At 71.6% G+C, this 52,961-nt stretch carries 49 protein-coding genes; 21 read left to right on the top strand and 28 right to left on the bottom strand.

The window, feature by feature from the left end:
• Positions 1-222: 222 nt before the first annotated feature.
• Positions 223-1,812 carry a ricin-type beta-trefoil lectin domain protein gene (locus AB0M47_RS21395; RefSeq protein ID WP_363416331.1) on the top strand — a complete coding sequence of 530 codons (1,590 nt, stop codon included), beginning with the start codon at positions 223-225 and terminating at the stop codon, positions 1,810-1,812.
• A gap of 74 nt (positions 1,813-1,886) precedes the next feature.
• Here the strand turns inward: AB0M47_RS21395 and AB0M47_RS21390 are convergent, their stop codons facing one another.
• Positions 1,887-2,696 carry an NAD(P)H-binding protein gene (locus AB0M47_RS21390; RefSeq protein ID WP_363416328.1) on the bottom strand — a complete coding sequence of 270 codons (810 nt, stop codon included), beginning with the start codon at positions 2,694-2,696 and terminating at the stop codon, positions 1,887-1,889.
• Between the two features lie 151 nt (positions 2,697-2,847).
• On the opposite strand from AB0M47_RS21390, the gene AB0M47_RS21385 reads away from it, so the two are divergent.
• The 3 genes from AB0M47_RS21385 to AB0M47_RS21375 are packed head-to-tail and all read left to right on the top strand — an operon-like array spanning position 2,848 to position 4,815.
• The gene (locus AB0M47_RS21385) at positions 2,848-2,982 is read left to right on the top strand and encodes a hypothetical protein (protein ID WP_363416325.1); all 135 of its coding nucleotides are present in this window, start codon (positions 2,848-2,850) and stop codon (positions 2,980-2,982) included.
• Between the two features lie 25 nt (positions 2,983-3,007).
• Positions 3,008-4,150, top strand: coding sequence for a histidine kinase (locus AB0M47_RS21380; RefSeq protein WP_363416322.1), 1,143 nt, complete (start codon positions 3,008-3,010; stop codon positions 4,148-4,150).
• The gene (locus AB0M47_RS21375) at positions 4,147-4,815 is read left to right on the top strand and encodes a response regulator transcription factor (protein ID WP_363416319.1); all 669 of its coding nucleotides are present in this window, start codon (positions 4,147-4,149) and stop codon (positions 4,813-4,815) included. The genes AB0M47_RS21380 and AB0M47_RS21375 overlap by 4 nt, the downstream gene beginning before the upstream one ends.
• Before the next feature lie 6 nt (positions 4,816-4,821).
• Here AB0M47_RS21375 and AB0M47_RS21370 read toward each other — a convergent pair whose 3' ends face one another.
• The gene (locus AB0M47_RS21370; protein ID WP_363416316.1) at positions 4,822-5,436 is read right to left on the bottom strand and encodes an isochorismatase family protein; all 615 of its coding nucleotides are present in this window, start codon (positions 5,434-5,436) and stop codon (positions 4,822-4,824) included.
• Between the two features lie 85 nt (positions 5,437-5,521).
• Here AB0M47_RS21370 and AB0M47_RS21365 point away from each other — a divergent pair, with 85 nt between their 5' ends.
• Positions 5,522-6,508, top strand: coding sequence for a helix-turn-helix domain-containing protein (locus AB0M47_RS21365; RefSeq protein ID WP_363416313.1), 987 nt, complete (start codon positions 5,522-5,524; stop codon positions 6,506-6,508).
• 25 nt (positions 6,509-6,533) lie between these two features.
• Here the strand turns inward: AB0M47_RS21365 and AB0M47_RS21360 are convergent, their stop codons facing one another.
• Together AB0M47_RS21360 and AB0M47_RS21355 are read right to left on the bottom strand one after the other, a co-directional pair.
• Positions 6,534-9,296: an AbfB domain-containing protein gene (locus AB0M47_RS21360; RefSeq protein WP_363416310.1), complete on the bottom strand. Its 2,763-nt coding sequence runs from the start codon at positions 9,294-9,296 to the stop codon at positions 6,534-6,536.
• A gap of 147 nt (positions 9,297-9,443) precedes the next feature.
• On the bottom strand, positions 9,444-10,634 hold the full coding sequence (locus AB0M47_RS21355; protein ID WP_363416308.1) for a ricin-type beta-trefoil lectin domain protein: 1,191 nt from the start codon (positions 10,632-10,634) through the stop codon (positions 9,444-9,446).
• An 807-nt stretch (positions 10,635-11,441) separates the two neighbouring features.
• On the opposite strand from AB0M47_RS21355, the gene AB0M47_RS21350 reads away from it, so the two are divergent.
• Complete coding sequence (locus AB0M47_RS21350) at positions 11,442-15,110, top strand: NB-ARC domain-containing protein (protein ID WP_363416305.1); 3,669 nt, start codon at positions 11,442-11,444, stop codon at positions 15,108-15,110.
• Between the two features lie 32 nt (positions 15,111-15,142).
• On the opposite strand, the gene AB0M47_RS21345 is transcribed toward AB0M47_RS21350, so the two are convergent.
• Both AB0M47_RS21345 and sigJ read right to left on the bottom strand, forming a co-directional pair.
• Entirely contained in the window at positions 15,143-16,012 is an 870-nt protein-coding gene (locus AB0M47_RS21345) for a M23 family metallopeptidase (RefSeq protein ID WP_363416302.1), read from the bottom strand.
• Positions 16,013-16,108: 96 nt separating this feature from the next.
• Positions 16,109-16,990: an RNA polymerase sigma factor SigJ gene (sigJ, locus tag AB0M47_RS21340; protein ID WP_363416299.1), complete on the bottom strand. Its 882-nt coding sequence runs from the start codon at positions 16,988-16,990 to the stop codon at positions 16,109-16,111.
• 119 nt (positions 16,991-17,109) lie between these two features.
• Between sigJ and AB0M47_RS21335 the strand changes: the two genes are divergently transcribed.
• From AB0M47_RS21335 to AB0M47_RS21325, 3 genes are all read left to right on the top strand, one after another.
• Entirely contained in the window at positions 17,110-17,445 is a 336-nt protein-coding gene (locus tag AB0M47_RS21335; RefSeq protein ID WP_363416296.1) for a cupin domain-containing protein, read from the top strand.
• Positions 17,446-17,488: 43 nt separating this feature from the next.
• Positions 17,489-18,373, top strand: a complete 885-nt coding sequence (locus AB0M47_RS21330; protein ID WP_363416293.1) for a universal stress protein — start codon at positions 17,489-17,491, stop codon at positions 18,371-18,373.
• Between the two features lie 139 nt (positions 18,374-18,512).
• Complete coding sequence (locus AB0M47_RS21325) at positions 18,513-18,776, top strand: hypothetical protein (RefSeq protein WP_363416290.1); 264 nt, start codon at positions 18,513-18,515, stop codon at positions 18,774-18,776.
• Between the two features lie 3 nt (positions 18,777-18,779).
• Here the strand turns inward: AB0M47_RS21325 and AB0M47_RS21320 are convergent, their stop codons facing one another.
• From AB0M47_RS21320 to AB0M47_RS21300, 5 genes are all read right to left on the bottom strand, one after another.
• Positions 18,780-19,280 (bottom strand): GNAT family N-acetyltransferase, encoded by a 501-nt coding sequence (locus tag AB0M47_RS21320; protein WP_363416287.1) that lies wholly within the window; start codon positions 19,278-19,280, stop codon positions 18,780-18,782.
• 97 nt (positions 19,281-19,377) lie between these two features.
• Positions 19,378-20,616 (bottom strand): ABC transporter permease, encoded by a 1,239-nt coding sequence (locus AB0M47_RS21315; RefSeq protein WP_363416284.1) that lies wholly within the window; start codon positions 20,614-20,616, stop codon positions 19,378-19,380.
• Complete coding sequence (locus AB0M47_RS21310; RefSeq protein WP_363416334.1) at positions 20,610-21,266, bottom strand: ABC transporter ATP-binding protein; 657 nt, start codon at positions 21,264-21,266, stop codon at positions 20,610-20,612. The genes AB0M47_RS21315 and AB0M47_RS21310 overlap by 7 nt, the downstream gene beginning before the upstream one ends.
• Before the next feature lie 89 nt (positions 21,267-21,355).
• Positions 21,356-22,435, bottom strand: a complete 1,080-nt coding sequence (locus tag AB0M47_RS21305; RefSeq protein WP_363416281.1) for a peptidoglycan-binding domain-containing protein — start codon at positions 22,433-22,435, stop codon at positions 21,356-21,358.
• Positions 22,432-22,962, bottom strand: coding sequence for a hypothetical protein (locus tag AB0M47_RS21300; RefSeq protein WP_363416278.1), 531 nt, complete (start codon positions 22,960-22,962; stop codon positions 22,432-22,434). Before AB0M47_RS21300 ends, AB0M47_RS21305 begins: the two co-directional genes overlap by 4 nt.
• A 265-nt stretch (positions 22,963-23,227) precedes the next feature.
• On the opposite strand from AB0M47_RS21300, the gene AB0M47_RS21295 reads away from it, so the two are divergent.
• From AB0M47_RS21295 to AB0M47_RS21260, 8 genes are all read left to right on the top strand, one after another.
• Entirely contained in the window at positions 23,228-23,884 is a 657-nt protein-coding gene (locus tag AB0M47_RS21295) for a response regulator transcription factor (RefSeq protein ID WP_363416275.1), read from the top strand.
• Positions 23,884-25,065 carry a HAMP domain-containing sensor histidine kinase gene (locus AB0M47_RS21290; RefSeq protein ID WP_363416272.1) on the top strand — a complete coding sequence of 394 codons (1,182 nt, stop codon included), beginning with the start codon at positions 23,884-23,886 and terminating at the stop codon, positions 25,063-25,065. The genes AB0M47_RS21295 and AB0M47_RS21290 overlap by 1 nt, the downstream gene beginning before the upstream one ends.
• Positions 25,066-25,205: 140 nt before the next feature.
• On the top strand, positions 25,206-25,679 hold the full coding sequence (locus AB0M47_RS21285; protein WP_363416270.1) for a MarR family winged helix-turn-helix transcriptional regulator: 474 nt from the start codon (positions 25,206-25,208) through the stop codon (positions 25,677-25,679).
• A gap of 51 nt (positions 25,680-25,730) precedes the next feature.
• Positions 25,731-27,161 (top strand): MFS transporter, encoded by a 1,431-nt coding sequence (locus AB0M47_RS21280; RefSeq protein ID WP_363416267.1) that lies wholly within the window; start codon positions 25,731-25,733, stop codon positions 27,159-27,161.
• Between the two features lie 28 nt (positions 27,162-27,189).
• Positions 27,190-27,765 carry a WHG domain-containing protein gene (locus AB0M47_RS21275; RefSeq protein WP_363416264.1) on the top strand — a complete coding sequence of 192 codons (576 nt, stop codon included), beginning with the start codon at positions 27,190-27,192 and terminating at the stop codon, positions 27,763-27,765.
• Positions 27,749-29,230 carry a nitrilase-related carbon-nitrogen hydrolase gene (locus AB0M47_RS21270; protein ID WP_363416261.1) on the top strand — a complete coding sequence of 494 codons (1,482 nt, stop codon included), beginning with the start codon at positions 27,749-27,751 and terminating at the stop codon, positions 29,228-29,230. Before AB0M47_RS21275 ends, AB0M47_RS21270 begins: the two co-directional genes overlap by 17 nt.
• Before the next feature lie 10 nt (positions 29,231-29,240).
• Positions 29,241-30,503, top strand: coding sequence for an MFS transporter (locus AB0M47_RS21265; protein WP_363416258.1), 1,263 nt, complete (start codon positions 29,241-29,243; stop codon positions 30,501-30,503).
• Between the two features lie 4 nt (positions 30,504-30,507).
• Positions 30,508-31,635: a hypothetical protein gene (locus AB0M47_RS21260; protein WP_363416255.1), complete on the top strand. Its 1,128-nt coding sequence runs from the start codon at positions 30,508-30,510 to the stop codon at positions 31,633-31,635.
• Here AB0M47_RS21260 and AB0M47_RS21255 read toward each other — a convergent pair.
• Both AB0M47_RS21255 and AB0M47_RS21250 read right to left on the bottom strand, forming a co-directional pair.
• Complete coding sequence (locus tag AB0M47_RS21255; protein WP_363416252.1) at positions 31,632-33,446, bottom strand: hypothetical protein; 1,815 nt, start codon at positions 33,444-33,446, stop codon at positions 31,632-31,634. The genes AB0M47_RS21260 and AB0M47_RS21255 overlap by 4 nt on opposite strands.
• Positions 33,431-34,189, bottom strand: a complete 759-nt coding sequence (locus AB0M47_RS21250; protein ID WP_363416249.1) for an ABC transporter ATP-binding protein — start codon at positions 34,187-34,189, stop codon at positions 33,431-33,433. The genes AB0M47_RS21255 and AB0M47_RS21250 overlap by 16 nt, the downstream gene beginning before the upstream one ends.
• 91 nt (positions 34,190-34,280) lie before the next feature.
• On the opposite strand from AB0M47_RS21250, the gene AB0M47_RS21245 reads away from it, so the two are divergent.
• Positions 34,281-35,159, top strand: coding sequence for a LysR family transcriptional regulator (locus AB0M47_RS21245; RefSeq protein ID WP_363416246.1), 879 nt, complete (start codon positions 34,281-34,283; stop codon positions 35,157-35,159).
• A gap of 5 nt (positions 35,160-35,164) precedes the next feature.
• Here AB0M47_RS21245 and AB0M47_RS21240 read toward each other — a convergent pair whose 3' ends face one another.
• A complete protein-coding gene (locus tag AB0M47_RS21240) occupies positions 35,165-35,572 on the bottom strand; it encodes a MarR family transcriptional regulator (RefSeq protein ID WP_253753098.1) in 408 nt (135 codons plus the stop codon).
• 138 nt (positions 35,573-35,710) lie between these two features.
• Here AB0M47_RS21240 and AB0M47_RS21235 point away from each other — a divergent pair, with 138 nt between their 5' ends.
• Positions 35,711-37,474: an ABC transporter ATP-binding protein gene (locus AB0M47_RS21235; RefSeq protein WP_363416242.1), complete on the top strand. Its 1,764-nt coding sequence runs from the start codon at positions 35,711-35,713 to the stop codon at positions 37,472-37,474.
• Positions 37,475-37,477: 3 nt separating this feature from the next.
• Here the strand turns inward: AB0M47_RS21235 and AB0M47_RS21230 are convergent, their stop codons facing one another.
• Positions 37,478-38,095 (bottom strand): NAD(P)H-binding protein, encoded by a 618-nt coding sequence (locus tag AB0M47_RS21230; RefSeq protein WP_363416239.1) that lies wholly within the window; start codon positions 38,093-38,095, stop codon positions 37,478-37,480.
• 65 nt (positions 38,096-38,160) lie between these two features.
• Here AB0M47_RS21230 and AB0M47_RS21225 point away from each other — a divergent pair, with 65 nt between their 5' ends.
• The gene (locus AB0M47_RS21225) at positions 38,161-38,433 is read left to right on the top strand and encodes a YciI family protein (protein ID WP_363416236.1); all 273 of its coding nucleotides are present in this window, start codon (positions 38,161-38,163) and stop codon (positions 38,431-38,433) included.
• Here AB0M47_RS21225 and AB0M47_RS21220 read toward each other — a convergent pair.
• The 9 genes from AB0M47_RS21220 to AB0M47_RS21180 all read right to left on the bottom strand — a co-directional run bounded on the left by AB0M47_RS21220 (position 38,358) and on the right by AB0M47_RS21180 (position 48,032).
• Entirely contained in the window at positions 38,358-38,864 is a 507-nt protein-coding gene (locus AB0M47_RS21220; RefSeq protein ID WP_363416233.1) for a S26 family signal peptidase, read from the bottom strand. The two genes, AB0M47_RS21225 and AB0M47_RS21220, sit on opposite strands and share 76 nt — an antisense overlap.
• Positions 38,861-40,684: an ABC transporter ATP-binding protein gene (locus AB0M47_RS21215; RefSeq protein WP_363416230.1), complete on the bottom strand. Its 1,824-nt coding sequence runs from the start codon at positions 40,682-40,684 to the stop codon at positions 38,861-38,863. The genes AB0M47_RS21220 and AB0M47_RS21215 overlap by 4 nt, the downstream gene beginning before the upstream one ends.
• The gene (locus AB0M47_RS21210; protein ID WP_363416227.1) at positions 40,681-41,238 is read right to left on the bottom strand and encodes a TlpA disulfide reductase family protein; all 558 of its coding nucleotides are present in this window, start codon (positions 41,236-41,238) and stop codon (positions 40,681-40,683) included. Before AB0M47_RS21210 ends, AB0M47_RS21215 begins: the two co-directional genes overlap by 4 nt.
• A gap of 87 nt (positions 41,239-41,325) precedes the next feature.
• Complete coding sequence (locus tag AB0M47_RS21205; protein WP_363416224.1) at positions 41,326-41,514, bottom strand: hypothetical protein; 189 nt, start codon at positions 41,512-41,514, stop codon at positions 41,326-41,328.
• A 130-nt stretch (positions 41,515-41,644) separates the two neighbouring features.
• Positions 41,645-44,326, bottom strand: coding sequence for a BTAD domain-containing putative transcriptional regulator (locus AB0M47_RS21200; protein ID WP_363416221.1), 2,682 nt, complete (start codon positions 44,324-44,326; stop codon positions 41,645-41,647).
• A gap of 155 nt (positions 44,327-44,481) precedes the next feature.
• On the bottom strand, positions 44,482-45,279 hold the full coding sequence (locus AB0M47_RS21195; protein ID WP_363416218.1) for an amidohydrolase family protein: 798 nt from the start codon (positions 45,277-45,279) through the stop codon (positions 44,482-44,484).
• Complete coding sequence (locus AB0M47_RS21190; RefSeq protein WP_363416216.1) at positions 45,276-46,016, bottom strand: hypothetical protein; 741 nt, start codon at positions 46,014-46,016, stop codon at positions 45,276-45,278. Before AB0M47_RS21190 ends, AB0M47_RS21195 begins: the two co-directional genes overlap by 4 nt.
• Positions 46,006-46,863 (bottom strand): hypothetical protein, encoded by an 858-nt coding sequence (locus AB0M47_RS21185; protein ID WP_363416213.1) that lies wholly within the window; start codon positions 46,861-46,863, stop codon positions 46,006-46,008. The genes AB0M47_RS21190 and AB0M47_RS21185 overlap by 11 nt, the downstream gene beginning before the upstream one ends.
• Complete coding sequence (locus AB0M47_RS21180) at positions 46,860-48,032, bottom strand: DegT/DnrJ/EryC1/StrS family aminotransferase (RefSeq protein ID WP_363416210.1); 1,173 nt, start codon at positions 48,030-48,032, stop codon at positions 46,860-46,862. The genes AB0M47_RS21185 and AB0M47_RS21180 overlap by 4 nt, the downstream gene beginning before the upstream one ends.
• A gap of 74 nt (positions 48,033-48,106) precedes the next feature.
• On the opposite strand from AB0M47_RS21180, the gene AB0M47_RS21175 reads away from it, so the two are divergent.
• The gene (locus AB0M47_RS21175; RefSeq protein ID WP_363416207.1) at positions 48,107-49,333 is read left to right on the top strand and encodes a hypothetical protein; all 1,227 of its coding nucleotides are present in this window, start codon (positions 48,107-48,109) and stop codon (positions 49,331-49,333) included.
• Here AB0M47_RS21175 and AB0M47_RS21170 read toward each other — a convergent pair.
• The 4 genes from AB0M47_RS21170 to AB0M47_RS21155 form a co-directional block, all read right to left on the bottom strand.
• On the bottom strand, positions 49,330-50,406 hold the full coding sequence (locus AB0M47_RS21170; RefSeq protein WP_363416204.1) for a dihydrodipicolinate synthase family protein: 1,077 nt from the start codon (positions 50,404-50,406) through the stop codon (positions 49,330-49,332). The two genes, AB0M47_RS21175 and AB0M47_RS21170, sit on opposite strands and share 4 nt — an antisense overlap.
• 17 nt (positions 50,407-50,423) lie before the next feature.
• Positions 50,424-51,440, bottom strand: coding sequence for an NAD-dependent epimerase/dehydratase family protein (locus AB0M47_RS21165; protein WP_363416201.1), 1,017 nt, complete (start codon positions 51,438-51,440; stop codon positions 50,424-50,426).
• A gap of 77 nt (positions 51,441-51,517) precedes the next feature.
• The gene (locus AB0M47_RS21160; protein ID WP_363416198.1) at positions 51,518-52,420 is read right to left on the bottom strand and encodes a Gfo/Idh/MocA family oxidoreductase; all 903 of its coding nucleotides are present in this window, start codon (positions 52,418-52,420) and stop codon (positions 51,518-51,520) included.
• 35 nt (positions 52,421-52,455) lie between these two features.
• Positions 52,456-52,961: NAD(P)-dependent oxidoreductase (locus tag AB0M47_RS21155; protein WP_363416195.1), on the bottom strand; the 506-nt coding region annotated here is incomplete at its 5' end.

The raw sequence follows: 52,961 nt of genomic DNA, 5'->3' as shown, positions 1-52,961 counted from the left end.
ATCAGGGTTCTCGGTCGAATCATGGCCCAAGATTCGACCCGGAACCCTGATCCAGCGCCCAAAAGGCGCCCAGGGACGGGCGAGAGGCGCGAGACCGTCCACATATGTGGACATGTGTCCATGCGTTGACGAACGGCGCTCTGGGTGGCAATCTAGGGCGGCCTATCTGTTCAGACGCCTTCCTAATTGATGAGGCGCTATCTCCTGTGAAGGGAGCACGCCATGCCCACCCGCGCCCACCCGCGGCAAACCCGCCTCCTTCGGCTGCTCACCGCGCTCGCCGTAGCGGCGGCGCTGACGGTCACCGGCAGCCAGTTGTCCCCGACGGCCGCCGCCGCGGTCACCGGCACCGGGCCGATCACCGGGATCGGCGGCAAGTGCGTCGACGTGGCGGCGGCGAACTCCGCCAACGGAACCCAGGTGCAGCTCTACACCTGCAACGGCACCAATGCCCAGCAATGGGTCGTCGGTGCGGACGGCACCGTCAAGGCTCTCGGCAAATGCCTCACCGTCGCGGCGGCCGGGACGGCGAACGGCACCAAGGCCCAGATCTACGACTGCGACGGCACCAACGCCCAGAAGTGGAACCAGACCGGCACCGCGCTGGTGAACGCCGGGTCGGGCACGTGCCTCGACGCGACCGGGCAGAGTTCGGCCGACGGGACGGCGTTGCAGATCTGGTCGTGCAGCGGCAACGCCAACCAGCAATGGACGCTGCCCGGCGCCTCGGCCGGCTTCGTCCACCCGGGCGTACTCGTGAGCCGGGCGCAGCTCGACTTCGTCAAGGCCAAGGTGCAGGCCGGGGCGCAGCCGTGGACCAGCGCGTACAACGCGATGCTCGCCAGCCGGTACGCGTCGTTGTCGCGTACGCCGGCGCCGAGGTCGGTCGTCGAATGCGGCCCCTATTCGAACCCGAACTACGGGTGCACCGACGAACGCGAGGACGCCATCGCGGCGTACACGGACGCGCTGGCCTGGTACATCTCCGGCAACTCCGCGTACGCGCAGAAGGCGATCCAGCTCATGGACGCCTGGTCGGCGGTGATCACCGATCACACGAACTCCAACGCCCCGCTGCAGACCGGCTGGGCCGGTTCGGTGTGGCCCCGGGCGGCCGAGATCATCAAGTACACCTACTCGTCGTGGCCCAACTCCGGCCGGTTCGCCACCATGCTGCGCAACGTGTACCTGCCCAAGGTGCGCAACGGCTCCAACAGCAACGGCAACTGGGAGCTGTCCATGATGGAGGCCGCGATCGGCATCTCGGTCTTCCTCGACGACCGGGGGAGCTACAACTCCGCGGTCACGCGCTACCTCAACCGCGTGCACGCGTACGTCTATCTCACGAGCGACGGCTCGCTGCCCTACACCGTCCCTGGCAGCGGCCTCGACACCAGCAGCGAGATCATCGGGTACTGGCAGGGCCAGTCGACCTTCGTCACCGGGCTGACCCAGGAGACCTGCCGCGACTTCACCCACACCGGCTACGGCATCTCGGCCATCTCGCACGTCGCGGAGACCTCGCGCATCCAGGGCCAGGACCTCTACCCGCAGGTGGGGGAGCGGCTCCGGCAGGCGCTGGGCTTCCAGTCGACCTATCAGCGCGGCGCCGCGGTGCCGTCCTGGCTGTGCGGCGGCTCGCTCACCCTCGGCCTCGGGCCGATCACCGAGGTCGGCTACAACGCCATGCACAACCGCCTCGGCTACGGCATGACCAACACCGAGGCCCTCACCCTCGCGCAACGCCCGGCCGGGACCAACAATCTGTTCGTCGGGTGGGAGACCCTCACGCACGGCGACAATCCAGCATGATCAGCTGATACGCACAGCGCAGCGCACGAAGCCGGGACACGGCGACCGCCGCGTCCCGGCTTCCTCGACAGTGATCAGGCGAAGGCCGGAGCGTTCTCCGCGCACCACTGAGCGAAGGTGCGAGCGGGCTTGCCGGTCAGATCCTCCACCGTGGACACGACGGTGTAGCCGATCTCCGGAGTGTTCCCGTACGCCCAGATCAGGAAGTCGATGATGTCGGCGGCCAGTCCTTCGCCGGCCCACTTCTCCCGGGCCTGGGCCTCGGTCAGCTCGACGAGCCCGATCTCCTTGCCGAGCGCCCGGCTCAGGATCTCGACCTTCTCCGGCACGGTCAGCACCTGCGGACCGGTGACCGTGTAGGTCTGCCCGCCGTGGCCGTCCTCGGTCAGCCCTACGACGGCGACGGCCGCGATGTCCGCCTCGTGCACCATCGCGCTGCGCCGGTCGATGAACGGCTCCTTGACCTCGCCCGCGTGGACGGCGGGAATCCAGCCCATCGCGTTGCCCATGAACTCCACCGGCTGCACGATCGTCCAGGCCAGGTCGCTGTCGCGCAGCGCCTTCTCCACACCGGACTCGTCCTTGCCGCCGAGCACGGTCACCCGCTTGACGCCGGCCCGGCTCGCCACCTCGACGATCTCCGGCCCGGTCGCCAGCGGCTGGTAGCTGCCGCCGTCGAAGCTGATCAGGTGCATGGCCTCGACGCCGTCGAGCGCCTCGACGAGGGTGCCGGGGTCGGTCAGGTTTCCCGCGACCATCTCCGCGCCGTGCAGGGCGGCCTCCGGGTTGCGGGTCAGCGCCCGGACCGAGTGCCCCTGGGCGACGAGCTGGGCGACGATCTGGCGGCCGACGGTGCCGGTGGATCCGGCGATCAGGATTCTCATGCCGATAAAGCTAGAAGGTCATTAGGAACAGTTCGTTCCTATTGCCGCCGGGATCGCAGAAATATTTCCGAGCCGCCCGCCGCGGATCTCCACCCGGATCTCCACCGCTGGGTGGTCCTCGCGAAGACGCCCACTTCCTACCGTTGCCGCCATGACAGAGAAAGAGGGCAACGGGGTGAACGGCAAGTCGGTGCTCGGGCTCGCGGTTGTGGGGTTGATCGCGCTGCTGGTATTCGTGGGATACCGGTTGCTCGTGGTCGAATTGATCACCAATCTGCGGCACTGACCACCGGCGAGGAGACGTCCACTAGATGGGTACGCGTTCGGTGTTGGCGGCGTACCGGCCGTCGGCCTGGGGTGTGGAGCGGATCATCGGCACGGTCATGCTCGTGGCCGCGCCGCTGACCGCCCGGACGCCGTTGACCGCCGGGGCCTGGGCGGCGGTGGGCACCGGGCTCGCGGGCTGGCTCGGGTTCCTCGCGTTGGACGGTCGCCGCCCGGTGGCCGGGCTCGCCGTTCTCGCCGGGGCGACCCTGGTCACAGCCCAGGCGATGGCGATGACCGACGACGGCACGGGCGTGATCATGGTGTGCGTGGCGCTGGCGGGGTTCGCCACGCACACCCGGCCCACGCCGGCCGTGATCCTGACGGTCGCCGTGGCGGCGCTCGGTTCGGCGGCGCTCGGGCAGTGGCTGCGGGAGCGGCCGATCACCGATCTGGGGTCTGACGCGGCGGTGGTGCTCATCGTCGTGGTGCTCGGACTCGTCCGGCGGGACTACCGAGTCAAGGCCGACCACGCCCGGCTGCTCCTCGCACAGGCGGAGGAGGCTCGCCGCGAGCACGCTCGGGCGGCGGCGCTGGACGAGCGTACGCGGATAGCCCGGGAGCTGCACGACGTCCTGGCGCACAGCCTCGGTTCGCTGGCCATCCAGCTGGAGGTGGCCGACGCGCTGCTCACCAGACGATCCGATGTGGATGATGCGCTCGCCCGCGTACGCCGAGCCCGGCGACTGGCGATCGATGGGCTCGCCGAAGCGCGTACGGCGGTGGCGGCGCTGCGTGAAGACGTGCCGCCGCTGGCGGACGCGCTCGAGCGTCTGGCTGCCGAGCACTCCGGTGGCGGGGCGAACCCGGTGTCGCTCACCGTCTCCGGCGTCGTTCGCGTACCGGCCGCGGACGCTTCGGTCGCGTTGCTCGGCGTCGCCCGTGAGGCGCTGACCAACGCGGGCAAACACGCCCCGGGCGCGGAGGTGACCGTGGCGCTCGACTATCTCACCGCGACCGTCCGGCTGACCGTCCACAACAAGCCTGTCGAGGCGCCCCGCGCCGACGGCGGCGGCCCGAGCGGCTACGGCCTGACCGGCATGGCCGAACGCCTGGCACTGGCCGGCGGGCGGCTCAGCGCCGGGCCCGGCGACAGCGGCTGGCAGGTCACCGCGGAGGTCCCTGGATGAGCGCCGAGATGAGCGCCGAGATGCTCCGGGTCGTCGTCGCCGACGATCAGCACCTCGTCCGGGAAGGGCTGGTCGCGTTGCTCGGCCTGCTCGACGGCATCGACGTCGTCGGTGAGGCCGCCGACGGCGAGGCGGTGCTGACCCTTCTGGAGTCGGTCGTCGCCGACGTCGTCCTCATGGACCTGCGCATGCCGGGGGTCGACGGCGTCGAGGCGACCCGGCGGATCAGCCGTGAGCATCCGCAGGTGGCCGTGATCGTGCTGACCACCTACGCCGACGACGAGTCCATCGCCGCCGCGCTGCGCGCCGGCGCTCGTAGCTACCTGACGAAGAACGCCAACCGCGCCCAGATAGCCGCCGCGCTCGTGGCGACCGCCCAGGGCCAGGCCACCTTCGACCCCCTGGTGTCGCAGCGGCTCGTCAGCGGACTGGGCGCGCCCGCGCTGGACGTCCGCTGGGCCAACCCGGATCGGCTCACTCCTCGGGAGATCGAGGTGTTGCGGTTGATGGCGTCAGGCATCGCGAACGCCGACATCGCCGTGACGCTCTACATCGGAGAGAGCACCGTCAAGACGCACGTCAACAACATCTTCGCCAAGATCGGCGCGCGAGACCGTGGCGATGCCACGAGGTACGCGTACCGCCACGGTCTCACGGCGGGGTAGCGGCCGTCAGCGCAGGTCGGCTGCGGTGGGGACGACGACGGCGTACAGGTCGCCGATGGTGGCCAGCGCGACGCGGTGCTGCTCGGCGGCGGTCGTCGGGCCGGCGGCCGAGGGCAGCGGCCGGGTGGCGCAGGCGTCGGCGACGACGGTGGGCGCGTTGCCACGCAGGAACGCGCCTTCCGCGGTGAACGTGACGCACATGTGGGTCATGAACCCGGCGATCACGACGTCCCGATGTCCGGCCGCGTCGACGAGGTCGCCCAGGTTCGTGCCCACGAACGCGTTGGGGGCGGTCTTGGTCACGACCTGCTCGCCGGCGATCGGCACGACTCGACTGTGGATCTGGCCGATCTCCTGCTGGAGGTCATAGGGGCTGCCGGTGCCGCCGTCGTGCTGGACGTGGAGCACGGTGGCTCCCGCTGCCCGGGCCCGGGCCAGCAGGTCGGCTGCCTTGTCGAGGGCCTCCTGCCAGCCGGCGAGTTCGAGGACGCCACGGGTGTAGGTGTTCTGGTAGTCGATGAAGATCACGGTGGCGGCGGACAGGGCGGCCGGTTCGGCCGGCAGGCCGCTGATCTCACGCAGCGTGGCAGCGGTCAGATTTGGGCTGGTCAGCTCGGTCATGGCACCATGGTGGCTGACCCGATTCAGGTTCGACATATGAAATCGGGTCACGCCTGATCGTCATCGGCCGACTCTGGGAGGCAGCATGAGCCCGGCGACCGCGGTCCTCGCCTTCGACGGGATCAGCCCGTTCCACCTCGCCGTGCCGTCCTTGGTGTGGGGACCGGAGTCGCCGGCGGGCGACATGACCCCGTGGGACATCACTGTGGCAGCGCCCACTCCAGGTCGGCTGACCACCAGCGCCGGGTACGCCATCGACGTCCCAGCCGGACTGGAAGCCTTGGCGGCCGCCGACATCGTGGTGGTGCCGTGGTGGGCCGATCCCGCGACGGCCGCCCCCGAGCCGGTGCTGACCGCTTTGCGCGACGCGTACGCACGCGGCGCGGTGATCGTCGGGCTGTGCCTGGGCGTCTTCGTGGTCGCCGACGCCGGTGTGCTCGACGGGCGGGCCGCGACGACGCACTGGAAATGGGTCGACACCTTCCGCCGCCGGTTCCCGTCGGTGGAGCTGCGCCCGGAGGAGCTGTACGTCGACGAGGGCGACGTCGTCACCGGGGCCGGGGCGACCGCCGGCATCGACACCTGCCTGCACCTGCTCGCGCGGACGTCGGGTCAGGCGGTCGCCAACCGGGTCGCTCGCCGCATCGTCGCCGCCCCGCACCGCAGCGGCGGCCAGGCGCAGTTCATCGAGCTGCCGGTGCCGCATCCCGGCGAGGACCCGCTGACCGGCGCGCTGACCTGGGCCCAGTCCCATCTGGACGGTCCGCTCGGCATCGATCAGCTGGCCGCGCAGGCGCACATGAGCCGCAGCACCTTCACCCGGATGTTCCGGGCGCGTACCGGCACGACCGTGCACCGATGGCTGGTCACCCAGCGCCTCGACCGCGCCCGGCACCTGCTGGAATCGACCGGCCTGGGCGTGGACGTGGTGGCGGCCCGATCCGGCTTCGGTACGCCGACCCGCCTGCGCGAGCACTTCGCCGCCGCGCTGGGGACGACGCCGACGCGCTACCGGGCCGAGTTCGCCGGACGGCGGCCGGACGACGTCGCTGTCGCCCGGCCGCGCCAGTAGGCGACCGGCTGCCCGGGGGAGAAGGTCAGCCCCAGGCCGCCGCCGGATGCCAGGTGACGTCGGCGGCATAGCTGCCCGCGGCGTCGTACGGCGAATTGGGTCCGCCCTCGGCGGCGATCCACACCTCCGAGGCGTAGTGCCGGATCGCCCGGGTGGCGATGTTGTAGGAGGTCAGCGTCACGTCGGAGCCGGCGAGCCGGCCCGGCTGGGCGCAGAAGGTGGCGTCCTGGGCGAACGTCGCCGTGCCGTCGTTGGCGTCCTTGCGTACGCGGAACTGCGCGTGCCGCAGGTATTGGCCCGGGAAGTTGCGCGACTCGAACGAATAGCAGCTCGAATCGGCCAGGCCGTGGCGTACGACGAAGGTCGCGTCCGCCTTGAGCGTCGCGTCGCTGGCCGACGTCACCACCTCGGTGTAGCCGAGACCGTTGTAGTGCCGCAGATAGCGGTTGGTGCAGCAGGCCGTGACGACCTGCAGCGAGACGGCCTGGTCGGTGGCGAGCGACGCGCCGCTGCGCCACCAGGGCGCGGCGACCTGCCAGGTGGTGTCGGCCGCCCACGACGCCGCGTTGTCGAAGCTGTTCGGGCCGCCGTTCGCGGCGATGTAGACCTCGGAGTCGATGTGCCGCAGGAACCGGCCGGGGAAGTTCTTCGACTCGAACGACACCCCCTGAGCCGTGTGCCCGGTACGCACGCAGAACGTGGCGTCCTGCGCGAACAGCGACGAGCCGTCGTTGACCGCCCGCTGCACCCGGTACGCCGAGTGCCGCAGGAACTGCCCCGGGTAGTCACGGGACTCGAAGGAGTAGCAGGCGGCGTCGGCCAGCCCGGCTCGCAGCCAGAACGTGGTGTCCTGCTTGGTGACGTCGTCACTGCCGCTGGTCACCGGTACCGTCACGCCGAGCGGGTTCTGCCGCAGATAGCGGGTTGTGCAGCAGGACGTCGTCGCGCCGAGGGACACCAGCGTGTTGAGCCGTAGTCCGCCGGCCGCCGCCTGCACCGCCAGGTTCGCCGCGCGTACCTGGGCGGCGTCCATCTTCAGGACCTGGCGGTCGTAGGTGTAGAACCCGTTGCGCTCGTTCTCCACGTCGGTCGGCTCGGTGTAGATCGACGCCGACAGGCCACGGGCGAAGATCAGTCCCTGGAGCGTGTCGGTGACCTCGGCGTACCGCTTGGTGAGCGTGGCCGAGTCGGGCTCCATCTCGTAGCTGAACCCGGCGCCGGCCTGCCACTCGTGGCCCGGCACGATCAGCCCGAGGCCGCCGAACTCGCCGAGTTCGGCGACCCGGGTGGCGCTGGGCAGCTGGGTCTGGCCCGGCCCGACGTAGATGTGGTCGTCGATCGCGTCGCCGTTGCCGCCGTCGAAGCCGCAACAGTTGGAGCCGGAGTTGTTGTCCACCAGGCGCGTCGGGTCCCAGCTCTTGACCAGGTCGGCGATGCGCGCCGGGTCGTACTCGCCCCAGCCCTCGTTGAACGGCTGCCACTGGACGATCGAGGTGATCCCGCGCAGTTGGTCCACCATGCGGTGCAGTTCGCTCTCGAAGTTCGTGCGGTCCGACGTGGACGGCGTCACCCCGGTACGCATCGACGGCATGTCCTGCCACACCATCAGCCCGAGGCGGTCGGCCCAGTAGTACCACCGCGCGGGTTCGACCTTGATGTGCTTGCGGACGGTGTTGAACCCGAGGTTCTTCTGCTGCTGAAGGTCGAAGGCCAGGGCGGCGTCCGTCGGGGCGGTGTAGCTCCCGTCGGGCCAGTAGCCCTGGTCGAGGGTGCCGATCTGGAACACGAACCGGCCGTTGAGCACCGGCCGGAGGAAGCCGTTGACGACAGCCTTCGCGATCGAGCGCATCCCGAAGTAGCCGCCGACGACGTCACCGCCGCCCGTGCCGGTGAGGGTGACGCGCAGGTCGTAGAGGAACGGATCGTCCGGGCTCCACAGCCGGGCGTTCGGGATGGTGACCCGCAGGTGCGCGCCGGGCGTACCGGTGGCGCTGCCGACGACCGCGCCGCCGCTGAGCACCTCGGCCAGTACGCCCTGCGCCGTCCCGCCGCCCGTCTGAACCACCAGGTCCAGCTGCCCGGCGACGATGTCAGGCGTGGTGTCCAGCCGGGTGACGTGGGCGGCGACGGTCGGCTCCAGCCAGACGCTCTGCCAGATGCCGGAAGCGGCGGTGTAGAAGATCCCGCTCGGGCTCAGCCGCTGCTTGCCCAGCGGTATGCCGGCCGCGTCGACGGGGGAGTAGACCCCGACGATGATCTCGTTGGTCCCGCCGTTGAGGGCGTTGGTGACGTCGACGCTGAAGGAGTCGTATCCGCCGGTGTGGCCACCGACCGACTGACCGTTCACCCAGATCGCGGCCTGCCAGGTGACCGCGCCGAAGTTGAGCTGGACGCGGCGGCCCGACCAGCCCGACGGCACGGTGAAGGTCCGCCGGTACCACATGTAGTTCTCGTGCCGCATGATTCCGGACAGCGCCGACTCCACCGGGTACGGCACGAGGATCGTCTCGCCGAGGGTCTGCCCGACGGGCGGGTTGGTCAGCCCGGTCGCGTGGGCGAACTGCCATTGGCCGTTGAGGCTCTGCCAGTCTGGCCGGGTGAGCTGGGGCCGCGGGTACTCCGGCAGCGGGTTGGTCAGCGACACCTGGCTGGTCCAGGGCGTGCTGAGCGGCGGGGTCTTGGGCACGTACGCGCTGTGCGCCGGTGTTGCGCCGATGAGGACGGTGGCTGCGGCGAGGATCAGGGCCGAGCCGATGCGAAGGAGTCTGCGGGGGCGTTGCAGTCTCATCGTGACTGCTCCTCAGGGTGAGAGCGGAGATCGACTACTAGCGTTCCGTTTCCATGCGGATCACGGTTGTGCATGTCTCCCCGGGGGTCGGAGGCATGCACAACCGTGATCCGCAGTGAAGGGGTTCAGCGGTTAAGGGGTTAGGGGTTAGGAGAGGGCGAACTTCTGTGCGCCGCTGCCGTTGCAGTCCCAGATCTGCAACCGGGTCCCGTTGGCGGTGTTACCACTGGGCGAGTCCAGACAGCGGCCCGACTGCGGGTTTTTCACCGACCCGTCGGCCTGCTGCTGCCAGATCTGCGCACCCGTCCCGTTGCAGTCGTACAACTGGATCAGCGCCCCGTTGCCCGTACCACCGGCCACCACATCCAGACACCGGCCCAACGCCCGCAACGAACCACCCGACAACCGCAGCCAATGCTGATCCACCGCCGCCGCCTGACAATCCCACAACTGCACCGCGGTGTTGTTCACCCCGACGTCGTCACCGGCCACATCCACACACTTGCCACCCGGCCCCACGATCGGACCACCACCATTCGCAGTGAACTTCTGCGCAGCACTGCCGTTACAGTCCCAGATCTGCAACCGCGTCCCGTTCGCCGTGGCACCACTGGGCGAATCCAAACACCGGCCCGACTGCGGATTGCGCAACGACCCGTCCACCTGCTGCACCCACTTCTGCCCGCCGACACCGTTGCAATCCCACAACTGCACCTGCGTACCCTGCCCCGTGCCGTTGCCCACGATGTCCAGACACCGGCCCAACGTCGACAACGACAGATCCGCGTTGTGCCGCCAATGCTGATCCACCGCCGCCGCCTGACAATCCCACAACTGCACCGCCGCCGCGTTCACCCCGACGTCATTGCCGGCCACGTCCACACACTTGCCACCCGGACCCGAGATCGTCCCCGACCCCGCCGGAATCGTTCCGCCGCCGCCGGTGCTCGTCGCGTACGCCGCGACGTAGTCGACGATCATCGGCACGCCGGACTGGGTGGCGGCCGTCGGACCGCCGCCGAACGCGGCCGGGAAGGAGCCGCCGATCGCCACGTTGAGGATCATGAAGAACCCGTGGTGCGTGGCGTTGTTCCAGGTGGTGGCGTCCACCTGGTTCGAGTAGACGGTGAAGAAGTTGTTCCCGTCGAGGTACCAGCGGATCTGCTCCGGTGACACGCTGCGGTCCAGCTCCATCGCGTACGTGTGGAAGCCGGTCTGGCAGCCGCCGCAGGCCCGCTCGCCGCTGCCGAGGCCGGTGTACTCGTTGCACGGGCCGCCCGGCGCGACGCCACAGTGGAGGGTGGCGAACTCCGAGCTGCGCCCGTTGATGTCCTCCAATATATCGATCTCGCCGATGCCGGGCCAGTTTCGTCGCGCCGGCCGGGCGGGCCGCCGCGCCGAGGGACCAGAACGCCGGCCAGTATCCGGCGGCGGCCGCGCCGCTGACATTGGGCTGCTGCAGGGACGCCTCGAAGCGCAGCTTGCCACCCGCGGGCGCGGCGAAGTCCGTCCGCTGCGTCTCGATCCGGCCGCTGGTCCAGTTGCCGGCGCCGTCGCGGATCGGCTTGATGACGAGGTGGCCCGCCCCGTCCTGGTAGACGTTCTGGGTGCTGTTGGTCATGTACTCGATCTCGCCGGTGCCCCAGTTGGCCGCGCCGCCGGGATAGCCGGTGCCGATGTCGTAGAGCCAGTTGGTCGTGTTCACGCCGGTGTTCGCCGCGCCGCTGAAGTCGTCGGCGAACAGCTGGGTCCAGCCGGCCGGCGCCGGGGGAGCGGCCGTCGCGGAGCCCGCGGAGCCGGCCACGAGGGTCGCGGCTACCAGCGCGAGGGCGGCCGCGCCGGCCCGTACGCGAGAAGGGTGAGTGGCCATGAAGGCGCCTCTCCGGGAGTAGGGACGGAGGTTATGAGAGCGCTCTCACGGCATGGTCTCCCACTGGAAAGAGACTTGTCAATACACAAGTGACCTAGGACGCCGTAGGGGGTGTGCCGCGCCGTGTCGGATGCGCGATTTCGCCCGCAGGCCCATAGACAGCGCCGAGCGACCGGACGCCTTCGCCGCATCGGCCGAGCCCGTCACCGCATCAGCCACGCGGTGCGCGGCGTCCGGGCGTACCGCCGTCCTCAAGGGAGTCTCAGACTCGGGACATGATGCGAGCGGCCGGTCACTGGTTGATCCAGCGGGCGTTCCCCCTCACGGCGTCGGTCGTGATCGGGGTGGGGGCGGTGCTGTGGCTGCCGATCTGGCTGGATCTCGTGGGGCTGTTGTTCCCCGGGCGCGGCGTACGCCTGGTGCTCGACTGGGTCGGCGATCTCGGCCCGATCGGCCTCGCGGCGGCGGTCTTCGCGGAGACCGATCGGTGGCGGCGGTCGTACGCGCGACGCCAGGCGATGGCGCTGCAACCCGGTACGCAGTCGACTGTGGAGCGGCCGGACGAGCTGGAGGCGATCGTCGCCGGTCTGGTCGGCCCCGCACCGGCGGGGAAGGCCGCCACGACGGTCGGCCTGACGACGGGGGTGCACGGTGCGGGCGGGTTCGGCAAGACGACGCTGGCGCGGATGGTGTGCGCCGATCCGCGGATCCGGTCGCGGTTCGGCGAGCATGTCACGTGGGTGACGCTCGGCCGGGACGTCGCCGGCTCCGGCGATCTCGCCGCGAAGGTGAACGAGGTCATCGCGCAGGTCGGACCGCCGGACGTGGTCGCCGCCTCGTCCGACGCGGGGGAAGCGGGCCGGCAGCTGGCGGCCGTGTTGTCGCAGGGACCGCCCCGGCTGCTGGTGATCGACGACGTGTGGCGGCTGCGGCAGCTCGAGCCGTTCCTGTTGGGCGCCAAGCACTGCGTACGCCTCGTGACGACGCGGAACCAGGAGCTGATGGTCGGCCGGGGGCTGTCGGTGAAGGTCGACCAGATGACCGACGCGCAGGCTCGGCGGCTGCTCGTCGGGGGCCTGACGGCTCCCATCGGCGGTCCGGTCGAGGACGCGCTGCTGGCCGCGACCGGCCGGTGGGCGCTGCTGCTCAGTCTGGTCAACCGCATCCTGGCCAGCGCCGAGCAGACCGGCGTACGCGATCTTTCGGCGTACGCGTCGGAACTCTGTGCGCGGATCGAGAGTCGCGGACCGGCAGCGGTCGACGCGGTCGGTGACGGGGCGCGCGGACTGGACGTGTCCGACTCGCGGCAGCGCGCGGAGGCTGTGCACGCCACCGTGACCGCGAGCACCGAGCTGCTGGAGTCCGACGAGCTGGCCCGGTTGCGGGAGCTGACGATCTTCGCCGAGGACGAGGCGATCCCGCTGGACTTGATCGGACGGTTGTGGGCGGCCGGCGCTGGACTGGCCGAGATGGACACTCGTGCCTTGTGCCGGCGGTTGGCCGGACTCGGGTTGATCACGCTCAACGCCGACGACGGCGGCCGGGTGGGCATGCACGACGTGCTGCGCGACTATCTGCGTCAGTCGATGGCGCCGGACGAACTCGCCCGGTTGCACGGGCGGCTGCTGGAGATCGTCTCCGCCGAGTTGGCTCGGATCGACGGCGAGCCCGCCTGGTGGCAGCTCGATCATCAGCACCGTTACCTGTGGGATCACGTGGTCGAGCACGTGCGGGGCGCGTCGGGGCCGGCGGCGGCCGAGAAGGTGGCCACCGATCTGCGCTGGGCGACGGCGCGGCTGCTGCGGTCCGGGGCCGAGGCGCCGCAGGCCGACCTGGTCACCGCCGGCACGCCGCGCGCGCTGCGGATGCGCGAGGTCTGGGGGCACCACGCCCATCTGCTCGCGCCGACCAAACCGCCGGAGTCGGTGAGCGACGTCCTGCTCGCGGTCCTCGCCGCCGACCCCGATTGGGCGGATCAGGCCGCGACGCTCCAGGTGGGTGGGGCCGAGCGGCCGCGGCTTCGGCTGCGGGATCCGTGCCCGCCGGCCCCGCCCGGCTTGCGGTTCGCGCTCACCGGGCCCGGCACCATCGTGTACGCCTTGGGCATCGCCCCGGACGGTACGTGGCTGGCGGCCGCCCGGAATCGGGTCGTGCGCGTCTGGGACGCCGCGACCGGGCTCGAACGGGCCGCCCTCACGAACGAGGAGCACTTCGTCACGCCGATGCAGATCGGACCGGACGGGCGCTGGATCGCCGCCGCGTACGCCGACGGCTCCGCGAGGGTCTGGGACGTCGCGTCGGGTCAGCCGATCACGGTGTTCACCGGGCACGCGGCGCGGATCAGGGACTTGGCCGTCGATCTGGGCGGCCGCTGGGTCGCGACGCGCGACGCGGACGACGTGCTGCGGGTCTGGGATCCGCTGACCGGCCGGGTGCTGTTGCGGGGCACCGGTGTCACCGCCCTGGCGGCGCTGCCGGACGGCCGGCTCGCCTTCGGCCGGACGAACGGCGAGGTCCGGCTCTCCGCGATTCCGACGCCGTGGCAGCAGCCGGTGTTGCGTGGGCACAGCGGCGCGGTCGACCAGCTCACGGTCGCGCCCGACGGCACCTGGCTGGCCAGCGTCGGCGGCGATGAGACGGTACGCGTCTGGGACCTGGCCACGGCCACCGAGCGGGCGCGCATCACCGGTTGGGAGTCCACTGTCAGGGCCTCGCCCGACAGTCGCTCCGTTCTTCTCGGCGCGTCGCTGGACGGCGGTCTGCGCAGCTTCGACGCGCTGACGGGGGAGCAGATCCGTTCGTTCCCCGGCCACCGTGGCGCCGTCTACTGCATCACCTTCGCGCCGGACGGCAGCTGGTTCGCGTCGGCGGGGGACGACGGGTCGCTCCGGCTCTGGGCGAGCGAGTCCGGCCGGCCGCTGGGCATCCTTCGTGGACATTCGCGGTGGGTGGGCGACCTCGCCGTCGCGCCGGACGGGTCCTGGCTGGCCAGTTCGAGCGTCGACGGCACGGTACGCGTCTGGGATCGGGCCGCGGCCGAGCCGCCGGAAACCGAGCCGGTGTACGCCATCGCGTCGGCCGCGCTTTCGCCCGACGGGCGTACGGCGATGATGGGTACTCATTTCGTCGACGCCGTGACCCTCCACGACACGACCGATCTAAGGCAGTCGCAGCGTGACCTCGGCCGGCCGGACGCGCTGGCGATCTCCGGCGACGGGCGGCTGGCCGTCTTCACGAAGTGGAACAAGCCGGGGCTGTGGCTGGCGACCTGGGACGGCGTCGGCTACGGGGAGCCCGAGCTGCTCGACGAGACGGCCGAGGACGGCCGGGCGTGTTTCGCCGATGACAACCGGCTCGCCGCCCTGGTCGACAAGACGTCCCGGCTACGGGTATGGGACTGCGAGACTCGGCGGCTCGTGTTCGAACGCCCGGACGTGGCGGCGGCGGCGTTCTTCCCCGGCCGGCGGGCGGTGTTCCTGGCGGCCACCGATCGCACCTCGGTGGCGGTGGACCTCGACGGAACCGTCATCGGGGAGTACGGGCCGTACGCGTACGAGGCCACCGCGGTCGCCGTCGCACCGGTGACGGAGATCGTGGCGGCGGGTGACGGGGCCGGCTGGGTCTGGCTGGACCTCACCCGGGCGGAGGGACGCGGCCACCTCGACGGCTTCGACGAGGCGATCGTGGCGATGGCCTTCGACCCGACCGGGATGCTGCTCCTCGCGGGCGGGTGCTACGGGCTGGTCGCCGTCTGGGACGTACGCCAGAAGCAGCCGCTCGCCGCATTCCGCTTCGCCGACGCCGTCCTGGCCGTCTCCTGGAACGCGGACGGGATCGTGGTGGTGACCTACGGCGGGCTGCACCGGCTCGACTTCCTCGGCACGGCCGACCCGGGGTTCGCGAACACTGCCACCACCGAGCCGGCAGAGGCCGGGCAGGACTGATCCTGCCCGGCCTCGCTACCTCAAGGTGTGCGTCACGAGCCGCAGTGCTCGAACGCGCTGGTGTAGGTGGTGCTGCCGACGGAGCCGCCCCACTTCACGCATACTCCGGGGGCGCTGCGCTTGACCGGCCCGGCGTAGTAGCTGAAGCTGCCGGAGTCGGTGGTCCGCGTCGACCCTTGCGGTTCGAGGAAGGCCGACACCGCGCTCGCCGTGCCGACGCTCGTGTACTTCAGCGTGACGACGCAGTTGTAGCCGTTGCTCGAGTTGTAGGTCAGGAAGACCTTGCCCACGGTGCCCAGCGCCGCCGAGTCGATGATGTCGTACCCGCTGCCGCAGACCTCTTCGGCGGTGTACGGGTTCGAGCTGCCGCAGCCGTTGGTGCTGGTGACGGCCTTCTTCTGGCCCAGCGACACGGTGACGCCCTCGACGGTCGGGCTGGTGTCGACCGCCCCGCCCGAGGTGCGCTGCTCGTAGTGCAGGTGCGGCGCGCTCGAGTTGCCGGTCGTGCCGACGTTGCCGATCTTCGTGCCCTGGCCGACGGACATGCTCGTGCCGGCGGCCTTCACCATCGAGGAGAGGTGGGCGTACCGGGTGCTGGTGCCGTCGCTGTGGATGATCTCCACCCACTGGCCGTAGCTCGTGCTCCCGGCGTTCTTGAAGTACGCCGTGCCGGCCGCGGTCGCGCGTACGGTCTCGAGGTTGATCGCGTCGCTGCCGTAGCTCTGCCAGTCGATCGCGCCCGACGGGCTGTGCCCGGGCGTCCAGTTGTTCGCGTAGAACGTCTTGCCGCAGTCGAACGGCGACTTGTGGGAGACCGCGGCGTGCGCCGGGCTCGGAATCAGGACGGTCAGGAGGGCGGCCGTGGCGATCGCCAGCCCGCCTGCGAGGGTCCGTCGTCTCATAGGACATTCCCCTTCATGTTTGCGCCGGTCGGTGCACTCATGAAGGGGAATGTATGTGCGCTGATTACACGTTTCCTACAGGTCGGCTACAGCGGATCAAGCCCACGGGCGCAGCTTGTCGGGATTGCGGACGGCGTAGAGGCGGCTGATGCGGTCGCCGGCGAACTCGAAGGCCATCACCGTCGTCGTCACGCCGTTCTCCCGCACCACCAGACCGGGCTGGCCGTTGACCGTCCGGGCGACCACCGTCAGGCCCGGCAACTGGGCGGTGATCTCCAGTAGACCGCGCGCGATCTGCTCGGCGCCCTCGATCGGTTCCAGCTTCGCCGTGACGATCCCGCCGCCGTCGGCGACCGCGACCGCCGCCGGATCGAGCAGCCCGATCAGCGCGCCGATGTCCTTGGCCGCCCACGCCGCCTGGAAGTCCCGGACGAGGTCGGCTCGCCGATCCGGGGACGTCGGCGGGGCCTCGGGCGTACGCGCGTCGCGGACCCGACGGCGGGCCGACGACGCCAGTTGCCGGCAGGCGGCCGGCGTACGCCCGACGATGTCGGCGACTTCGGGGAACGGGTAGCGGAAGACGTCGTGGAGGATGAAGGCGACGCGTTCGGCCGGGGTCATCGACTCCAGCACGACCAGGAACGCGAGGTTCACCGACTCGTCCAGCGTCACCCGGTCGGCCGGGTCGGCCGGAGCCGCCCAGTCCGCCTGTTCCGGCAGCGGCTCGGGCAGCCATTCGCCGACGTAGCGCTCACGCCGGACCCGGGCGGAGCCGAGCACGTCGAGGCAGATCCGGCTGGCCACCCGGGTCAGCCAGGCGGCCGGGTTCTCGATCTCGTCCTGCTGCACGGCGGACAGGCCGTACCAGCGCGCGTACGTCTCCTGCACGACGTCCTCGGCCTCGGCCAGCGAGCCGAGCATGCGGTACGCCAGGTTGATCAGCTGGCGCCGCTCGCTCATGAGCACGCTCGGGTCCATCGGTGCCTCCCTCCCCGGCTTGGTCCTCGTCAGCTCGACGATGTGGCCCGCCCGGGTGTGAGGTCCACCCTATCGCCCTGTTGATCATCACCTGATCATCATCGGCGTACGCTTCGACGATGCGGATCATCGACGGCGCGGGGCAGTGGGCGCGGCCGGCCCAGGGCACGGCCAACGACTGGGTGGAGAACCTCCGAGTGCCCGACCTGTCCGTCGGGACCTACTGCATTCCCGCCGGGGGAGTGGACGACCAGAGCCCGCACACCGAGGACGAGATCTACGTCGTCACCAGCGGCCGGGCCCGGATCGTCACCCCGGACGGCGCGGCCGAGGTCGGCCCGGGCGCGGTGATCTTCGTCCCGGCCGGGGAGGAGCACCGGTTCACCGACGTCACCGAGGACCTCGCGCTGCTCGTGGTGTTCGGCCCGGCGTACGGGTCGCGCGGGACGGCGTAGCCCGGCAGCCCCGGAACCGTTGGGGACGGTAAAGGGGGAAATCATGACATCTCTGCCCATCGTCGCCGGGGTGGACGGATCGCCGGAGGGCCTGGCCGCCGCCGCGGTCGCCGCCCGGGAGGCCGTGCTGCGGGGCGTACCCGTGCGGATCGTGCACGGATTCATCTGGCCGGCCATGCGCAACGTCCCGTTGGGGCCGGCCGCGCTCGGGCCGTCCGAAGGCGGGCTGGAGAACCAGGCCCGGCAGATCGTCGCCGAGGGGGTCGCCGCCGTGCAGGCCGCCGCGCCCGGGGTGGAGGTGACCGGCGAGGTGATCACCGGTTCGGCCGCTCAGGCGCTGATCCGGGCGTCCGGCGGCGCGTCGATCGTCGTCGTGGGCGATCGAGGGCTCGGCGCGTTCGCCGGGCTGCTCGCCGGTTCGGTGTCGATCCACGTGGCCACCCATGCGGCCTGCCCGGTCATGGTGGTCCGCGGCAAGTCCGACCCCGGTACGCCGGTGCTGCTGGCGGTCGACGGATCGCCCGCCGGGGACGCCGCCGTCGGCTTCGCCTTCCAGGAGGCCGAGCTGCGGAACGTGCCGTTGTGGGCGTTGCACGTCTGGGCGCATCCGACGGCCGACGTGGCGACCGAGATGCAGCCGCTGATCTTCGACGAGTCGGTCGCGCGGGAGAACGAGGAGCGGCTGATCATCGACGCCCTGGCCGGGTGGAAGACCGAGTTCCCCGACGTCGACGTGCGTACGCAGGTCGTGCACGGGCGCGTACGCCGGACGATCCTGGAGGCGACCCGCGGCGCGCAGCTCATCGTGCTCGGCAGCCGGGGCTTCGGCGGCTTCAAGGGGATGCTGCTCGGCTCGGTCAGTCAGGCGGCGCTCTACCACTCCGACTGCCCAGTCGTGATCGTGCCCGGAGCCCAAGCCGGGACTTAAGACCCTATCGATCGAGGCGGCGGGCTTGCCAGACTGGCCTTTCAGGACGCCCGGTTCCTCCACTGTAGAAGGTCCGAGCGGATGCTGATGTCCATCATGGACAACGGTAGTTGTCGATCGGCTGCTTCTGGGGGGTTCGGTGGCGCGCACGATCGCTCTGCGCATCGCGTACGCGGTGGTCGCCGCGCTGCTGACGACCGGGATCTGGATCGTCGCCACGACCCGGGACGGCATGGTCCGGGGCATCGTGGTCGCGGCCGCGCTGCTGATCGTCACCGGGACGACCGCCGCCCACGTGCTGCTGACCGCGGCCGACGTCCGCCGCGAACTCGCCGAGTCCGAACGGCGGATGGCGGCCGCGATCGCCAAGGCCCTGCAACCGGAGTCCTCCGACAGCGCGTGAGCGCTAGGCCGTCAGATCGACGCGCCAGTCGTTGCTGCGCATCGGCCGGCCCTTCGGGAACTCGAAGTCGACCGGGCCGACCAGTTCGAGCCCGGCCTTGCGGCAGATCGCGTTCGACGGCGGGTTGTCCACGTCCGGGTACGCGTGCAGCCAGCGGTGACGGCCGTCGCGCCGCGCCTCGGCGATGATCGCCCGAGCCGCCGCGGTCGCGACACCCCGGCCCTGGAACTCCGGCAGCACGTGCCAGCCGGACTCGTAGACGGTCTCGCCGTCCCACTCGCGATCCCAGAAACCGATGCTGCCCGCGACCTCGCCGCCCGGCGCGAGCTCGACCCGGAACATCTGGCCGTTGTCCAGCTTGAGGTAGCGCTGGTGGCGGGCGACCAGCTGCTCCTCGGTCTCCGGACCGCCCAGGTGCGCCTTCATCTCCGGGGTGTTCGTCCGCTGGAGGATCTCCAGGTCCGGCTCCGACCACGGCACCAGCCGTACTTCCAGGTCGCTCATACGGATCATCCTGCCAGGGCGATACGACAAGATCACGGTCATGCATGCCTCCGGAGCCCGCAGAGGCATGCATGACCGTGATCTGCACCGACAGGGGTCAGGGGCCAGCCAGCGCCGAGGTCGGCGAGAGCCGGGCGGCCCGGATCGCCGGATAGAGCCCGGCGAGCCCGCCGATGACCAGCGTCGCCCCGGCCCCGCCGAGCGAGACCCAGGCGGGCACCACCGTCGGCCAGTCCTGATAAGCGGCGTACGCCCCGGTCACCAGGACGCCGAGCACGACGCCACCGGCCCCACCGAGCAGGGACAGCAGCAGCGACTCGGCGAGGAACTGCGTACGGATCTGCCCCCGGGTCGCGCCCAGCGAACGGCGCAACCCGATCTCGGCCCGCCGTTCGAGGACGGAGATGACCATCGTGTTGGCCACGCCGACCCCGCCGACCAGCAGCGCGACCGCGCCCAGGCCCAGCAGCAGCCCGTTGAGGGTGGCGTCGGTCGCCTGCTTGGCGGCCAGCGCGTCCGACGGCCGGGACACGTCGACCTCGTTCGGCGCTTCCGGGTTCGCCGTCGCGGCCAGCACCGCCTGCACGTCCGCGACGTAGCGCTCGTCCGAGCGGGTGTACACCGTGGTCGCGTACCCGTCGAAGTGAAGCCTGGTGGTCGCGACCGGCCATCCGACGACGGCGGCCGTGTCGAGTTCGGGGGCGAGCGGGACCGGGGCGAGCAGCCCGACCACCGTGAACCACTGGCCGCCTGACTGCACTCCTGGCGGCTCACGCAAGCGTTCCCCGGCTAGCCAGACCTGCTCGCCCGGCGCGGTGACGCCGAGGCGCTCGGCGGACTTGGCGCCGAGCACGACCGCCGGGTACGCCGCGGTGGCGTCGTTGAGGAAGACGCCGGCGGACATCGTCGCCCCGACCGCCGCGGGCAGGTCCGTACGCGCGGCGAGCACCGCGATGCCACCTGACTGCCCGGCCGGGATCTTGTCGTTGCGGTAGACGTGCGTGCCGGGCACCCGGCCGGTGGCCGAGACGTCGGTGACCGGCGCGATCCGGCCGATCATGTCCTCGGCCTCGGTCGGCAGGTGGGAGTCGTCGCCGAACAGGCTCTGCCCGGGACCGACCGTGAGCAGGTTGGTGCCGAGCGCGGCGAGCTGCCGGTTCAGGTCTTCGCGGCTGGACGCCGAGATCCCGACGACCGCGATCATCGCCGCGATGCCGATGGCGATCCCGAGGGCCGACAGGAACACCCGCAACGGCCGCGTACGCAGTCCGGCCCCGCCGACCCGCAGCACGTCCCGGGGGCGCAGCCGCGCCGGCGTCAGAGCGAGGGTCACCATGCCGCCACCCGCCCGTCCTTCATGCGTACCTGGCGGGGCAGCGACGCGGCGATCTCCTGATCGTGGGTGATCACGACGATCGTCGTGCCCGCCTCGTGCAGGTCGCCGAGCAGCGTCATCACGCCGGCCCCGGCGGCCGAGTCCAGGTTGCCGGTCGGCTCGTCGGCCAGCAGCAACGGCGGTTCGCCGACCACCGCGCGGGCGATCGCCACCCGCTGCCGCTCGCCACCGGACAGCTCGTGCGGCTCGTGGTCCAGCCGGTGACCGAGCCCGACCCGGTTCAACGCCGCCGTCGCCCGCCGCCGCCGTTCGGCCAGCGGGACCCCGGCGTACAGCAGTCCGTCGGCCACATTGTCCACAGCAGACACGCCGGGCGCGAGATGGAACTGCTGGAAGACGAAGCCGAGCGTACGCGCCCGCAAGGCGGACAGCTGCCGGTCGGTCAGCTGGTCGAGCCGATGACCGTCGATGGCGACGACGCCGGTCGAGGGCCGGTCGAGCGCCCCGATCAGGTGCAGCATCGTGGACTTCCCGGAACCCGACGGCCCGACGATCGCCACGAACTCGCCTCGATCGATCCGCAGGCTCACCTGATCCACCGCGACGACGCCGCCGGGATAGCTCTTCGAGACACCGTCGAGTTCGACGATGACGGTCGCATCTCCCACGACGGAGGTCGCTTGATCCGCGGTGGCGGTCGCATCCCCCACGACGGAGGTCGCTTGATCCGCGGTGGCGGTCACTTCGGCACCCCCACGGTCATGCCCTCGGTGACGTCGCCGCCGGTCACCTCCACCTTCCCGGCCGCGAACAACCCCGTCTCGACCGCGGCGTACCGGGTGCCGGAGCCGTCCACGACGAGCACGCCGTAGCCGCCCTCGCGCAGTGCCACGAGCGCGCCGACCGGCACCGTCAGCACGTTCCGGTGCTGCTCGGCGACCAGCACGACGTCCACCGGCGCCTCGTCGAGGGCGCCCAGCTTCTGCTGGTCGGCGACGGTCACCACCACGTCGATCGTGGTGGTGGAGGTCTGGCTCGCGCCGCTCCCGCTGGTCGCCTTGGTCGCGACCGTGCCCACGCTCGCCACGGTCCCGGTCACCGCCGCGCCGTCCGGCAAGGTGATCTGGGCGGACACACCCCGGCGGACCAGCTGCTGGTCGGCCACGTCCAGCGCCACGGTCACCACTCTCGTCATCCCCGTGTACGCCAGGAGCGGCCCGGTGGCCGCCGCGCCCGGATCGGTCTTGTGCCCGGCGACGCGGATCTGTCCCGGCGCGACGACGACGCGGGACACCTCGACCCGGCCCGTCTCCGGTACGCCGAGGTCCTCCTGCCACTGCCGGACGGCGTCGGCGGTCGCCGAGGTGTACTCGTCGTCGACGGTGAAACCGGTGTAGCCCAAGGCTTTGAGATTGCTCTCCAACGTCTTGACGTCGGCGCCGTCGAGTCCGGTCGTCAGGGTGCGGTAGAACGGGGTGTCGCCATAAAGGAGGACGACGGGGTTCGCGTCCACCTTGTACACCGGCTTGCCCCGGGCGACCGTGGAACCCTCCGGGGCCAGCCAGGTGACCGTCCCCGCCGCGCCCCTCGCGCTGACCGTGGTGGGATCGCCGTAGCCGAGCGTGCCGCTGACGGTCTTGGTCTCCGTCAACGTCTCCCGGGTGACCGGGGCGGTCGCCGGCGGCTGATGCGCCCCGGCGGCCGGCGTCTCGGTCCCACCGCCGAACCCGAAGGCGGCGGCCACTGCCACCCCGGCGACCAGTGCCACGCCTCCGGCTCCGGCGGCGGTGCGTACGCGGCGTCGCCGCCGGGCGCTCACGAGCGCGCCCCTAGGCTGGGGAACACCGCGGTCAGCTTGTCCTGGCAGGCCTCCACGGCCTTCTTGACCGTCGGGCTGTTCCGGTCGATCTTGCCCATCGCGCCGCTGAAGCCGCCGTTGGGATCGGGGTCGGGCATGTCCACGCCGTGGTCGCGCATGCACTGCGCGAACACCCGCAACTGCTCGACCTGGTTCGCGTCCAGCATCCCCATGACGCCGCCCGGCAGCAGGTCCTGGCACTTCTTCAGGGCCGCCTGGAACTGCGGAGTCCCCGCCAGGTCCTTGCCGAAATCAGGCCGTCCGGTCGAGGGATCCGGATCGCCCACCGGTACGCCGTTGTCCCGCATGCACTGCGTGAACTTCATCATGTCGGCGGCGGACGCGGTGGCGCTCGCGGTCGGCGTCGCGCCCCCGTTTCCGGCGGTGGCGATGCCGGAACCCTCGTCGCTCTTGCCGCACGCGGCCAGGCTCACTGCGGCGAGGCTCACCGCGGCGGCCACTGTCACTCTCAGGATCAGTCGTCTCATGCCGGCCAGTAGAGCGACCTCCCGATAACCCCCGCGTAACCCGCCCCTTCCGCTCGCCCCTTTCGCTCGCCCCTTCGGGCTCGCGCCTTCGGGCTGCAGATCACGGCTATGCATGCCTCCCGGGGCGTCGGAAGCATGCGTAACCGTGATCTGCAGCCATCGCGGCGCGAGCCCGAACGCGAGCGTGGGCTGCGAGGCGTTACGGCGGTGTTATGGGAGGGCGGGCACGATGGGGACGGCCGACCGGTCCGGCAAAGGGGACACGATGCGCATTCTGGTGGTGGAGGACGAGGCGATCCTCGCCGACGGCATAGCCGAGTGGCTGCGCCGCGAGGCGTTCGCGGTCGACGTCGCGTACGACGGGGACGCGGCGCTGGAGCGGCTCGGGGTCAACGACTATGACGTGCTCGTCCTCGACCGGGATCTCCCGGTGGTGCACGGCGACGACGTCTGCCGGGCCGTCGTGGAGTCGGACGCGACGACGCGGATCCTGATGCTGACCGCGGCCGCCGCCGTCCGCGACCGGGTCGCCGGGCTCTCCCTGGGCGCCGACGACTACCTCGCCAAGCCGTTCGCCTTCGCCGAGCTGTCCGCCCGGGTGCACGCCCTCGCCCGGCGGGCCCGACCGGCCGCGCCGCCCGTGCTGGCCCGGTCCGGCGTACGCGTTGATCCGGCGCGGCGGGAGGTGTGGCGCGACGGCCGGCCGATCTCACTGGCGAACAAGGAGTTCGCGTTGCTGGCCGAGTTGCTGCGGGCCGAGGGCACCGTCGTCAGCGCCGAATACCTGCTGGAGAAGGTGTGGGACGAGAACATCGACCCGTTCACCAACGTCCTGCGGGTCACGATGATGAAGCTGCGCCGCAAACTCGGCGAGCCGCCGCTGGTCGAGACGGTGGCCGGCGCGGGATACCGGGTGCTGTGATGGTGCGCTGGAGTCTTCGCGTACGCCTGACGGTCCTCTACGGGGGACTGTTCGTCTTCGCCGGGGCGCTGCTGCTCGGGGTGACCTACTTCCTGGTGGAGCGCAGCCTCGACAGCCGCATGGGAACGTCGGCCGGCAACCTCGACGTCCTGCCCAAGAAGCTGAACGGAGTGGGGACGATCGAGGTCAACGGCCAGGAGATCAACATTCCGCAGGCGATCATCGACTACCGCGCCCAGCAGGAGCAGTTCCGCAAGGACACCCTCGACTCGCTGGTGACCGGCGGAGCGATCGCGCTGGCCGGGGTCGGCGTCGTCGCGGGCGCGTTCGGCTGGCTCGTCGCGGGCCGGGCGTTGCAGCCGCTGAGCCGGATCACCGAGACCGCCCGCCGGATCGCCTCGGCCCCGGATCGCGGGCTGCACGAACGCATCGCGCTGGCCGGTCCGAAGGACGAGGTCAAGGAGCTGGCCGACACGTTCGACACGATGATCGAACGGCTCGACCGGTCCTTCGACGGGCAGCGGCGCTTCGTCGCCAACGCCTCCCACGAGCTGCGTACGCCGCTCGCCCTGAACCGGGCGCTGGTGGAGCTGGCGGTCGCCCGGCCGGACACCGTGCCTCAGACGCGTCAGCTCGGCGAGTCCCTGCTGTCGGTCAACGAACGGCACGAACGTCTCATCGACGGACTGCTCACCCTGGCCGAGAGCGAGACGGCGATCGTGGAGACCGTCCCGGTCGACCTGGCCGAGGTGGCCCAGCACGTGCTCGACCAGGCGCCGCCGACCGACCGGAAGGTCTCCGCCCAGCTGCGTACGGCGCCGACGACCGGCGACCCGGTGCTGTTGGAACGGCTGACCCAGAACCTCGTGGCGAACGCGATCCGGCACAACCTGGCCGAGGGCGGCTGGCTGTCGGTGCACACGGCGACCGTCGACGGCCGGGCGCAGCTCGTCGTGAGCAACTCCGGCCCGGCCGTGCCCAAGTACGAGATCGAGACGCTGTTCCAGCCGTTCCGCCGGCTCCGCGGCGAACGCGTACGCAGTGAACGCGCCGCCGAACGAGGGTTCGGGCTCGGGCTGTCGATCGTGCGGGCGGTCGCGCGCGCCCACGGCGGCGAGGTGACCGCCGAACCCCGGACGGGCGGCGGCCTGACCGTCACCGTCACCCTCCCCGCCGGCTAAGCGCGCTGGATCAGGGTTCTCGGTCGAATCTTGGGCCAAGATTCGACACGGAACCCTGATCCAGCGCTCGACGGAGCCGCGCCCAAGGGGCCACGCGAAACGGCGATCGGTAGATAATCTGTAACGGTACAATTGTCTTCATGACCGCCATGGCCCCGAACCGCACCGCGCCCGACCTGTCGTTCTTCCTGGACCACACCAGCCACGTCCTGCGTACGCGGATGGCGGCCGAGCTGGCCGAGATCGGGCTCACCGCGCGGATGCACTGCGTCCTCGTGCACGCCCTGGAGGAGGAGCGTACGCAGATCCAGCTGGCGGAGCTGGGCGACATGGACAAGACGACGATGGTCGTCACGGTGGACGCGCTGGAGAAGGCCGGGCTGGCCGAGCGCCGCCCGTCGTCCACCGATCGCCGGGCGCGGATCGTCGCGGTGACTCCGGCTGGGGCCAAGCTCGCCCACCGCAGTCAGGAGATCGTGGATCGGGTGCACGAGGAGGCGCTCGGCGCGCTGCCCGCCAAAGATCGCGACGTCTTCCTGCGCGCGATGGAACGCCTGGTGGAAGGGCAGCTGGCGCAACCGGTGGAGAACACCGCACGGCGCGCGCGCCAATAAAACTCCGCAACAGGATTGTCTGTAACGGAACTATCCGCTACGGTCCAAGGTATGTCTCACCGTTGGACCGCGCTCGGCGTACTCGCCACCGCAATGCTCATGACGATCCTCGACGGCAGCATCGTCACCGTCGCGATGCCCGCCATCTCCGCCGATCTCGGGTTCACCCCGGCCGGGCTGAGCTGGATCGTCAACGCGTACCTCATCGCCTTCGGCAGTCTGTTGCTGCTCGCTGGGCGGCTGGGCGACCTGCTGGGCCGTCGCCGCCTCTTCCTCGTGGGCATCGCGCTGTTCACCGCGGCCTCGCTGCTCGCGGGCGCCGCGACCAGCCCGGCCGTCCTGATCGCGGCGCGCTTCCTGCAGGGCGTCGGCAGCGCCACAGCCACCGCCGTCAGCCTCGGCATCCTGGTCACGCTGTTCACCGACGTCCGCGAACGCTCGCGGGCCATCGCCGTCTACAGCTTCACTGGTGCGGCGGGGGCCGCGATCGGCCAGGTCGTCGGGGGCCTGCTCACGGACGCCCTCAGCTGGCACTGGATCTTCCTCATCAACCTGCCGATCGGCGTCGCCGCGCTGATCGCCGCCGTCCGCACGCTCCCGGCGGACCGCGGGCTCGGGCTCGCCGCCGGCGCCGACGTGCTGGGCGCGCTGCTGGTCACCGGCGGCCTGATCCTGGGCATCTACGCGGTGGTCTCGGGTCAGTGGCCGTGGGCCGGCTCGCTCGCCGCGGTGTTCCTGCTGTCCTTTGTGGTACGCCAGAAGACCGCACGGAGCCCGTTGATGCCGTTGCGGATCTTCCGGTCGCGTGAGGTCTCCGTCGCCAACGTGGTGCAGGCGCTGACCGTCGCGGCATGCTTCGCCTTCCAGGTGCTCACCGCCCTCTACCTGCAGCGCGTCGCCGGTTATGACGCGACCGAGACAGGCCTTGCCATCCTGCCCGCCGCCGTGATGATCGGGGCGGTCTCGCTCGGCCTGGCCGCCCGGCTCAACGCCCGGTTCGGCGAGCGGAAGGTGCTGCTGACCGGCCTCGCGATGCTGACCGTGATGCTCGGCCTGCTGGCCCGGGTGCCCGTGCACGCCGACTACGTCACCGATCTGCTGCCGATCATGCTGCTCGCCGGCGGGTTCGGGCTGGTCCTGCCCGCGCTGACGACGCTGGGGATGTCCGGCGCGAAGGCCGACGACGCCGGGCTCGCCTCCGGCCTGTTCAACACGACTCAGCAGATCGGGATGGCGATCGGGGTGGCCGTGCTGTCCACTCAGGCCGCCGCGCGTACGGGGGATCTGCTCAGCGCCGGGCTCGGCGAGCCGGCGGCGCTCACGGGCGGCTACCGCCTCGCGTACGCCATCGGCGCCGGGCTGCTGATCGTGGCCTTCCTCCTGGCGTACACGCTGCTCCGAACGCGGAAGCCGGTGTCCGACGTGGAGCGGGTGTCCGACGTGGAGCGGGTGGCGGTCCGGGCGGAGGTGGGGGCTTCCTAAGGCGGCCGCCGATGTGTACGTTGTACACATGGCTCCTGGAACCGCGCAACGACTGGCCGACGCCGCCCTCGCGATCCTGATCGCCGAGGGGGCGCCGGCCGTCACCATGCGGCGCGTCGCCGCCGACGCGGGCGTGACCACGATGGCCACCTACCGCCATTTCCCGAACCGTGAGGTGTTGTTGCGGACGGTCGCCGTCGCCGCGCAGCGGGACGTGGCGGCGAAGTGGGGGCGGCGCGGCGGGTCCGACTTCGACAGTCAGCTGGCCGGGATGCTCGACGACTTCCTCGACTTCGCCCTCGGCCAGCCGCACCTCTACGGCTTCCTGCTCACCGACGTACGCGAAGGCGCGCGCCGGTTCCCCGAGGACTTCGCCGCCGGTGGCTCGCCGACGTTCGATCCGGTCGTCGTCGCCGTCCGCGGCTGGATGGCCGCCGGCGTCCTGCGCGCCGACGACCCGCTGGAGGTGGCGCTGGCCCTGACCAGCAGCGTGCAGGGGCTCGTGCAGCAATACCTCGGTGGCCGCATGGGGCTGCCCGAGGCCGATTTCCGGGCGTTGTGCGCCCGCACGGTGGGGAGAGTCCTGAATGGAATCCGAGGCTAGGCCGAGTCGCTGGATCGTCGCCGGAGCGTTCGTGGCGACGGCCGTCATGCTCTACTTCGGCACCGGGTTGACTCCGATCAGCTGGCTGACCTGGTTCGCGCCGCTGCCCGCGCTGTTGCTGGCGCCGCGGGTCCCGCTGCGGACGGCGCTGCTGGTGGCGTTCGGGGCGTACCTGGTCAGCACGTCGAACAGCTGGGCGTACTACGCGCATTCCTACGACGTGCCGCTGCCGGCGGGCATCGGCATCAGCATCGGCTACTCGATCGTCTTCGCCCTCGGGGTGTGGCTGTTCCGGGCCTGGGTGCAGCGCGGGTGGCCGCTGCTGGCGGCGTTCTCGGTGCCGGCGGTCTGGGTCGCGCTGCTCTACCTCACCGCGTCGGTGAGCCCGACCGGGATCAGCGGCACGCTCGCCGGCTCGCAGGTCGGCGTACCGGTCGTGGTGCAGACGGCTGCGGTGGCCGGGGCCTGGGGCGTGGAGTTCCTCGTCATGCTCGGCCCGGCGCTGCTGGCCGCGCTCCGCTTCGCTCCGGTACGCGTAGCCGCCGTCCTGCTCACCTTCGCCCTGGCCGTCGGCGGGTACGGCGTCCTGCGGCTGTCGGCGGAGAAGACAGCCCCGGCGCAGCTCGTGGCGGCGATGGTCCACGACACCGCACCGTGGGGTGTGGACATCACGTCGCCGGAGGGGCAGACCCTCTTCGACCAGTACGCCGCCGCCGTCGCGGCCTTGCCCGCCGAGGTGACCACGGTCGTGCTGCCGGAGGCCGCGTTCGGGGTGGACGACGCGTCGCTGCCGATCCTGCGGGACAAGGTGTCGGCGCTGGCGACCGGCCGGCGGACGACGATCGTGGTGGGCTACGCGCGCAGCTCGGACGGCCGCAAGTACAACGAGTCGCTCGCGGTGCCGGGCGACGGCGGGACGCCGGTGAGCTACCTCAAACACCACGACCTGGCGAGCGTCCTCGGCGACGACCTCGTCTTCGTGCCCAGCACGCCCGGCGCGAACGGCGGCGTGGGGCGATCGGCGCTGGCGATCTGCGCGGACGTGAACTTCCCGGACCCCGCTCGGGACTACGCCGACGCCGGGGCGACGATGCTGCTGATCCCGGCGGCCGACAACAACGAGGACGGCTGGCAGCATGCCCACACCGCAGTCCTGCGAGGCGTCGAGAACGGCCTGGCCGTCGTCTGGGCCGGGCGCTACGGGACGGCGATGATCGCCGACGGGCACGGCCGGGTTCTCGCGGAGGAACATGTGGGCCAGGCCGACGCCGTCACGGTGGTGGTCGCGCCTGTCCGGCCCGGTTCGAGCGACACGCCGTACACCCGGATCGGGGACTGGGCCGCTTGGTTGGCGGCCGCGATCACCGTCCTCGCAGCTGGGCTCCTGGTGCTCGGTTCCGTCCGGCGACGGGCGCCGGCCGGCCCGGCTTCGGCGGAGCCCATCCCCGAGGACGCCCGCGTGTAACGTACGCCGAATGATCACCGGCACGCTCGTCTCTCCGGAAACGGTCGACGACGAGACGAGCGGCCGGTGGCGACGGGATTTCCGCTGGCGGTGGGCCGCCCAGTCGGCCAGCGAAGCGGGCAGCGCCGTCGGCTACTCGGCGCTGCCCATCGTCGCCGTCCTGGTGCTGAACGCCTCCGACTTCCGGGTTTCCCTGCTGTCGGTGCTGTCGTCGGTGGTGAGCGCCATCCTCGCCGTCCCGCTCGGGCCGTGGATCGAGTACCACCGCAAACGGCCGATCATGATCGGGGCCGACGTCCTGCGGTTCGTGGCCGTCGGCTCGATCCCCGTCTCGGCGTACTTCGGGTGGCTGACGTATTGGCAGCTCTGCGCGGTCGCGATCACACAGATGGCCGCCCTGCTCGCGTTCAACGCCGCCAGCACCGCCGATCTGCGTACGCTCGTCCCGGCCGCCTTCCGGGCCGAGGCGAACAGCCGCTTCGAGACGACGCTGTGGACGGCGTACACCCTCGGCCCGCCCGCCGGCGGCGTGCTGATCTCGGCGTTGGGGGCGGCGGCCTCGATGGTCGTCAACGCGGTCAGCTTCCTCGCCTCCGCGTTCGGGGTCAGCCGCGTACGCACACCCGAGCCGCCGCCACCCCAGCGGGCCCACGATCAGCGCTGGTCGCGGGACCTGGTGGCGGGCTGGCGCTACATCCTGGGTCATCGCGGGCTGGCCGCGCTGTTCTGGAACTCCCTGCTCTTCGGCGGCTGCATCATGGGGACCTCCCCGCTGATCACCGTCTTCATGGTGCGCGACCTCGGCTTCGAACCCTGGCAGTACGGGGTGTCCTTCGGCCTGTCCGGCATCGCCGGGATCGCTGGGTCGCTGCTGGTCAAGCCGATCCTGGCCCGGTTCAGCCAGCACCAGGTCCTGCTGATCACCGGAGTCGGCCGGAACCTGTGGCTCGGTCTCATCCCGTTCGCCACCACGGGGACCAGCGGCTTCGTCCTGATCACGGTCTCGGAGTTCCTGCTGCTGCTGTTCGTCGGCGTGTTCAACCCGACCTTCGCCACCTACCGGATGAACGCCACCGACGACCAGCACATGTCCCGGGTCGCGGTGGCCTGGTCGATCAGCACGAAGGTCGCCCAGCCGATCTTCATCGCCGCCGCCGGTGCGCTCGCCGCGGCCACCAGCGCGCGTACCGTCCTGATCGTGTATTCGATCCTCCTGATCACCTCGTCTGTGCTGCTCCCGTGGCGTGGCGACCAGCGCGGTGTGCAACGATGACCTTGTGCAGCCGGATCCACTCGCGCAGGCTCAGGAGTACGCGAGCAGCGGCGACTTCGCCGCCGCCATCCGGCTCGCCCGGGAGGCCGAGGACACGTACGCGCCCACCGCGCCGGACGATCTCGAAGCCGCGACGAATCTGCTCTGGGTACGCCTGAACCTGGGGCGCTGGCTCGCCGTGCAACGGCAGCCGGACCGGCGGGCCGCGCTCGCCGTGCTCGACGCGGCCGAGCAGACCTGGCGTACGCCGATCGTCCAGCGCTCGGAGATGGTGCACCTGCTCGGCGCGGAACTCATGTCGCTGCGCAGCTTCGTGCTCCGGCAGGTCGGCCGGGCCGCCGACAGCATCGCCGCCGCGGATCAGGCGCTGCTGTTCTTCGCCGATCTGGAGGCGGTCGCGCCCGAGGCGCTGTCCGCCGTCGGGCGCGTGCCGATCCTGCTCAACCGGGGCGCGGCGCTGGCCGACATCGGGCGTACCGACGAATCGGTCACGCCGCTGACGCTTGCGCTGGACCTGTTGCGCTCCAGCGGCACGATCCACCGGGAGCTGGAAGTCGAGCTGCTGGTCCTGCGCGGCACCTCGAACACCCTGCTCGCCCGGTTCACCGAGGCCGAACAGGACGAGACCGAGGCGATCACGCTGGCCCGCGCCCAGTCCAGCCGGGCCGCCCGGCATCTGCTGGCGGCCGCCCTCAACAACTACGCCACCACGCTGACCCGGATGCGCCGCCTCGACGAGGCGCTCGACTCGGTCGGGGCGGCGATGGGTGTGCTGCGGGAGATCGACGGCGAACCGGCGACCGCGTTCCAGCGCCGCCGCTGGGGGATTCCGCTGTCGACGGAGGCGGAGATCCTGCTGGCGCTGGGCCGCAAGGCCGACGCCGCCCGGTCGGCCCGGCTCGCCGAGCCCATCATGCGCGAGTACGCCGACGAGCTGCCCGACCTGGTCGCGGGCTCGCTGGCGAACGTCTGCCTGCTCATCGGCGACGCCGAGGACGACCTCCCGTACGCACAGGAGGCGTACGAGCGGTTCACCGAGCTGACGGACCGGTTCCCCGGCCGGTACGACTATTGGTGGCGGCGGTCGGCCGACGTCGTGGCCCGGCTGACCGGTGATCGGACCAGCGACTAGGCCGTCGCCGGGCGCGACCGTCGTTTGAGGACCACGCCGGTTCCGGCGAGGATCAGGCCGAGCGCGGTCATGCCGAGCGCCACCGGCCACTGGTACGCCGACGGCAGGTGCAGCGCGAGGAACCAGGACCGTTCGACCTCGCCCGTCAGCAGCATGACGATCGGGACGAGGCCCTGCGGGAACAGGGGGATCCAGCAGACCGTCAGCAGGAACATCGCCGCCGTACGCGTACCGGCGGTCTTGATCGGAGCCGGGCGGCGCAGCGGATGCAGGGGGCGCACGGGGCGCAGGGACGGGGCGACCCGGCGCGTCGGCCCGGACCGCATGAGGTGCAGCACTTCCGGCCCGTGCGTGTCGAGCCGGCGCTGAGCGAGCCGGCCCAGCAGCCAGAACAGTCCGATGCCGGAGACGACGCCGGTGATGATGCCGCCGACCGGATCGCGCTGCGCGACGAGGAACGCCGGCCCGGCCGCGGCAGCCGCGAGCACCAGGCAGAGCAGGACCTGCCCGAAGTCGGTCGGGTTCTCGAGGAGGTTGCCGGACCGTTTGTGAGGGTCGGTGATCGGTACGAGCCGGACCAGCGACAACAGGACCACGAGTCCGGCGCAGCCGCCGAGCACGGCCGGCAGGAGCGCCAGCAGCAACGGCCATCGATCGTGGTGGCCGGTCGCGGCGGTCAGCGCCACGGTGAGCCCGACCGCCGGCGGCGCGACCAGCGCCAGCCAGGCCAGCTGGCGGCCCCGGACGTCCACACCGGACGCCCCGGGGACGGTGAGCGTGATCCACAGCGCGGTGCCGTCCTCGCCGTAGAGGCCGGCCGACATCGCCGCCGCGATCAGCACGAACAACAGCCCGGTCCAGGGTAGGAAGTCGGACGATCCGGCGGCCAGCGGCAGTACGCAGAAGAACACCGCGTAGAGGAACGCGAAGACGGCGAAGTGCACCCGCCGGAAGTCGCGCAGCCAGGTCCGGGTCTCCTTCACGAACACCGCCGCCAGTGGACCCCGCGCGCGGTACTCCCGTTCGGCCCGGCGCCGCGTACCGGTGGTGGAGGGGCGGGTCGTCATCCGCTGGCGCAGCAGGGCGGCCCAGGCCCAGAGCAGCAGCCCGCACAGGAGGATCAAGCCGGTCAACGCCACGGCCACGATCAGCCAGTCCGACCGGCCCGCCGCCTCGACGGCCGCCAGCGACCAGCCCGACGGCAGGAGCCGAAGCGAAGCCGACACCGCGTCCGGCAGGCCCGACCCGGCAACCGAGCCGGCCGCCGGGAACAAGGCCCAGCCCGACCCGGTCAGCGCCATCACGAGCGCGCTGAACACGGCGGTCGCGGCGGCCCCGGCCCGCGTACGCATGACGCGGTTGATCACACCGGTGGTGACCCGCGACAGCAGGACGGCCAGCGTCAGCTGGAGCAGCACCGCCGGGACGGCGACGACGACCGCCGCCGTGTCCAGCCGGGACGCCAGCACGACGAGGCCGGCGAACGCGACCAGCGACACGACCGGGGCGGCGCCGACGAAGGACGCGCCGAGCAGTCCGGCCGCCAGCCGCCGGGGGCTCACCGGGAGCTGGGCGAAGATCTCCGGCCGCAGCGTGTCGTCGCCCCCGCCGAACATCGCCGGTCCGATCATCCAGCCGAGCACCCAGAACGCCAGGGCGATGCCGAGGAGGTCGGCGCGGGTGGCGAAGTAGAGCGTCACCGCGGCGAGCAGCAGCCCGGCCGACAGCCCGCCGATCAGGTTCTCGGCCTGCTTGCCGCCGAGGCTGTTCCGCAGGACGGCGAGCTTCATCCGGATCAGGACGCCAGCCATGCCAGTCCCTTCGACGCCGCCTCCGGTGCCCCCACGAGACTCACGAACCGGTCTTCGAGACTGATCCCCGCGGTCACTTCACTGATCGGCCCGGTGGCCAGGACCCGGCCGGAGCCGATGACCGCCACGTGATCGCAGAGCTGCTCGACGACGGCCATCACGTGGCTGGAGAAGACGACCGTCCCGCCACCTTCGACGAACCGGCGCAGGATCGTCTTGACGGTCGCGGCCGAGATCGGGTCCACCGCCTCCAGCGGCTCGTCCAGCACCACGAGCCGGGGCGCGTGGAGCAGCGCGGCGGCGAGCGCGACCTTCTTGCGCATGCCGGTCGAGTAGTCGGCCACCAGAGTGCCGTCGGCGCCGTCCAGCTCCAGCAGCGTGAGCAGCTCGTCGGCGCGCTCGGTCACCACCCGCCGGTCCAGTCCCCGCAGCAGGCCGAGGTAGGTCAGCATCTCCCGCCCGGTCAGCCGCTCGGGCAGCGCCACCCCGTCCGGCAGGACGCCGAGCAGCCGCTTGGCCTCGGCCGGTTCCCGCCAGACGTCGTGGCCGAAGATCGTCGCCGTGCCGCCGTCGGGACGCAGCAGGCCGACCGCCATCGACAGGGTGGTGGTCTTGCCCGCCCCGTTCGGCCCGACGAAGCCGAAGAACGAGCCGGCGGGCACTTCGAGGTCGAGCCGGTCGACCGCGGTCTGCCGGCCGAACACCTTGTGCAGGCCGGAGATCCTCAACGCGTACGGGGGCATGGCTCCCAGCCTGGTGGTGGCCCGCCCGATGATCAACGTAGAATTTGCCGCCACACCGATAATCGGCCGGTTATCGGATGGAGGGACGGTCGTGGAACTGCGGGACATCGAGATCTTTCTGACGCTGGCCGAGGAGCTGCACTTCGGGCGGACGGCGGAACGGTTGCACGTCTCCCAGGCCCGGGTCAGCCAAGCCATCCGGAAGCAGGAGCGGCGCATCGGCTCCCCGCTGTTCGACCGCACGAGCCGCCGGGTGGAGCTGACCCCGATCGGGCATAAGCTGCGCGACGACCTGCGGCAGGCGTACGACTTGATCCAAGGCGGTCTGGCGCGCGCCGCCGCAGCGGGCAGCGGGCTGCACGGGACGCTGCGGCTGGGCGTCATGGGAGCGCTCGGCAACGAGCTGCGTCCCGTCATCGAGAAGTTCGAGGCCCGGTACGCCGAGTGCGACGTGCTGATCAGCGAGTTCCACTTCAGTGACCCGTTCGGCGGGCTGCGTGCGGGCGAGGTCGACGTCCAGCTGATGTGGCTGCCGATTCGGGAGCCCGACCTCGTCCACGGGCCGTCGCTGCTGACCGAGGGGCGCGTTCTGGCCGTGGCCAGCACGTCGCCGCTGGCCGATCGGGCCTCGGTCTCGTTGGAGGACCTCGGCGACCTCGTCGTGCTGGATCCGGGGACCGTGGTGCCCGCGTACTGGATCGAGTCGATGCTGCCGCAGCGTACGCCGCAGGGCCGGGTGATCCGGCGGGGGCAAGTGGCCCGGACCTTCCACGAGGTGCTCGGGCACATCGCCGGCGGCCGCTTGGTCAGCCCGCTCAACGCGCACGTCTCCCGGTACTACAGCTATCCCGGCATCAGGTTCGTGCCGATCGAGGACGCGCCGCTGACGGAGTGGGCGCTGGTCTGGCCGCGCGCCTCGGCCGCCGACCCGATCCTGAAGGCCTTCGTGGACACCGTCCAGGGCGGTTGATCCGGCTAGTCCTGCAGTTTCCGCAGTACGCGAGCCAGGTCGGCGCGGTCGGTCGGGTCCAGCGCGGAGAACAGCCGCTCGCCCTCGGCCTGCCGGGCCCGGTCCACGCCGTCGGCGACCGCCTTGCCCGCGTCGGTCAGCGTGACCAGGACGGCCCGCCGGTCGGTGGGGTCGGGCTGGCGGCTGACGAGGCCGCGGCTCTCCAGATCGTCGACGACCTCGGTGGTCGACCGGGGCGCGATGCGCAGGTGGTCGGCGAGCGAGCTGAGTCGCAGCTCACCGTGTCGATGCAGGGTGGCCAGCGCACGCCACTGCGACGGGGAGATGTTCCAGGGCTCGAGCGCCAGCTTCGACAGATGCCGCATCTGGCGCGCGACCGCCCAGAACAGGTCAGACAGGCTCTCCGAGTCCACGGGACCAGCGTACCAGCGACTAGCGCTGCACCCTCATGATGAGGTAGCCTCAGTAAGTGGTAACCTCAGTACTAGAGCTTTGAGAAGAGAGGCAACCCCTTGGATTTCCCCGTAGACACCGGCCGCCGGGGTGGCGGCATGCAGCCGAGGCCCGGCAAACTCAGCGCGGCTGAGAAGGCCCAGGCCCAGTCCGTGTCCCTGCGCCGCGTCGGCGCCCTGTTCACCGGTGACCGAGGCAAACTCGCCGTCGTCGTCGCGATCATCGTGGCCAGCTCGGTCATCTCGATGGCCTCCCCGTTCCTGCTGCGCGAGGTCATCGACGTCGCGCTGCCGCACGCCGACCTGACACTGCTGGTCTGGCTCGTGCTCGGCATGGTCGCCGTGGCCGCCGTGACCTCCGTCCTCGGCGTCCTCCAGACCTGGATATCGACCGCCGTCGGCCAGCGGATCATGCACCGGCTCCGGACCGAGGTCTTCAGCCACCTGCAGCGGCAGTCGATGGCCTTCTTCACGCGTACGCGGACCGGCGAGGTCCAGTCGCGCATCACCAACGACATCGGCGGCATGGAATCCGTGGTCACCTCGACGGCCACGTCGATCGCCGCCAACCTGACCACCGTGGTCGCCACCGCCGTCGCGATGGCCGCCCTGTCGTGGCAGCTCTCGCTCGTCTCGCTGGTCGTGCTGCCCCCGGCGATCTTCCTGACCCGGCGGGTCGCCCGGATGCGCCGCGCGATCACCGCCGAACGCCAGCGGGAGCTGGCCGACCTCAACGTGACCATCGAGGAGGGCCTGTCGATCAGCGGCGTGCAGCTGAGCAAGACGATGGGCACCTCGGCCGCCCTGATCGACCGGTTCACCTCCTCCTCGCGCCGCCTCATCGACCTCGAACTGCGCTCGGAGCTGGCCGGGCGCTGGCGGATGGCCTCGATGTCGGTCGTGTTCGCGGCGATCCCGGCCGTGATCTACCTGGCCGCCGGGCTGCCCGGGTCGCGCCTGACGATCGGCACGCTGGTCGCCTTCACCGCCCTGCAGTCGAGCCTCTTCCGGCCGCTGATGGGCCTGTTCAACGTGGGCGTCACGGTCACCGCGTCGATGGCCCTGTTCGGCCGCATCTTCGAGTACCTGGACCTGCCGATCGACATCCGGGAGCCGGCGAAGCCGGTCCGGCTGTCCCGGCCCGCGGGTCACCTGCGCTTGGAGAACGTCTCCTTCCGGTACGCCGACAGCCCGGTCGACGCCGTCGCCGCAGTCGACCTGGACGTCCCGGCGGGCACCTCGCTGGCCCTGGTGGGGGAGACCGGATCCGGCAAGAGCACCCTCGCCGGACTGATCGCGCGCCTGCACGATCCGACCGCCGGCCGCGTCACGATCGACGGCGTCGACCTGCGCGACATCGCGCTGGCCGACCTGGCCGGGATCGTCGGCGTGGTCAGCCAGGAGACCTATCTGCTGCACACGACCGTCCGCGAGAACCTGCGGTACGCCAAGCCGGACGCGACCGACGCCGAGATCGTCGACGCCGCCCGGGCCGCCCAGGTGCACGACCTGATCATGTCGCTGCCGGACGGCTACGAGACCGTCGTCGGCTCCCGGGGCCACCGCTTCTCCGGCGGGGAGAAGCAGCGCATCGCCATCGCGCGTACGCTGCTGCGCGATCCCAAGATCCTGGTGCTCGACGAGGCGACGAGCGCGCTGGACACCGAGACCGAGCGGGCCGTGCAGCGGGCGTTCGACCGGCTCACCGAGGGCCGGACGACGGTCACCATCGCGCACCGGCTGTCGACCGTTCGCGACGCCGACCAGATCGTGGTGCTCGACCACGGGCACGTCGCCGAGGCGGGGCAGCACGAGACGCTGCTCTCCGAAGGCGGCCGGTACGCGGCCCTGGCCGCCACGTGATCCTCAGTAGCCGACGGTGATCCGGCGCCGGATCGCGTTGCCCTCTTCGAGTTCGTCGGCGAACGCGACGGCGTAGTCCTCGGCGCTGACGAAGCTGGTGCCGTCGGCGTCGGCGAGCAGGTCGTCCCCGCCCATCCGGAACTTCCCCGTACGCTCACCGGGCGCGATGGCCGCCGACGGCGACAGGTAGGACCAGTCGAGGTCGTCGACCTTCCGGATGAGGTTCAGGGCGTCCCGGTGCGCCATCGAGGTGGGCTTCCACTCGGCGGGGAACGTCGGGGTGTCGACGAGGTCCCCGCCGCCGGGGACCTTCAGACTGCCCGCGCCGCCGACGAACACGATGCGGCGTACGCCTGACTTGCGAGCACCGTCGAGCAGGCCGGTGGTCACCGGGACCACGTTGTCGGGGTCGATGTGCAGGGCCGAGGCGATCACGTCGTAGCCCTCGGCCGCGGCGGCGACCGAGTCCGAGTCGGTCGCGTCGACGGTGACGGCCGGAATGTCCGGCGACGGGCTGTGCCCGGTCCGGCTGGCGCTGGTCACCCGCTCGCCTCGGTCGGCGAGTTCGGTCGCGATCCGGCTGCCGAGGGTCCCGGTCGCTCCGAACAGCAGTATCCGCATGCGGCCAGCGTATCGGCGCTCCGGCGGCCCGGGAGCGGTTTCGGCGGCCGGGCTAGCATCCGATCATGCATGTGATCGAGCTTTCCTTCGACGGGAACCCGGACCGGCTGGCCGCCCGCCCGGCGCACCGGGAGTACCTGGCCGCGCTGCACGCCGAAGGCGTCGTGGTGGCGTCCGGCCCGTTCCCGGACGACAGTGGCGCGCTGCTGATCTTCGACGTCGACCGGGCTCGGGTCGACCAGATCATCGCGGAGGACGCCTACTACCGGGCGCCCGGGGTGACCGTCGTGTCCGTCCGCGAGTGGTCGCCCATCTTCGGGCGCGCCCTCGACAAGTAGCGCGCCCCCGGCGCGGAGATCGTCCGCACCACCACGCCGAGCAGCCGGTCGACGCCGAAGTAGCCGGCGTGCCGGGAGTCGTGGGAGCGGGCGGGGTTGTCGCCCAGCACCACCAGCTGTCCCTGGGGGACCCGATCGCCGACGGCCGTCCGCAACGCGGGCACGTCGCGGGGGATCGGGTCCCCTGGCACGGCGGCCACCCGCTTCACGATCCAGCCGTCACGCGAAAGTCCACTGAGGACGATGACCTGGCGGGTACGCACGGAGTCCGGCGCGACGCGGCGTACGAGGAGCCGATCGCCGGGGTGATAGGTGGGCAGCATGCTGTCGCCGACCACCGTCACGACCACATGCCTGTGGCGTGCTCGGAGGACGAGGGCGATCAGCAGCAGCACGACCGCCGATGCGACCGCCACCGCGACGGCGATCACGCGGAGACCTCGTCCCGGTAGCCGGCCGCCTGCCGGGTGAACAGGCGGGCGTACGCCGCGCCGTTGGCCAGCAGGACCGGATGCGTGCCGTCCTCCGACACCCGGCCGTCGGCCAGCACCACGATCCGGTCGGCGTCCCGGACCGCGCCGAGCCGGTGCGAGATCAAGATCCCGGTACGCCCGGCGCGCAGCCGCCGCAGCCGTTGGTGCGCCTCGTACTCGGCGTCGGGATCGAGACCCGAACTGGGCTCGTCGAGGATCATCAGATCCCGGTCCTGCCGCAGGAACGCCCGGGCCAGCGCCAGCCGCTGCCATTGGCCGCCCGACAGCAGCACCCCCGTCGCCGGGTCGTCGCCGTCCTCGGCCGGTTCGGCGGTGAAGCCTCGGCTGAGCATCGTGGCGTACCCGGTGGGGAGGGCACTGAGCACGGGGTGGATTCCGGCGTCCCTAGCCGCCTGTTCGACGCGATCGGGCTCGGCGGTGAGGTCGCCGACCGCGATGTTCTCCGCCGCCGTCAGCTCGTACGCGACGAAGTCCTGGAATACCGCCGCGATCCGCTTCCGCAGTTCCTCCGGAGCGATCTCCCGGATGTCGAGCCCGTCCCAGCTGATCGTGCCCCGAGTCGGGTCGTAGAACCGGCACAGCAGCTTGACGAGGGTGCTCTTGCCCGCGCCGTTGTGGCCGACGAGCGCCACGGTCTGGCCGTGCGGGATGACCAGGTTCACGCCCTGAAGGACCCAGGGCAGATCCGGTCCGTATCGGAACCACACGTCGCGAAGCTCGATGCCCCGGCGTAGCGGCGGCAGTTCACGGCCCGGGCGCGCCACCGGCAGATCGTCCCCGGCCGTGACGACCTCGACGTGATGGCCGAAGACCAGCAGCTGCTCGTACGCCATCACCCCGGCCGAGACCAGCACGTTCAGCGCGGACTGCACCCCCGCGACGGCGGCGACGAACATCGAGACGTCGCCGACGCCGATCCTTCCGTCGGCGGCCGCCACGATGGCCCAGACGAGCCCGGCTCCGGCGACGGCGGCGGAGATCCCGGCGAGGCTCGCCTGGACGGCGAACTCCCGCCGATCCATCCGGCGGCGTTCCCGGTTCGCCGTACGCAGCTCTGCGAGCATCCGTCCACGAAGGAACCCGCCGAGGTCGAACAGCCGGATCTCCTTGGCCGCGTCGACGGTGGCCATCAGGTGGGCGTAGAACATCTCCCGGCGTTCGGCCGGCCCGATCCGCCACATCATCGTGACCCGCTGGCGGGAGAGGCGCAGTTCGATGAGGACCGCCGGGACCGCCGACGCGACGACGATCGCGGCGAACGCGGCGTTGATCACCGCCAGGGAGGCCAGGAATCCGGCGAGGGTGAGCGCACTGCGGGCGGCGCTCAACGCGGTGTCGACGAGGCGGCCGGGATTACGGGCGCTCTGCTGAGCCAGCCGCAGCCGGTCGAGGAAGGCCGGATTCTCGAACCGGGCGAGTCCAGGCGCCCGCGACACCGCTGCGAACAGTTCGTCCTTGGTCCGCAGCGAAGCCCGGCGGTCCACTTCGGCCCGCAGATACTGCCCGGCGTGGGTGGCGGTCGCGGCGGCGGTCCCGACCACCGCGACCGCCACGGCCAGCTTCAGCAGCCCATCGGTGTGGCCGCCGACGACCCCGTCGAGGACCGCCTTGGTCAGCCAGGCCAGCGCGACCGGGGTGGCCGCGCCGACCAGGGTGACGGCGAGATAGCCGAGGACGTGGAACGGGGCTGCCCGCCAGACGGTGCCGGCGGCCCGAGACGCCGTGCGGAGCAGACGGGCCCGGGGTACGCCGGTCATGCCGCGGCGCTGGCCGGCAACCGGGACAGCCGGGTGCCGCGGCCCGTCACCCGGCCGCCCGCGTCGAGCCGGAAGAACGTCGGGAAGGCGCGTACGCCGAACGCGTCGGCGAACGGCGCGGTCGCGTCGTCGACCACCACTCGCGTCACCGGTTCGAGCAAGGTGACCAGCGGCTCGGGATCGCCCGACCGGCCGTCGACGACCACCAGCACCCGGTCGCGGTCCTGCGCGGCGGCCCACGCCACCAGGTCGGGCAACTGCTCGTGGCAGGCCTGGCAGTCCGGCGACAGGAAGGCGACCACCGTGCCGTCGGCGATGAGTTCCCGGTCGACCGGCGCGCCGTCGGTCGCGGTGGCGCCGAACGCGCCGACGACGTCTCCGACGGCGGTCGCGGCGACCTGGCTCGTCAGGCCGGGAGTGGCGCCCACGATCTCGTACAGGGCGTCGAGGAGCTTGGTGTGTTCCCGGATGCGCCGGACGACGCCCAGGAGGAGCAGCAGGTTCAGCAGGCCGAGGACGGCGGCGAACGCGGCGATCGCGATCAGGACGGGCATGGGGACCTCCGAATCAAGACGGGACGACCCAGCCCCAACGGCGGCGGAAGCCGGTGGGGCTGGGTGTTCACTGGCCGGTGTTACCGGTCAGCACCACTCCTCGCTGCTGGAGCTCTGGAGGCAGCTGCCGCAGTGCGAGGTGCCGTTGGGGTAGTAGCAGCAGTACTTCCACTTGTTGGTCCCGCAGCACTGGTAGTCGCAGTCGGTGGCCCGGGCTACCGTGTGCGGCGCGACGAGCTCGAGGAGCCGGTCGGCGATTCTGGTGACGACGCGCATCGAACCGTCCTTTCGCGTGTCCGGCGGGCACCACGCCCGCGCGGAGCGGCAGCGGTACGCCGGCCCACACCGTCGTCCGGCCGCTCGCCGCAGCGTGGCGTATCGGTCTGCGTGAATTCTTAATGAAATGTCAACGGTCGATGTATTGGGCGGCGACGCGCTCGCGTACGCCGGTCGCCGCCCGGGTGTCGCCGACGACCTCGTAGTACTCGGCCGCCTGCTTCCAGGCGTCCAGCCCGGCGGCCGTGTCGCCGGCGCTGAGCTGGGTCGTGCCGAGGCGTACCAGGGTCTCCGCGGCGGCGTGCAGATCGTCGGAACCGTGCAGCAACTCGGCGGCCCGCTCGTAACCGGCCACCGCGGCGGCGTACTCGCCCCGGCGGTGGTGGATGTAGGCGATGCTGTCCCAGGCGTGTCCCTCGCCCTGGGCGAATCCCAGCTCGGCGAGAATGCGCTGGGCGCGACCGCAGTCGGCCAGCGCCTGTTCGTACTGCCCGGCCTCGGCCCGCCACCAGCCCGCGGTGTTCAGCGCCCGGGCCTCGCCCAGCTCGTCGCCGGCCCGATGGAACAGCTCACCGGCCCGGGCGACCTGCTCGATCTGGTCGCCCGGCCGAACCCGGCTCATCGGCCCGGACGCGCCGAGGTAGACATGGGCCAGCAAGGCCGGCTCGTCGAGGTCGCGATGCAGCTCGACGGCCCGGTCGAAATGCTGGACCGCCTCGTGGTCCCGGCCCAGCTTCGCGTACGCCCGCGCGATGCTGTTGTGGCAGCGGGCCTGGGCCAGCCGGTCGGCCAGCCGTTCCGCGGCCGCCACTGCGACCGCGTGCACCCGCAGAATCTCCTCCCACTGCCCGCGACGCTGGAGGAACTCGGCGAACGCCCACGCGATCTGCCAGGCGTGGCGATCCTGACCGGCCTTGGTCGCGGCGGCCACAAGTCCCGGAAGCAGGGCGGCTTCATCGGCGTACCACTGGAGAGCGGAACCGGGCGTGAGCGGCTCGATCACCGTGCCGCGCGCGGGGGCCGGGATCGTGAGCCGATCGCGATGCGGATAGCAGAGCGCGTTGGCCGCGCAGGCGGTGTGCAGGGTGTGATCGAGCAGCCGCCGCAGAGCCGCGCGGCGCTCGGGACCGCGGATCTGCTCGGCGGCGTAGGCCCGCAGGAGGTCGTGCAGCTGGAGCCGGCCGGACGGCCGCAGCCCGACGAGGTTGGCCCGATCCAGTTCCAGCACGCCCTCACGGGTGCGGTCCACTGTGGTGGCGGCCAGGCTCGCCGCAGCGGCCAGCGACAGGTGTGGGCCTGGATGGCAGCCGAGATGGCGGAACAGCCGGGCAACCGATGTAGACAGATCGCGATAGGACCGTCCGAACACACCACGAAGGTCCACAGTGGGATCGCTGTGCCGGAAGGGCTCCAGGTTCGCGTCGGCCGTCTGCGACGCCACATCCGACAGCGGCAGGTCCGGATGCGCGGCGAGCCGGGCCGCGACGATCGCCAGGGCGAGCGGCAACCGACCGCAGCGCTGGACGATCTGGCTGGTCGCGGTGGGTTCGGCGGCCAGTCTCGCCATGCCGAGCCGAGCGGCCAGCAGCTGGTACGCGTCCCCTTCGGGCAGGACGTCCAGCCGGATCAGCTCCGCGCCGGTCGTGACGGTGAGGCTGGACAGATCGAGCCGGCTCGTGACGAGGGTCAGGCAGCCGGGCGCGACGGCGAGCAGCGGCCGGACCTGTTCCTCGGACCGTGCGTCGTCGAGCATCACCAGCACCCGGCGTCCACTCAGGATGCTGCGGTAGAGGCCGGTCTGCGCGGCGAGGCCGGCCGGCACCCGATCCGGCGGCACCCCCAGCGCGCCGAGGAACTGCGGGAGGACCGCGCCCGGATCGGCACTGCTCAGATCGGCGTGCAGCCGCCCGTCCGGGAAGCGGGCGGCCTGCCCGGCAGCCCACTGAGCGGCCAGAGTGGACTTGCCGACGCCGGGTTGGCCGGAGATCAGCCCGACCCCTCCGCTGCCGGCGAGCGAATCGAGCTTCGTCAGCTCGGCTGTACGCCCGGCGAACCCGCGCAACGGGCCCGGCACCTGCGACGGGACCAGCTCGGCCGAAGCGTGGTCGGCTCGCAGGATCACCTGATGCGTCTGCCGCAGGACGCTGCCCGGTTCCACGCCCAGCTCGTCGACCAGCGTCCGGCGTACGCGGGCGAAGGCGGCCAGCGCCTCAGCGGTCCGGCCGTTGGCGTGCAGTGCCGCGACGAGCACCGCCGCCAGCGGCTCGTCCAGCGGATACTCCGCGACCAGCGGCGTCACCGCGGCGACGACCGCGCCCGCGTCCCGCTCCGTCGACACCTGCGCCCAGCGCAGCAGCGTCTCCTTGCGTTCGTCCCGCAGCCGCTGGCGTACGCGGTCGGGCCACTCGCCGGGCAGCCCGCACATCGGATCGCCCTGCCAGAGCCGCAACGCCTCGGTCAACGTCGACGCGGGATCGGGCTCGCCGCGGGCGCGCTCGGCCAGTTCCCGGAACCGCAGGAGGTCGACCGCCGACTCCGCCACGTCGAGCAGGTAACCGCCGAGCCGGCCGATCACCGTCCCGTCGCCGGCCAGCACCTCATGCCGAATGCGCGTGATCAGGGTCTGGAGCGTACGCCGTGCTCCGGGCGGCACGTGCTCGCCCCAGACCCGGCCGAGCAATGCGTCGACCGGCACCACCCGGCCGGCCTCCCAGGCCAATGCGGCCAGGGTCAACGCGACCTGCGGCGGGCGTACCGGCCGGACCAGGCCACCGCGTTCCACCTCCACCGGGCCGAGCAGCCGGATCAGCACGGTGGGGCACCCGGGCGCCGAACATCGACGTATGGCACTCCAACAACTTATCCACCCGCCTCACCTCCCGACAACGTCCCAGCTCATCCGGCTTCGCGCGCAGACCGCCGTGGCGTTGATCATGGAGTTGACCACCCCGACACACCGGCGAGACCTCAGTTAACTCCATGATCAACGGGGAGGTGGAAGAGGGCGGCGGCGTTGCGCCAGGCGAGGCGCTCGGCAGTGAGCGCGGCCGGGGCGGTGGGTGCGGCCGGGGCGGTGGGTGCGGAAGGGGTGGTGGGGGCGGCGAGGCCGGAGGCGAGGACCGCGCCGAGGGCGGAGGCCGGGTCGATGAGGGTCGAGTCGGTGCCGAACAGCAGCTGGCGGTCGTCCACTGCCGCCAGGACGGCAGCGATGCGCCCGGCCGGGGCCTGCGACCACGAGGGTTCCAGGTACAGCCGATCGCAGGACTGGGCTGCTTCGATGGCGTACCGATAGCCGTCGGCGCCCATGTGCCCGGCGATCGCCCGCAGCCGGGGCCGATCCACACAGGACTGTGCCAGGTCGAGCACCGTACGCCCCCAGGTGTGCACGAGCACGGGGCAGTCCAGCTCGGCGAGCATCGTCAGGGCGTCCTGGGTCTGCGGCGAGGTGATCGGCGACTCCGTGTAGTCGGTGTGCAGCTTCGCGCCGACGAACCGGCCGTTCCCCAGGTACCGCTCCAGGTCCCGCCGAGCGTCGTCGAGCCGTCGCGGGTTGACCGTCACGTAGCCGTAGAGCCGGTCGCTGTCCGCCAGCGCGGCGGCCATCGCGGCGTTGCCGGAGACAGCGTCGTAGCAGACCGCCTCGGTGGCCGAGACGATCGCGAGGTCGATGCCGTATCGGTCCATGGCGGCCAGGTTGGCCTCGACCGACCCGATCTCCATGGTGAAGAACCACGGACCCCAGTGCCCGTGCACGTCGATGATCACGGCTTCACTCCCAACAGGCGCATCGCGGTGCCGCCGGCGACCAGGGCGATCTCGTCGGCGCTCAACCCGCAGCGGGCCAGTCGCAGCCGGGGCACGGCGGACTCGGCGTACGGGGTGCGCGAGCCGTAGACGAGCCGGTCGACCCCGACGACGGAGGCGACCGTCTCGACCGCGTCCGGCGAGTTCAGCAGCCGCGTCGAGGTGTGGAACCCCGCCTCCTCCCGGGCCGCCACCAGGAAGTCGCCGAGGTGGTAGAAGTGCGTGTCCAGGAAGACCACGGTCGCGCCCAGCCCCGCGAGCGGCTTCCAGAATCGGCGTACGTCACCGCCGGTGAGCAGGACGAACCCCAGCTCGGTGGCCCGGCGGGCGAGGTGCCGGACGGCCGGGAAGTCCGCCTCGGCGTGCTGCTCCTCCGGGAACAACCGGATCGCGCGTACCCCCAGGCCGGCCAGCCGGTCCAGCTCCCGCTCCGCGCCGAGCGCGTCGCGCAGGTCCAGTCCGCCGACCGGCGCGAAGCCCGTCGCCAGCACCTCGTCATTGCCGCTTCGCACGTCGAACAGCGCCGCGCGCAGGCTCGCGACCGCCGCCGCTTCGGTGTTCGCGTCGCGCAAGACCGCGCCCAACTCAGCCGGGTCGGTGATCCCGCCTTCCTTCCCCGGGTACGCACCCAGCAGCGCATCGACATCGAAAGTGATCCGCAGCTGCGCCAACTGCGCCGCGATCTGCCTAAAGGGCACGGACTACCTCCAGTACTCGCTCGCGTTCGCCGGCCGGCAACTCCGGGCCGTGCGGGTCGACGGCGTACTCGGGTGGGATGCGGCCTTCGGCGGCGGCCACCCAGAGCATCCGCTGCACGTAACCGTCGACGGGATCGCCGAAGATCGTCTCGGCGTACCGGTCGAAGGCGGTGGTGTCGCCGATCTCGCCGGCGAGGGCCGCCCGCAGTACGCGGGCGGTCGCCGGTACCGCGGCCGCCGCGATCCCGACCAGCGCCGCCTGTGCGCCCCAAGCGACCGACGGCACGAACATCAGGTCCTCGCCGGTGATCGCCAGCCGGTCGGCGGCGGCCGTCGCCGTGATCGCGTCCTTGCAGGCGGCGTCGTCGCGGAGCAGCGCGACCTTCAGCCCGGCGACGCCCGGCAGCTGGACCAGGTCGCGCAGGACCGGCAGCGGATACGGCCGCAGGTAGAGGTCGAAGGCGAGCAGCGGCACGCCGGCCGCCTGCCACAGCGCCTCGTGAAAGGCGACCGCCTCGTCCGGCGCGGGCGGGAAGACGAGCAGCCCGTCCGCGCCCAGCTCGGCGGCCCGTTCGGCCTGCCGGACGTCGGTCACGCCCACGATCACCGGTACGCTGGTCCCGAGCGCGATCCGGATCACCTCGTCGCGTACGGGGTCGGGTTGGAACGGACCCCGGCCGGTGTGGGCCAGCACGGCCAGTCCGCCGGCCCCGTCGGCGGCCAGTCCGCCGAGGTAGCCGGCGAGGACCCCGGCGTCGAGGCCGTCCGGCCCGGTCGGAGTGGCGGTCGCGGCGACGAGCTGCCCCCGCAGCCGATCCCGCAGCTGCGCCGCCCGGCTGTCGATCATCTGAACGCTCCCCGGATCGCGTCGGCGATCGCGTCGACATGGTCGTCGGTGTAGTTCTCGTTCCAGTCGATCACGATCAGAGTCTCGTCGATCATGCGCTCGGCGACCGGGCAGGCGCCGCGCCCGTACCGGGGTTCCCGATCCGCGGGCGGACTGGTCAGCGGGAACCGGGAGCCGCCGTAGATGGGCGCTTCGGTCAGCGCGGGCGCGCAGTGCAGCCCTTCCTGGAGGTAACCCGCCCGCGCCGGGATGCCCGCCGCTTGCAGCTTGGCGGCGGCCTCTGGCGCGCCCCCGTCCGGCAGCACCAGCGGGAACAGCCACCAGGCATGACTGTCCACATCGGCCGGCGGTACGCGTACCGGCAGGTCGCGGAGCGCGTCGAGCAGGCGCCGGGCGGTACGCCGCCGGTCGGCCAGCACCTTGGGCAGCTTGGCGAGCTGCGCCCGGGCGACCGCTCCGGCCAGCTCGGTCATCCGGTAGTTGAGACCGAAGCTCACGTGGTGCCGCCCGACGTCGCGCGGCCAGCCCTTGTCGGCGAACAGCCGCATCCGCCGGGCCAGGTCGGCGTCGTCGGTGAGGGTGAGCCCGCCGTCGCCGCAGGTGATGTGCTTCCACTGCTGAAGGCTCAGACAGCCGATCGACCCGGCGGTGCCGGCGAGCCGCCCGTTCGGCAGCTTCGTCAGCCAGGCCTGGGCGCAGTCCTCGATCAACAGCAGCCCGTGCCGGTCGGCCAGCTCCCGCAGCTCGGCGACGGGCGCGGGCGCACCGAACAGGTGAACCGCCAGGATCGCCCGCGTACGCGGCCCGATCGCCCGCGCCACCGCGTCGACGTCGAGGTTCCCGGTGAACGGGTCGACGTCGGCGAAGACCGGGACGGCGTTCTGCGCCAGGATCGGGGCGACCGTGCCGAAGTCGCTGATGGGCGAGGTGATGATCTCGTCACCCGGATCGGGTGCGGCGGCCGCCACCGCCAGGTGCAACGCGGCCGTCCCCGAGCTGGCCGCGACGGCGTACGCGACGCCGTGGAGGTCGGCCACCTCCCGTTCCAGCGCCCGCACCTCGGTGCCCCAGACCGAGCTGAGCATGCCCGAGCGGAGCACCCGTGTGACGGCGGCGATCTCCTCGTCGCCGAGCGTCCGGCCGGCCGCGTCGGCCATGCTGGGGAACATTGTGACCTCCCGGGTCATACGAAATACCGGACCTGACCGTAATCTGGTAGTGCTGCGAACGGCAAGGAGGACCGGTGGCGATCGAAATCGGCGTGGTAGGCCCGCACGACCTGGTGGACGACGTCGCGGCGACCTGCGAGGAGCAGCCCGGCGTGACCGCCCGGCGGCTGGACTACGACCACGAGTCCCAGGCGCCCGGTCTGGTCGCCGCCCACGACGCGCACATCGGGGCCTGGCTGTTCACCGGCATCGTGCCGTACACGCTGGCCAAGGAGGCCAAGGCGGCGTCCCGGCCGGCCGCGTTCGTCGACTACACGGGCGCCACGCTCCTTCAGGCGGCGGTACGCCTCCTGCGCGACGGGCACGACCCGACCCGGATGTCGGTCGACACCCTGCCGAACGCCGACGTCGCGGCGACCCTGATCGAGGCGGGACTGCCGGTCGACCGGATCAAGGTGCTGCCGTACCGGTCCGGGCTGACCTCGGACGACCTGGTCGCGTTCCACAAGCGCAGCGCGCGGGGGCCGCAGGGCACCACCGTCGCGGTCACCTGCGTCCGCTCCGTCTACGAGGCGCTGCACGCTCACATGCCGGTGCTGCGGCTCGCGCCGTCGACCCACTCCGTGCGTACGGCGTTGCGGCAGTTGCTCCTGACGGCGGACAACCAGGCGCACGAGGACGCCCAGATCGCGCTGGGGCTGGTCGAGGTCTCCGGCGAGGACGAGGGACTGATGCGGGAGGCGGCCACCCTCGGCGGCAGCGTCGCCCGCTACACCGGCGGCACGCATCTGCTGGTGACCACGCGAGGTCCGCTCGCCGACGCGACCGCGGGCTTCTCGGCGCTGCCGATGCTGCGGCGGCTCGCCGACCGGCATGAGACCGTCCGGGTGGGCTTCGGTCTCGGCCGCAGCGCCGCCGAGGCGGAGAGCCTGGCCCGCCGGGCCCTGTCGCGGGCCCGCCGGATCGGCCCGGTCGCGGCCGTCCTGTCGTTGCGCAGCGACATGGACGTGGTGCTCGAATCCGAGGCGCCCGCCCGCGCCGGCGGTGGCACCACCGCGGCGGTGATCGCCCAGCGGGTCGGCCTGTCGCTGTCCACACTGGAGCGTCTGCGCGAGGTCAAGGCGGCGGCCGGGGCCGAGCCGCTGACCACCCGCGAGGTGGCCGAGCAGCTGGGCGTCCAGCAGCGGACCGCCCGGCGCATGCTGCACCGGCTGGAGCTGGCCGGGCTCGCCGAGCGGCTGGGCCACCTCCAGTCCGGCGCGAGCGGCCGCCCGCTCACCCTGTACCGGCTGACCCTCTAGGCGAGCCATCGGTCCAGGTTCGCGGCGACGAACTCGTCGTCGTTCAGATGCGGGTACGCCGCCCAGATCCGATCGATCTCGTCGAGCTGGCCGGGGGAGAGGTCCTCGGCGGGGTCGAGACACCAGCGCCCGGCCAGCAGGCCCTGGCGGCGCAGGATCTCGTGGATGCCGGGGATGCAGCCGTGGAAGCCGTGGGCGGCGTCGAAGATGGCCGCGTTGGCGTCGGTGAGGTGCCCGTCGAGGCTCAGCAGCCGGCGCAGCGCCACGTCGTCGCCGTGCCGGGCGGCGCGGGCGTCGGCGAGCAGCTCGACGGCCCGGTGCACCCAGACGGCCCACTGCCCGAGCAGTCCGCCGACGAACTCGACCTGCACCGACCGGCCGTCCACGCGTACGCGGTGCGGCGTGATCAGGTCGGCCAGGATGTGGTCGTCGTTGCCCGTGTAGAGGGCGAGGTCGCCGATGCGGCCCGCGCGCACCACACCGTGCAGGACATCGAGGGTGCGGTAGCGGTCGAACGGCGCGACCTTGATCCCCGCGACCGAGTCCAGCGCGGCCAGCCGAGTCCAGTAGTCGCGGGACAGCGTCCGCCCGCCGACGGCCGGCTGGAGGTAGAAGCCGACGACCGGCAGCACCTCGCCGACCGCGCGGGCCCGCTCGATGAGCTGGTCCTCGTCCAGTTCGGGGGTGGGGGAGAGCAGCACGAGGTGGTAGCCGAGCGAGGCGGCCAGTTCGGCCTCGGCGACCGCCTGTGCGGTCGGGCCGCACGCGCCCGCAATGAGGACGACCTCGCGGCCCGTGCCCTTCGCCGTTTCAGCGGCCAGCTCCAGCACCGGCGGCAGCAGCCCGACGGCCGGATCGTGGATGGCGAACTGCGTCGTGTGTACGCCGACCGCCAACCCGCCGGCCCCGGCGTCGAGGTAGTAGCGGGTGAGCGCCCGCTGGCGGCGTTCGTCGAGCGTCCGCCGCTCGTCGAGGGCCAGCGGATGAGCCGGGATCACGCAGCCGCGCCGGAAGGCGTCGAGCGCGGTCTCGGCCGCAACCGAAGTCGACGTGGTGGAGGTTTCGGTGAGCACTTCTTCCCCGTTCGTGGTCAGAACTTGCCGTCGCGCGTCTGGAAATGGGTCGGCTTGCCGAGCAGCGGCAGCCCCTCGACGACCCAGTCGGCGATGAAGTCGAGCAATTCGGCGAGCGGCACGTCGGGGTAGCCGAACAGGCCGTGGCAGCGCTGGGCGTTGGACAGCAACGCCGAGGGGGACTCGGTCCCCGTGAACCGGACCTCCCGGCCCAGGCGCGTACCGAGGTCTAGCGCGGCCTGGCGGACCGAGACCGTCTCCGGCCCGGTCACGTTCAGCACGAACGGCGGTACGCCGGTGTGGTGCAGCGCCCGCAGGGTCACCTCGTTGGCGTACCCCTGCCAGACGATGTTGGCGTGCCCGGTGGTCAGGTCGACCGGCTCGCCGGCGTGCACCGCCCGCGCGATGTCCACCAGTACGCCGTACCGCGTCTCGACGGCGTAGTTCAGCCGGATCAGCGCCGTCGGCGTGCCGTGCTCGTACGCGAAGTGCGTCAGCACTCGCTCGCGGCCGAGGCAGGACATGGCGTATTCGCCGACCGGGTCGACCGGGGTGTCCTCGGTGCAGCCGCCGGAGGCGACCGGCACGAGCGGGTAGACGTTGCCGGTGGACAGCGCGACCAGGCGCGATCCGGCATAGCGCTGGGCGACCCGCCCCGGCAGGTACGCGTTCGTCGCCCAGGTCGCGTATTCGCGCCCGGAGGTGCCGAACTTCGCGCCCACGAGGAACAGGACGTTGGCGGCGTCCGGCAGCGCGGCCAGGGCCGCGTCGTCGGCGACGTCAGCCGGGATCACCTCGGCCCCCTCGGATCGCAGCGCGTCGGCCAGACCGGGTTCGGAGAAACGGGACACCGCGATCACCCGGGCGCCGGTCCCGGCGGCGGCCACGCCCCGCAGGGCCAGCCGGACCAGGCTCGGGCCGAGCTTGCCGCCCGCACCGAGGATCAGCAGGTCGCCGTCGAGCTTGCGCAGGTCCTCCACGAGCCCGTCGCGCGGCCGCGACAGCCGTTCCTCGAGTTCCGTCAGCGATCGCATGGCGCTCCCCTCAACCGATTAACGGTCCCGACCGTAACCTCAGTGTGTGGCTGCCGTCAATGGGAGCCGAAAGTTTCCTACCGGGTCATCGCGCGAGCGGTCGCCAGGACCGACAGCACCGCCCGGGTTTCGGTCCAGCGCACCGGACTCGGCTCACCCGCGACCATGCTGAGGAACGCCGCGATCGTGCCCCGATAGCCGAGCGCCGTCTCGGGATCGTCGCCGCCGGTCAGGGTCATGGTGTGCGGACCTTCGGCCGTCTCCACCGTCACGGCGTACGCCTCGTCGTCGGTCACGCCGAGCACCTCGATCGCGCCGACCGGGCCACCCGGCCAGCCCAGCGCGATGAGCCCGGTGTCCTCCGAGCGCAGCGACCGATAACGGCGGACGGCCGAGACCGCGCCCGCCACGGTCACCTCCGGGCCCAGCAGGGCGACCAGCAGTTCGACGCCGTGAATTCCCATGGTGACCAGGGTTCCGCCACCCTCGGCGGGGTCGTCCTGCCACGGATTGAGCCCCTCGGCCCACGGCTGGACCGAATGTCGCACCGTCGCGCGTACCGAGAGGATCGCGGCGGGGTCGCCGGCGTACCGGGCACGGAACTCCTCGAACTGAGGAGCGAACCGCAGGACCGAACTGGACAGCACCCGGTGCGGCGCCCGGGAGACGACCGGATCCAGCACGGCCAACTGCCGGGCCGTCGCCGCGGCGGGCTTGTTCACGAAACACGGCAGGTCCCGGTCGAGCACCGCGGCCAGCGCCGGAGCGACCTGCGGCGTCGGCACCGTCAGCACCACCCCGTCCGGCTTCGCGTCCAGCAACGCCGTCAGGTCGTCGAAGACCTCGGCGTCGGGATGCTCGGCCCGGAAGCGGGCCAGTCGCTGCGCGTCGGGCTCCCATACCGCCAGCGCCGACCGGGCGGCGAGCGTACGGGCGTCGGTGTAGGGGTGGCTCGTGGCCAGCCCGGCGAGAGCGATCACGGTGCGACGCTACCTGCCCGCCCGAGCCTGGTCGATCACCCCATCCGGGCCAGGGCCGCCGGGGTGACCTCGTGCTCCAGCGGCCGGCCGCCGAGGAACCGGGTGATCTCGCCGATCACGATCTCGCCCGCCCGCCGCCGGGCTTCCAGGGTGCCGCCCGCCTCGTGTGGAGTCAGGAGCACGTTCGGCAGCCCGCGCAGCGGATGGTCCACCGGCAGGGGTTCCTCGTCGAATACGTCCAGCGCCGCGTCCACGTGCTCTGTGCGTACCAGTCGATAGAGAGCCGGCATGTCCACCAAGGCCGAGCGGGCCGTGTTGACCAGCACCACGCCGGCCTGGAGCAGGGACAGCTCGCGGACGCCGAGCATGCCCCGGGTCTCGGGGAGCACGGGCGCGTGGAGCGCGACCACCCGCGAACCGGTCAGCAACTCGTCCAGCGGAACCACCCGCACGCCCAGCTCGGCGGCCTCGGCCGGACCGAGATAGGGGTCGGTGACCACGACCCGGGCGCCGAGCGCGCGCACCAGCCGGACGTAAGCCC

Origin of the sequence: Hamadaea sp. NPDC051192 (assembly GCF_040682475.1) — a bacterium.
Classification (GTDB): domain Bacteria; phylum Actinomycetota; class Actinomycetes; order Mycobacteriales; family Micromonosporaceae; genus Hamadaea; species Hamadaea flava.
The sequence above is the reverse complement of the archived record's forward strand: the minus strand, read 5'-3'. Positions and strand labels throughout refer to the sequence as shown.

What these genes read in the sequence shown, in the direction of transcription:
- AB0M47_RS21210 (WP_363416227.1), bottom strand. Translation starts at nt 41,238, where the DNA reads ATGCCCGTCCTGATCGCGATCGCCGCGTTCGCCGCCGTCCTCGGCCTG.
- AB0M47_RS21280 (WP_363416267.1), top strand. Translation starts at nt 25,731, where the DNA reads ATGTCTCACCGTTGGACCGCGCTCGGCGTACTCGCCACCGCAATGCTC.
- AB0M47_RS21290 (WP_363416272.1), top strand. Translation starts at nt 23,884, where the DNA reads ATGGTGCGCTGGAGTCTTCGCGTACGCCTGACGGTCCTCTACGGGGGA.
- AB0M47_RS21225 (WP_363416236.1), top strand. Translation starts at nt 38,161, where the DNA reads ATGCATGTGATCGAGCTTTCCTTCGACGGGAACCCGGACCGGCTGGCC.
- AB0M47_RS21185 (WP_363416213.1), bottom strand. Translation starts at nt 46,863, where the DNA reads ATGATCGACAGCCGGGCGGCGCAGCTGCGGGATCGGCTGCGGGGGCAG.
- AB0M47_RS21330 (WP_363416293.1), top strand. Translation starts at nt 17,489, where the DNA reads ATGACATCTCTGCCCATCGTCGCCGGGGTGGACGGATCGCCGGAGGGC.
- AB0M47_RS21365 (WP_363416313.1), top strand. Translation starts at nt 5,522, where the DNA reads ATGAGCCCGGCGACCGCGGTCCTCGCCTTCGACGGGATCAGCCCGTTC.
- AB0M47_RS21380 (WP_363416322.1), top strand. Translation starts at nt 3,008, where the DNA reads ATGGGTACGCGTTCGGTGTTGGCGGCGTACCGGCCGTCGGCCTGGGGT.
- AB0M47_RS21180 (WP_363416210.1), bottom strand. Translation starts at nt 48,032, where the DNA reads ATGTTCCCCAGCATGGCCGACGCGGCCGGCCGGACGCTCGGCGACGAG.
- AB0M47_RS21265 (WP_363416258.1), top strand. Translation starts at nt 29,241, where the DNA reads ATGATCACCGGCACGCTCGTCTCTCCGGAAACGGTCGACGACGAGACG.
- AB0M47_RS21270 (WP_363416261.1), top strand. Translation starts at nt 27,749, where the DNA reads ATGGAATCCGAGGCTAGGCCGAGTCGCTGGATCGTCGCCGGAGCGTTC.
- AB0M47_RS21360 (WP_363416310.1), bottom strand. Translation starts at nt 9,296, where the DNA reads ATGAGACTGCAACGCCCCCGCAGACTCCTTCGCATCGGCTCGGCCCTG.
- AB0M47_RS21350 (WP_363416305.1), top strand. Translation starts at nt 11,442, where the DNA reads ATGATGCGAGCGGCCGGTCACTGGTTGATCCAGCGGGCGTTCCCCCTC.
- AB0M47_RS21255 (WP_363416252.1), bottom strand. Translation starts at nt 33,446, where the DNA reads ATGGCTGGCGTCCTGATCCGGATGAAGCTCGCCGTCCTGCGGAACAGC.
- AB0M47_RS21205 (WP_363416224.1), bottom strand. Translation starts at nt 41,514, where the DNA reads ATGCGCGTCGTCACCAGAATCGCCGACCGGCTCCTCGAGCTCGTCGCG.
- AB0M47_RS21335 (WP_363416296.1), top strand. Translation starts at nt 17,110, where the DNA reads ATGCGGATCATCGACGGCGCGGGGCAGTGGGCGCGGCCGGCCCAGGGC.
- AB0M47_RS21320 (WP_363416287.1), bottom strand. Translation starts at nt 19,280, where the DNA reads ATGAGCGACCTGGAAGTACGGCTGGTGCCGTGGTCGGAGCCGGACCTG.
- AB0M47_RS21315 (WP_363416284.1), bottom strand. Translation starts at nt 20,616, where the DNA reads ATGGTGACCCTCGCTCTGACGCCGGCGCGGCTGCGCCCCCGGGACGTG.
- AB0M47_RS21390 (WP_363416328.1), bottom strand. Translation starts at nt 2,696, where the DNA reads ATGAGAATCCTGATCGCCGGATCCACCGGCACCGTCGGCCGCCAGATC.
- sigJ (WP_363416299.1), bottom strand. Translation starts at nt 16,990, where the DNA reads ATGGACCCGAGCGTGCTCATGAGCGAGCGGCGCCAGCTGATCAACCTG.
- AB0M47_RS21295 (WP_363416275.1), top strand. Translation starts at nt 23,228, where the DNA reads ATGCGCATTCTGGTGGTGGAGGACGAGGCGATCCTCGCCGACGGCATA.
- AB0M47_RS21385 (WP_363416325.1), top strand. Translation starts at nt 2,848, where the DNA reads ATGACAGAGAAAGAGGGCAACGGGGTGAACGGCAAGTCGGTGCTCGGG.
- AB0M47_RS21275 (WP_363416264.1), top strand. Translation starts at nt 27,190, where the DNA reads ATGGCTCCTGGAACCGCGCAACGACTGGCCGACGCCGCCCTCGCGATC.
- AB0M47_RS21370 (WP_363416316.1), bottom strand. Translation starts at nt 5,436, where the DNA reads ATGACCGAGCTGACCAGCCCAAATCTGACCGCTGCCACGCTGCGTGAG.
- AB0M47_RS21300 (WP_363416278.1), bottom strand. Translation starts at nt 22,962, where the DNA reads ATGAGACGACTGATCCTGAGAGTGACAGTGGCCGCCGCGGTGAGCCTC.
- AB0M47_RS21375 (WP_363416319.1), top strand. Translation starts at nt 4,147, where the DNA reads ATGAGCGCCGAGATGAGCGCCGAGATGCTCCGGGTCGTCGTCGCCGAC.
- AB0M47_RS21165 (WP_363416201.1), bottom strand. Translation starts at nt 51,440, where the DNA reads ATGCGATCGCTGACGGAACTCGAGGAACGGCTGTCGCGGCCGCGCGAC.
- AB0M47_RS21235 (WP_363416242.1), top strand. Translation starts at nt 35,711, where the DNA reads ATGCAGCCGAGGCCCGGCAAACTCAGCGCGGCTGAGAAGGCCCAGGCC.
- AB0M47_RS21230 (WP_363416239.1), bottom strand. Translation starts at nt 38,095, where the DNA reads ATGCGGATACTGCTGTTCGGAGCGACCGGGACCCTCGGCAGCCGGATC.
- AB0M47_RS21285 (WP_363416270.1), top strand. Translation starts at nt 25,206, where the DNA reads ATGACCGCCATGGCCCCGAACCGCACCGCGCCCGACCTGTCGTTCTTC.
- AB0M47_RS21215 (WP_363416230.1), bottom strand. Translation starts at nt 40,684, where the DNA reads ATGACCGGCGTACCCCGGGCCCGTCTGCTCCGCACGGCGTCTCGGGCC.
- AB0M47_RS21250 (WP_363416249.1), bottom strand. Translation starts at nt 34,189, where the DNA reads ATGCCCCCGTACGCGTTGAGGATCTCCGGCCTGCACAAGGTGTTCGGC.
- AB0M47_RS21395 (WP_363416331.1), top strand. Translation starts at nt 223, where the DNA reads ATGCCCACCCGCGCCCACCCGCGGCAAACCCGCCTCCTTCGGCTGCTC.
- AB0M47_RS21345 (WP_363416302.1), bottom strand. Translation starts at nt 16,012, where the DNA reads ATGAGACGACGGACCCTCGCAGGCGGGCTGGCGATCGCCACGGCCGCC.